Consider the following 55,124-nt stretch of genomic DNA (forward strand, 5'->3'; position numbering starts at 1 on the left):
TTTGATCGTTCCCTTCCCCACGTTAACGTCGGCACCATCGGCCACGTTGACCACGGTAAGACCACTCTGACCGCAGCTCTGACTCGCGTCTGCTCCGAAGTATTCGGTTCGGCAGTCGTTGAGTTCGACAAGATCGACTCGGCTCCGGAAGAAAAAGCGCGCGGTATCACCATCAACACCGCTCACGTCGAGTACAACTCGAACATTCGTCACTACGCTCACGTCGACTGCCCAGGTCACGCTGACTACGTGAAGAACATGATCACCGGTGCTGCCCAGATGGACGGCGCGATCCTGGTTTGCTCGGCCGCCGACGGTCCGATGCCGCAAACCCGTGAGCACATCCTGCTGTCCCGTCAGGTAGGCGTTCCGTACATCGTGGTCTTCCTGAACAAGGCTGACCTGGTAGACGACGCTGAGCTGCTGGAACTGGTCGAGATGGAAGTTCGCGACCTGCTGTCCACCTACGACTTCCCAGGCGACGACACCCCGATCATCATTGGTTCGGCGCGTATGGCCCTGGAAGGCAAAGACGACAACGAAATGGGCACTACCGCTGTCAAGAAGCTGGTAGAAACTCTGGATGCCTACATCCCTGAGCCAGTTCGTGCGATCGACCAGCCGTTCCTGATGCCGATCGAAGACGTGTTCTCGATCTCGGGTCGCGGTACCGTTGTTACCGGCCGTATCGAGCGCGGTATCGTCAAGGTCCAGGATCCGCTGGAAATCGTTGGTCTGCGTGACACCACCACCACCACCTGCACCGGCGTTGAGATGTTCCGCAAGCTGCTGGACGAAGGTCGTGCTGGCGAGAACTGCGGCGTCCTGCTGCGTGGCACCAAGCGTGACGACGTTGAGCGTGGCCAGGTTCTGGTCAAGCCAGGTTCGGTCAAGCCGCACACCAAGTTCACCGCAGAAGTCTACGTTCTGTCGAAAGAAGAAGGCGGTCGTCACACTCCGTTCTTCAAAGGCTACCGTCCTCAGTTCTACTTCCGTACCACTGACGTGACCGGTAACTGCGAACTGCCGGAAGGCGTTGAGATGGTAATGCCAGGTGACAACATTCAGATGACTGTCACCCTGATCAAGACCATCGCAATGGAAGACGGTCTGCGCTTCGCCATCCGTGAAGGCGGTCGTACCGTCGGCGCCGGCGTCGTAGCCAAAATCATCGAGTAATCACTCGGTCGGTTGAAAAAGCCCCCGCTTAGCGGGGGCTTTTTTTATTGGGTTGACACTAAATGGGGCCGTCTATAGAATCACGCCTCCTTTTAACGGGCGTAGTGCGCCCGATGGGAACAGCCTGGAGTCTGAAATCCAATGCAAAATCAGCAAATCCGTATCAGGTTGAAGGCTTTTGACCATCGCCTGATCGACCAATCCACCCAGGAAATCGTGGAAACCGCGAAACGTACTGGTGCACAAGTGCGTGGTCCAATTCCACTGCCTACCCGCAAAGAGCGTTTCACCGTTCTGGTCTCCCCGCACGTCAACAAAGACGCGCGTGACCAGTACGAGATTCGCACTCATAAGCGTGTTCTGGACATCGTCCAGCCGACGGATAAAACCGTTGACGCGCTGATGAAGCTTGATCTTGCGGCAGGTGTGGAAGTGCAGATCAGCCTCGGCTAAGACTTCGGTCTGAGTCGTGTAACGCTCTGAAATGGGCGGCCATAGCGGGTGAAAGCCCCGTACACTCATGAGGTTTACAACATGACTATTGGTGTAGTCGGTCGCAAGTGCGGTATGACCCGCATTTTCACCGAAGAAGGTGTCTCCATTCCGGTCACGGTCATCGAGATCGAGCCGAATCGTGTCACCCAGTTCAAAACTGAAGAAACCGATGGCTACCGTGCAGTGCAAGTCACTGTCGGCGAGCGTCGTGCTTCGCGCGTGACTGCCGCTCAGGCAGGTCACTTCGCCAAGGCTAACGTTGCCGCTGGTCGCGGTGTCTGGGAGTTCCGTCTTGAAGAAGGCGATTTCCAGGCTGGCGATCTGATCAAAGCTGAACTCTTCACTGCAGGCCAGCTGGTAGACGTAACCGGTCAGTCCAAAGGTAAAGGCTTCGCCGGTACCATCAAGCGTTGGAACTTCCGTGGCCAAGATAACACCCACGGTAACTCCGTATCGCACCGTGTCCCTGGCTCCATCGGCCAGTGCCAGACTCCTGGTCGTGTATTCAAGGGCAAGAAGATGTCCGGTCACATGGGCGCTGAGCGCGTGACTGTGCAGTCCCTGGAAGTAGTACGCGTAGACGCTGAACGCAACCTGCTGCTGATCAAGGGTGCCGTTCCAGGCGCTACTGGCGGCGACGTGGTTGTGCGTCCGGCTGTCAAGGCTCGCGGTTAAGGGGAAACTGACATGCAACTCAATGTAAATGACGCTCAGGCGATCGAAGTTTCCGAACTGACTTTCGGTGGCGAATTCAACGAGACGCTGGTACACCAAGCAGTCGTGGCCTACATGGCCGGCGGCCGTCAGGGCACCAAGCAGCAGAAGACCCGTTCTGACGTAGCCGGTGGCGGCAAGCGCCCATGGCGTCAGAAGGGTACTGGCCGTGCTCGTGCCGGTACCACCCGTGGTCCGATCTGGCGTGGCGGTGGTGTAACCTTCGCAGCTCGTCCTCAGGATCACTCGCAGAAGCTCAACAAGAAGATGTACCGCGCAGCCCTGCGCTCCATCCTCGCCGAGCTGGTGCGTAGCGACCGTCTGGTCGTGGTTCAGGACTTCGCTGTAGAAGCCCCGAAAACCAAAGACCTGCTGAACAAGCTGAACGGCATGGGCCTGAACGACGTCCTGATCGTATCGGACGCCGTTGATCAGAACCTGTACCTGGCTGCTCGCAACCTGCCGCACGTCGATGTACGTGACGTCCAAGGTTCCGACCCGGTCAGCCTGATCGCCTACGAGAAAGTGTTGATCACTGTCTCGGCCGTGAAGAAATTCGAGGAGCTGCTGGGATGAACCAGGAACGCGTATTCAAAGTCCTCCTTGGCCCGCACGTTTCCGAGAAGGCTACCGTTCTGGCTGAGAAAAAAGGCCAGTTCGTATTCAAGGTTGCTACCGATGCAACCAAGCTGGAAATCAAGAAAGCTGTCGAAGGCCTGTTCAACGTAAAAGTTGAAAACGTGTCGACTGTCAACGTCCTGGGTAAAACCAAGCGTACCGCACGTGGTCTGGGCAAGCGTAATGACTGGAAGAAGGCGATCGTCTCCCTTCAGCCAGGCCAAGATCTCGATTTCAGCAGCAGTGCTGAGTAAGGAAGGGGTGCATCATGGCAATCGTTAAATGCAAACCGACTTCCCCTGGCCGCCGTTTCGTGGTCAAGGTGGTCAACCAGGAGCTGCACAAAGGCGCTCCTCACGCACCGCTGATCGAGAAGAAATCGAAGTCTGGTGGTCGTAACAACAATGGCCGCATTACCACTCGTCACATTGGTGGTGGTCATAAGCAGCACTACCGTCTGGTCGACTTCCGTCGCAACGACAAAGATGGCATTCCAGCCACTGTCGAGCGCGTCGAATATGACCCGAACCGTACTGCTCACATCGCCCTGCTGTGCTACGCAGACGGCGAGCGTCGCTACATCATCGCCCCTAAAGGCGTGAGTGCTGGCGACCAGCTGATCGCAGGTGCTCTGGCCCCAATCAAGGCCGGTAACTCCCTGCAGCTGCGCAACATCCCAGTAGGTAGCACCGTTCACGGCATCGAACTGAAGCCGGGTAAAGGTGCTCAGATCGCTCGTTCCGCTGGCGCTTCGGCTCAGCTGATCGCTCGTGAAGGTGCCTACGTGACTCTGCGTCTGCGCTCCGGTGAGATGCGTAAAGTGCTGGCTGAGTGCCGTGCGACCCTGGGCGAAGTCTCGAACTCCGAGCACAGCCTGCGTTCGCTGGGTAAAGCAGGTGCCAAACGCTGGCGCGGCGTTCGCCCAACCGTTCGTGGCGTTGCCATGAACCCGGTTGACCACCCGCATGGTGGTGGTGAAGGTCGTACCTCCGGTGGTCGTCATCCGGTATCGCCATGGGGCTTCCCGACCAAGGGTGCGAAGACCCGTGGTAATAAGCGTACCGACAACATGATCGTCCGTCGTCGCAAGTAACTAGAGGGATACGACAGTGCCACGTTCTCTGAAAAAAGGTCCTTTTATCGATCTTCACCTTCTGAAGAAGATCGAAGTGGCGGTGGAGAAGAACGATCGCAAGCCGGTGAAAACCTGGTCGCGCCGTTCGATGATCCTGCCACAAATGGTCGGTCTGACCATCGCGGTACACAACGGTCGCCAACACGTCCCCGTTCTCGTGAACGAAGACATGGTCGGCCACAAACTGGGCGAGTTCGCCGGTACCCGCACCTATCGCGGGCACGTGGCTGACAAGAAAGCCAAGCGTTAAGGGGTAAGGAAATGGAAGTAGCCGCTAAGTTGTCGGGCGCTCGAATCTCCGCCCAGAAAGCCCGCTTGGTCGCCGACCAGATCCGCGGGAAGAAGGTGGGCGAAGCGCTCAACCTGTTGGCCTTCAGCAGCAAAAAAGCCGCTGAAATCATGAAGAAAGTCCTCGAGTCGGCCGTTGCCAACGCCGAACACAACGAAGGCGCAGACGTTGATGACCTGAAGGTCAGCACCGTTTTCGTCAACGAAGGGCGTTCGCTGAAGCGCATCATGCCGCGTGCCAAAGGCCGCGCTGATCGCATCGTCAAGCGGTCTTGCCATATCACTGTCAAGGTTGCGGACAAGTAACGGAGTCGATCAGATGGGTCAGAAAGTACATCCCACTGGCATTCGCCTGGGAATCGTCAAGGAGCACACCTCCGTCTGGTACGCAGACGGTGCTACTTACGCAGATTACCTGTTGAAGGATCTGAAAACGCGTGAGTACCTCCAAGACAAACTAAAAAGCGCGTCCGTAAGCCGTATCGATATTCATCGTCCGGCTCAAACTGCACGCATCACCATCCACACCGCTCGTCCCGGTATCGTTATCGGTAAGAAGGGTGAGGATGTCGAGAAGCTGCGTCAGGACCTGACCAAGCAGATGGGTGTGCCTGTGCACATCAACATCGAAGAGATCCGCAAGCCGGAACTCGACGCCATGCTGGTTGCCCAGAGCGTAGCCCAGCAGCTGGAGCGCCGCGTAATGTTCCGTCGCGCCATGAAGCGCGCCGTACAGAACGCCATGCGTATTGGTGCCAAGGGCATCAAGATCCAGGTGAGCGGTCGTCTCGGCGGTGCCGAGATCGCACGTACCGAATGGTATCGCGAAGGTCGTGTGCCTCTGCACACCCTGCGTGCCGATATCGACTACAACACCTACGAAGCTCACACCACCTACGGTGTGATCGGTGTCAAGGTTTGGATCTTCAAGGGCGAGGTCATCGGTGGCCGCCAGGAAGAACTGAAGCCTCAAGCACCAGCGCCTCGTAAAAAAGCTGCTAAGTAAGGGGTACGCCAAATGTTGCAACCAAAGCGTACAAAATTCCGCAAGCAGATGACCGGCCACAACCGTGGTCTGGCCCTGCGCGGTAGCAAGGTCAGCTTCGGCGAGTTCGCCCTGAAAGCTGTCGCCCGCGGTCGCCTCACCGCCCGCCAGATCGAGTCGGCACGTCGTGCCCTGACCCGTCACGTTAAACGTGGCGGCAAGATCTGGATCCGCGTCTTCCCGGACAAGCCGGTTACCAAGAAGCCTCTCGAGGTTCGTATGGGTAAAGGTAAGGGTTCCGTGGAGTACTGGGTTGCCCAGATCCAGCCAGGCAAAGTCCTGTACGAGATCGAGGGTGTTTCTGAAGAGCTGGCGCGCGAAGCTTTCGCCCTGGCTGCTGCAAAGCTGCCTCTCGCCACCTCCTTTGTTAAGCGGACGGTGATGTGATGAAAGCGAATGAACTTCGTGAAAAATCGGCACAGCAACTGAATGAGCAACTGCTCGGCTTGCTGCGCGACCAGTTCAATCTGCGTATGCAGAAAGCAACTGGCCAGTTGGGGCAGTCGCACCTGCTCTCGCAAGTTAAGCGTGACATCGCTCGCGTGAAAACTGTGCTCAACCAGCAGGCAGGTAAGTGATCATGGCTGAAGCTGAAAAAACCGTCCGTACGCTGACTGGCCGTGTCGTCAGCGACAAAATGGACAAGACCATCACCGTTCTGATCGAGCGTCGCGTCAAGCACCCGATCTACGGTAAATACGTTAAGCGTTCGACTAAGCTGCACGCGCACGACGAATCCAACCAGTGCAAGATCGGCGACAAGGTTTCCATTCGCGAAACCCGTCCGCTGGCCAAGACCAAGTCCTGGGCACTGGTTGAAGTCCTCGAACGCGCTGTTGAAGTCTAAGGGCTAGGGGTCGGAGAAATTTTATGATTCAGACTCAATCCATGCTCGATGTGGCCGATAACAGCGGCGCTCGTCGCGTCATGTGCATCAAGGTGCTCGGCGGTTCCCACCGCCGTTACGCCGGCATCGGTGACATCATCAAAGTAACCGTCAAGGAAGCGATTCCGCGCGGTAAGGTCAAGAAAGGCCAGGTGATGACCGCTGTTGTCGTCCGTACCCGTCACGGTGTACGTCGCGCTGACGGTTCCATCATTCGTTTCGACGGCAACGCTGCTGTTCTGCTGAACAACAAGCAAGAGCCGATCGGTACTCGCATCTTCGGGCCAGTGACCCGTGAACTTCGTACTGAGAAGTTCATGAAGATCGTCTCGCTCGCCCCTGAAGTGCTGTAAGGAGATCCGACATGCAAAAGATTCGTCGTGACGACGAGATCATCGTGATCGCCGGCAAAGACAAGGGCAAGCGCGGTAAGGTGCTGAAGGTGCTCGCTGACGACCGTCTGGTCGTTGGCGGTGTCAACCTGGTCAAGCGTCATACCAAGCCTAACCCGATGGCGGGCGTCCAAGGCGGTATCGTCGAGAAAGAAGCGCCTCTGCACGCTTCCAACGTTGCCATCTTCAACAGCGAAACCAACAAGGCTGACCGCGTTGGCTTCAAAGTCGAAGACGGCAAGAAAATTCGTGTCTTCAAGTCGACCCAGAAAGCGGTTGATGCTTGAACACTGCTAGGTAGAAGACAATGGCACGACTCAAAGAGATTTACCGGAACGAAATCGCTCCCAAGCTTAAGGAAGAGCTTAAGCTCGCGAACGTGATGGAAGTTCCGCGCGTAACCAAGATCACCCTGAACATGGGCCTGGGCGAAGCGATCGGCGACAAGAAAGTCATCGAGCACGCTGTCGCCGACCTCGAGAAGATCACCGGTCAAAAGCCGGTCGTGACTTTCGCGCGTAAATCCATCGCGGGCTTCAAAGTCCGTGAGGGCTGGCCGATCGGTGTCAAGGTGACCCTGCGTCGCGACAAGATGTACGAATTCCTGGACCGCCTGCTGGCGATCTCCCTGCCTCGGGTTCGCGACTTCCGCGGCCTGAATGCCAAGTCCTTCGATGGTCGCGGCAACTACAGCATGGGCGTGAAAGAGCAGATCATTTTCCCGGAAATCGATTACGACAAGATCGATGCTCTGCGCGGTTTGGACATCACCCTGACCACCACTGCTCGTTCGGATGAAGAAGGCCGCGCTCTGCTGCGTGCTTTCAAATTCCCGTTCCGCAACTGATTGGAGTAGGAAAATGGCCAAGAAGAGCATGAAAAACCGCGAGCTGAAGCGTCAGCTCACGGTAGCCAAGTACGCCAAAAAGCGTGCCGAGCTGAAAGCGACCATCGTCAACCTGAACGCCTCTCCTGAAGAGCGTTTCGCTGCCGTTGTCGCCCTGCAGAAGCAGCCGCGTGATGCCAGCGCCTCGCGCCTGCGCAACCGTTGCCGTCTGACCGGTCGTCCGCACGGTGTATACCGTAAGTTCGGCCTGGGCCGTAACATGCTGCGCCAAGCTGCAATGCGCGGTGATGTTCCAGGTCTGGTCAAAGCCAGCTGGTAATCGCGGTTGGTGTGATTCCGGCGGGAGGGGAGCGATCTTCCGACCGCCGGTGACATCGCAACGAAACAAGCCCCCTCGTGGGGCTTGTTTCGTTTCTGTCTTGTGTCTAGAATGACCGGCTCACCTGAGCCCGGGTTTTTTACCCTGCGCGTTTGGGTGGTTGTGATAGCCGCAAGGCTAATAATTCTTGTATCAGGAGCATCTAGCCCATGAGTATGCAGGACCCGTTAGCGGACATGCTAACTCGCATCCGTAATGCCCAGATGGCTGAAAAGTCCGTCGTAAGCATGCCTTCCTCCACCCTGAAGGTCGCGGTTGCCAAAGTTCTGAAGGACGAAGGTTACATCGCTGGCTACCAGGTCAGTGGCGAAGCCAAACCTTCCCTGTCGATCGAACTGAAGTACTTCGAAGGCCGTCCGGTCATCGAGGAACTGAAGCGCTCCAGCCGTCCAGGCCTGCGCCAGTACAAATCCGTTGCAGACCTGCCGAAAGTACGTGGCGGCCTGGGCGTGTCTATCGTCTCCACCAACAAAGGTGTGATGACTGACCGCGCTGCGCGCGCTGCCGGTGTCGGCGGCGAAGTGCTCTGCACTGTGTTCTAAGGGGAGATAGGCATGTCTCGCGTCGCTAAGAACCCCGTTAAGCTGCCATCCGGCGTCGAAGTCAAATTCGCCGGCCAGCAGCTTTCGGTGAAAGGTGCCAAAGGCACTCTCGAACTGAACGTTCACTCGTCTGTTGAAGTTACCGAAGAGTCTGGCGAGCTGCGCTTTGTCGCTCGCAACGGTGACCAGCAAGCTCGCGCCATGGCCGGTACCACCCGCGCCCTGGTGAACAACATGGTCCAAGGCGTAAGCCAAGGCTTCGAGCGCAAGCTCCAGCTGGTCGGTGTTGGTTACAAGGCACAGGCCAAGGGCAACGTCCTGAACCTGGCCCTGGGCTTCTCTCACCCAGTGGACTACGAACTGCCAGCCGGTATCACCGCTGAAACCCCAAGCCAGACCGACATCCTGATCAAGGGTATCGACAAGCAGCTGGTGGGTCAGGTGGCCGCTGAAATCCGCGACTTCCGTCCGCCAGAGCCTTACAAGGGCAAGGGTGTGCGTTACGCGGACGAAGTAGTCCGTCGTAAAGAAGCCAAGAAGAAGTAGGGCCTAGCAAATGACCGACAAAAAAGTTACTCGACTGCGTCGCGCTCGCAAAGCACGCCTGAAAATGCACGAGCTCGAAGCCGTGCGTCTGTGCGTGTTCCGCTCCTCGCAGCACATCTATGCCCAGGTCATCTCGGCCGACGGCAGCAAGGTTCTGGCAAGTGCCTCGACCTTGGACAAAGAACTGCGTGATGGCGCCACTGGCAACATCGACGCGGCCACTAAGGTTGGCAAGCTGGTAGCTGAGCGCGCGAAAGCCGCCGGTGTATCTCAAGTTGCCTTTGACCGTTCCGGCTTCAAGTACCATGGCCGCGTCAAAGCGCTGGCTGATGCTGCTCGTGAAGGCGGGCTGGAGTTCTAAGTTATGGCAAATAACGATCAAAAGCGCGACGAAGGCTACATCGAGAAGCTGGTTCAAGTTAACCGCGTAGCCAAAACCGTTAAGGGCGGCCGTATCTTCACCTTCACCGCGTTGACCGTGGTAGGTGATGGCAAGGGTCGCGTTGGTTTTGGCCGTGGCAAGTCGCGTGAAGTGCCTGCTGCCATCCAGAAGGCTATGGAAGCTGCTCGTCGCAACATGATCCAGGTCGACCTGAAGGGCACCACCCTGCAGTACGCCACCAAGGCTGCCCACGGCGCCTCGAAGGTCTACATGCAGCCTGCCTCGGAAGGTACCGGTATCATCGCTGGCGGCGCCATGCGTGCTGTCCTGGAAGTTGCTGGTGTTCAGAACGTCCTGGCCAAGTGCTACGGTTCGACCAACCCAGTGAACGTGGTTTACGCCACCTTCAAGGGCCTGAAAGCCATGCAATCTCCTGAGTCCATTGCTGCCAAGCGCGGCAAGAGCGTTGAGGAGATCTTCTGATCATGGCAACCGTAAAAGTAACGCTGATCAAAAGCACCGCCGGCCGCCTGCCTAACCACAAGCTGTGCGTTAAAGGCCTGGGTCTGCGTCGCATCGGTCACACTGTAGAAGTCCAAGATACTCCCGAGAATCGCGGGATGATCAACAAGGCTTACTACATGCTGCGCGTCGAGGGTTAATCGATGAAACTCAATGATCTGAGTCCAGCGCCGGGTTCCCGTCGCGAGAAGCATCGTCCGGGTCGTGGTATCGGTAGCGGCCTGGGCAAGACCGGTGGCCGCGGCCACAAGGGTCAAACCTCCCGTTCCGGTGGTTCCATCGCTCCGGGCTTCGAAGGCGGTCAACAGCCGCTGCACCGTCGCCTGCCGAAGTTCGGCTTCGTTTCCCTGAAAGCCATGGACCGCGCCGAAGTGCGTCTGTCCGAGCTGGCCAAAGTGGAAGGCGACGTCGTCTCCGTGCAATCCCTGAAGGATGCCAACGTGATTGGCCAGAACGTTCAGCGTGTGAAAATCATGCTGTCGGGCGAAGTCACTCGCGCAGTCACCATCAAGGGTATCGCAGCCACCAAGGGTGCGCGTGCGGCTATCGAAGCAGCTGGCGGCAAATTCGAGGAATAAATGGCTAAGCAAGGTGCTCTCTCTTCGCTCGGTAAGGGCGGGATGTCGGAACTCTGGGCTCGTCTGCGCTTCCTGTTCCTGGCGATCATCGTCTATCGGATCGGCGCGCATATCCCGGTGCCTGGCATCAACCCGGACCGTCTGGCGGATCTGTTTCGACAGAATGAGGGGACCATTCTTAGCTTGTTCAACATGTTTTCCGGCGGTGCGCTGGAGCGCATGAGCATTTTTGCACTGGGGATCATGCCGTACATCTCGGCGTCGATCATCATGCAGCTCATGACCGCAGTCAGCCCACAGCTGGAGCAGTTGAAGAAGGAAGGTGAAGCTGGCCGTCGCAAGATCAGCCAGTACACCCGCTACGGCACCGTTATCCTGGCGCTGGTTCAAGCCATTGGCATGTCCATTGGCCTGGCCAACCAGGGCGTGGCGTTTTCTGTGGGCCTGGGCTTCCATGTCGTCGCTGTCTCCACCTTCGTGGCTGGCGCGATGTTCATGATGTGGCTGGGCGAGCAGATCACCGAGCGCGGTGTGGGCAACGGTATCTCGATGTTGATCTTCGCAGGTATCGTTGCCGGTCTTCCGAGAGCAATCGGGCAGTCTTTCGAGTCTGCACGCACGGGCGATATCAACATTTTCGCCCTGGTCGCCATCGGTTTGCTTGCAGTAGCGATCATCGGCTTCGTGGTGTTCATCGAGCGTGGTCAGCGTCGTATCGCCGTTCACTACGCCAAGCGTCAGCAGGGCCGCAAGGTCTTCGCTGCGCAGACCAGCCACTTGCCGCTCAAGGTGAACATGGCAGGGGTCATCCCAGCCATTTTCGCCAGCAGCATTCTGCTGTTCCCGGCTTCGCTGGGTGCCTGGTTCGGTCAGTCCGAAGGTATGGGCTGGCTGCAGGACATCTCGCAGTCGATCGCTCCTGGTCAGCCGTTGAACATTCTGCTGTTTAGTGCAGGGATCGTTTTCTTCTGCTTCTTCTACACAGCGTTGATGTTCAACCCGAAAGACGTAGCGGAAAACCTGAAGAAGTCCGGTGCCTTTATTCCGGGCATTCGTCCTGGTGAGCAGTCGGCGCGCTACATTGATGGCGTTCTGACTCGTCTCACCATGTTCGGTGCTCTTTACATGACGGCCGTGTGCCTTCTGCCCCAGTTCCTGGTGGTGGCGGCAAACGTTCCGTTCTACCTTGGCGGGACCTCGTTGCTGATTGTGGTAGTGGTTGTGATGGACTTCATGTCCCAAGTACAATCGCACCTCGTTTCGCACCAGTACGAATCCCTGATGAAGAAAGCCAACCTGAAAGGCTACGGTGGCAGCGGTCTGCTGCGCTGATAGACCCCTAAGGTTCGAGGAGTCGGTAATGAAAGTTCGTGCATCGGTGAAAAAGCTGTGCCGCAACTGCAAGATCATTCGTCGCGAAGGTATCGTGCGCGTGATCTGCAGCGCGGAACCGCGTCACAAGCAGCGCCAAGGCTGAGTGTGATCTGCGCTTCAAACCCAGCAGCTAGTGTGCTGCTGGGTTGATTATTCGTTTCTACAGCGATATTATCTCGCGCCCTATTTCTTGGCTTCCGGGGCGTAGGTAGCTGTCAATTGGAGTCCCACTGAATGGCCCGTATTGCAGGCGTCAACATTCCAGATAACAAGCATACTGTTATCTCGCTGACCTACATCTATGGTGTCGGTCGCACTACTGCACAGAAAATCTGTGCAGACGCTGGTGTCAACCCAGCCGCTAAGATCAAGGATCTGAGCGACGAGCAAATCGAAACCCTGCGTGGCGAAGTCGCGAAGTTCACCACTGAAGGTGACCTGCGCCGTGACATCAACATGAAGATCAAGCGCTTGATGGACCTGGGTTGCTACCGCGGCCTGCGTCATCGTAAAGGTCTGCCGGTTCGCGGTCAGCGCACCAAGACCAACGCACGCACCCGTAAGGGCCCGCGTAAGCCGATCCGCAAGTAATCGCCCAGGAATATAGACATGGCAAAACCTGCTGCTCGTCCTCGTAAGAAAGTCAAAAAGACAGTGGTTGATGGCATCGCCCACATCCATGCGTCTTTCAACAACACCATCGTGACCATCACCGACCGTCAGGGCAACGCACTGTCCTGGGCGACCTCCGGTGGTTCGGGTTTCCGTGGTTCGCGCAAATCCACCCCGTTCGCAGCACAGATCGCTGCTGAGCGTGCTGGTCAAGCTGCGCTGGAATACGGTCTGAAGAACCTCGACGTCAACGTCAAGGGTCCAGGTCCAGGTCGTGAGTCCGCCGTTCGTGCACTGAACAGCTGCGGCTACAAGATCGCCAGCATCACCGACGTGACGCCAATCCCGCATAACGGGTGCCGTCCGCCGAAGAAGCGTCGCGTGTAATCAGGAGACAGATAAATGGCACGTTACATTGGTCCAAAATGCAAACTGTCTCGTCGTGAAGGCACCGATCTGTTCCTGAAGAGCGGCGTTCGCGCTCTGGAATCGAAGTGCAACATCGAAGCAGCCCCAGGTATCCACGGCCAGCGCCGTGGCCGTCAGTCCGACTACGGTACCCAGCTGCGCGAGAAGCAAAAAGTCCGTCGTATCTACGGTGTTCTGGAGCGTCAGTTCCGCGGTTACTACCAGGCTGCAGCCTCGAAAAAAGGCGCTACCGGTGAGAACCTGCTGCAACTGCTCGAGTGCCGTCTGGATAACGTCGTCTACCGTATGGGCTTCGGTTCGACCCGTTCCGAGTCCCGCCAGCTGGTTTCGCACAAAGCGATCAGCGTCAACGGCAAGACTGTAAACATTCCATCCTACCAAGTTCGTCCGGGTGACGTGGTCGCGGTTCGCGAGAAGTCGTCGAACCAGCTGCGCATTGTTCAAGCCCTTGAACTGTGCGCCCAGCGTGGCCGCGTTGAGTGGGTTGACGTGGATGCTGCCAAGAAGTCGGGCGTTTTCAAGAACGTTCCTGCTCGCAGCGACCTGTCCGCCGACATCAACGAAAACCTGATTGTCGAGCTCTACTCCAAGTAAGGGCTAGAAAATAGGTGCATCCATGCAGATTTCGGTAAATGAGTTCCTGACTCCCCGTCACATTGACGTGCAGGTAGTCAGTCCAACCCGCGCCAAGATCACTCTCGAGCCTCTCGAGCGTGGTTTCGGCCATACCCTGGGCAACGCGCTGCGCCGCATCCTGTTGTCCTCCATGCCTGGCTGTGCAGTAGTCGAGGCCGAGATCGATGGCGTACTCCATGAGTACTCCGCGATCGAAGGTGTACAGGAAGACGTCATTGAAATCCTGTTGAACCTGAAAGGCCTGGCTATCAAACTGCACGGTCGTGACGAAGTTACGCTGACCTTGTCGAAAAAGGGTTCGGGGGTGGTTACCGCTGCCGATATTCAGCTGGATCACGATGTCGAGATCGTCAACCCCGATCACGTAATCGCGAACCTGGCGTCCAACGGCGCCCTGAACATGAAGCTCACCGTAGCTCGTGGTCGTGGTTACGAGCCGGCCGACTCCCGTCAGACCGACGAGGACGAAAGCCGCAGCATTGGCCGTCTTCAGCTGGACGCTTCGTTCAGCCCGGTGCGTCGTATCGCCTACGTGGTCGAGAACGCCCGTGTTGAACAGCGTACCAACCTGGACAAGCTGGTCATCGATCTGGAAACCAACGGCACCCTGGATCCTGAAGAGGCCATTCGCCGCGCCGCGACCATCCTGCAACAGCAGCTGGCCGCGTTCGTCGACCTCAAGGGTGACAGCGAGCCTGTCGTCGTCGAGCAAGAAGACGAGATCGATCCGATCCTGCTGCGCCCGGTTGACGACCTGGAACTGACCGTACGTTCGGCCAACTGCCTCAAGGCGGAGAACATCTACTACATCGGCGACCTGATTCAGCGTACCGAAGTAGAGCTGTTGAAGACTCCTAACCTGGGCAAGAAGTCCCTGACCGAAATCAAGGACGTCCTGGCCTCCCGTGGTCTGTCTCTCGGCATGCGCCTCGACAACTGGCCGCCTGCAAGCCTTAAGAAAGACGACAAGGCGACTGCCTGATCGTCGTAATCACCGAACGTAGTGTTTGGTAAGGAATGAATCATGCGTCATCGTAAAAGTGGACGTCACCTGAGCCGTACCAGCTCTCACCGCAAGGCTATGTTCCAGAACATGGCAGTGTCGTTGATCGAGCACGAGCTGATCAAAACCACCCTGCCGAAAGCCAAGGAACTGCGCCGCGTTGCCGAGCCGCTGATCACCCTGGCCAAGGAAGACAGCGTCGCCAACCGTCGTCTGGCTTTCGATCGTACCCGTTCGAAATCCGCTGTTGGCAAGCTGTTCAACGACCTGGGCAAGCGCTACGCCACCCGTCAGGGCGGCTACCTGCGTATCCTGAAGTGCGGTTTCCGCGCTGGCGACAACGCGCCTATGGCGTACGTCGAGCTGGTTGATCGTCCGGTCGGTGGTGCTGTAGAAGCCGCCGAGTAAGACGTCCAGTCTGCTGCAAGAAACCGGGCCTCGTGCCCGGTTTTTTGTGTCTGCATGAATTGTAATTATCTATCGATGCGAGTTTTTTAATGCATTAGATCTTGTCATGTGCCTCCTCGATACTGTCTTCAAGCCGATTAGCCGGCGACTCAAGACCGATAAGGAGAGTTCATGAGCAAGATTCTTACTACTGCCAGCGGTGCTCCTGTAGCCGACAACCAGAATTCCCGGTCGGCAGGCCCGCGCGGCCCGCTGCTGCTCGACGACTTCCATCTGGTCGAGAAGCTCGCCCACTTCAATCGCGAGAACATTCCTGAGCGGCGTGTGCACGCCAAGGGCTCGGGGGCTTATGGCACCTTCACCGTCACCCGCGATATCACCCAATACACCAGCGCCCGCTTGTTCGAGACCGTTGGTAAGCAGACCGAGACCTTCCTGCGCTTCTCCACCGTTGGCGGTGAACGTGGTTCGGCCGATACCGAGCGCGACCCGCGTGGTTTCGCCTTGAAGTTCTATACCGAGGAAGGCAACTGGGACATCGTCGGCAACAACACGCCGGTGTTCTTCATCCGTGACCCGCTCAAGTTCCCGGACTTTATCCACACCCAGAAGCGCCACCCGCAAACCAACCTGAAAAATGCCCAGATGATGTGGGACTTCTGGTCGCACTCGCCTGAGGCGCTGCACCAGGTCACCATCCTGTTCTCCGACCGCGGCATCCCGGACGGCTACCGTCACATGCACGGCTTCGGCAGCCACACCTATAGTCTGATCAACGCCAAGGGCGAGCGCACTTGGGTCAAGTGGCACTTCAAGACCCAGCAAGGCATCAAGAACCTGTCGCCAGCCGACGCCGCGCGCCTGGCCGGCAGCGATCCAGACTATGCCCAGCGGGACCTGTTCGAGGCCATCGAGCGTGGTGACTACCCACGTTGGACCGCCTGCATTCAGGTGATGAGCGAGGAGCAGGCGGCCAACCGTGTGGAAAACCCGTTCGACGTGACCAAGACCTGGTCGCAGAAGGAGTTCCCGCTGATCGAAGTTGGCGTGCTGGAACTCAACCGCAACCCGCTCAACTACTTTGCCGAAGTCGAGCAGGCCACCTTCGGCCCGAGCAACATGGTCCCGGGTGTCGGCCTGTCGCCTGACCGCATGCTGCAGGGCCGCGTGTTCGCCTACGCCGACGCGCACCGCTACCGTGTGGGCACCAACCACCAGCACCTGCCGGTCAATGCGCCCCGCAGCCCAGTGCACAGCTATCAGCGTGACGGCGCGATGGCCTTCGGTGCCTACGGCAGTGCGCCGAACTACGAGCCGAACAGCTACGCCGATGCGCCCAAGCAATCACCTCGGCATGCGGAGCCGGCGCTGGCCCTGAGTGGTGCGGCCGATCGCTACGATCACCGTGAGGACAACGATTACTACAGCCACGCCGGTGCGCTGTTCCGCCTGATGAGCCCTGAGCAGCAAGCCCTGCTGATCAGCAATATCGCCGTTACGATGGCGGGTGTCAGCGGGGATGTGGTGCAACGCCAGTTGCAGCACTTCTTCAAAGCCGATCCCGCCTACGGCGAAGGGATCGCCAAGGCGCTGGGCGTGAATCTCGCCTAAGTCGAAGTGATAAGGAGAACCGCCCTCATTTGGGCGGTTTTTCAATGAATATCACTACCGTTTGCCGATTATTTTCCAACTAATTGCGCACTTTTCAGTGACCTTGGCGAAATCATGGTTCACACTATCTCCCTATCAACGTTTCATTCAGGGAGTAGCAGGGCGATGCAAGGTCACCCGGACGTAATCGATTATCTCAACACGTTGCTGACGGGCGAACTGGCGGCGCGCGACCAATACTTCATCCACTCGCGGATGTACGAAGACTGGGGCCTGAGCAAGCTCTACGAGCGTATCAACCACGAGATGGAAGAAGAGGCGCAACACGCCGATGCCCTCATGCGCCGCATCCTGATGCTCGAAGGCACCCCGCGCATGCGCCCAGACGACCTGGACGTGGGCGCCACCGTGCCGGACATGATCGCTGCCGACCTGCGCCTGGAGTACAAGGTGCGCGCCGCGCTGTGCAAGGGCATCGAGCTGTGCGAGCTGCACAAGGACTACATCAGCCGCGACATCTTGCGCGCGCAGTTGGCCGATACCGAGGAAGATCACACCTACTGGCTGGAGAAGCAGCAGGGCCTGATCAAGTCCATCGGGCTGCAGAATTACCTGCAATCGCAGATGTAGATCGCCCGCAACTACAGGCGAACCGAAAAGCCCCTGGCATTTGCATGCCAGGGGCTTTTTCGTCAGGCCCGGTCGCGTTCCAGCAACGGTTTGAGGTAATGCCCGGTATAGGACTGCTTCATCTTCGCCAGTTCCTCAGGCGTACCGCTGGCGATGATCTGGCCGCCCTTGGAGCCGCCTTCCGGCCCCAGGTCCACCAGCCAGTCGGCGGTCTTGATCACGTCCAGGTTGTGCTCGATCACCACTACGGTGTTGCCATGGTCACGCAGGCGGTGCAGCACGTCCAGCAGTTGCTGGATGTCGGCGAAGTGCAAGCCTGTGGTCGGTTCGTCGAGGATGTACAAGGTCTTGCCGGTATCGCGCTTGGACAACTCACGCGAAAGCTTGACCCGCTGCGCCTCACCGCCCGACAGCGTCGTAGCCGATTGCCCCAGCTTGATGTACGAAAGGCCCACGTCCATCAGTGTCTGCAGCTTGCGCGCCAGCGCCGGCACCGCGTCGAAGAACTCGCGGGCATCCTCGATGGTCATTTCCAGCACCTCGTGGATGTTCTTGCCCTTGTACTTGATCTCCAGGGTCTCGCGGTTGTAGCGCTTGCTCTTGCACACATCGCACGGCACGTAGATGTCCGGCAGGAAGTGCATTTCCACCTTGATCAGGCCGTCGCCCTGGCATGCCTCGCAGCGCCCGCCCTTGACGTTGAACGAGAAGCGCCCCGGGCCATAGCCGCGCGAGCGCGACTCTGGCACACCGGCGAACAGCTCGCGGATCGGCGTGAAGATACCGGTGTAGGTCGCCGGGTTCGAACGCGGTGTGCGACCGATCGGGCTCTGGTCGATGTCGACCACCTTGTCCAGGTGTTGCAGGCCGTCCATGCTGCTATGTGGCGCGGCCTCCAGGCTGCTGGCTCCATTCAGCGCGGTGGCGGCCAGGGGGAACAGGGTGTTGTTGATCAGCGTCGACTTGCCCGAGCCGGACACCCCGGTCACGCAGGTCAGCAGGCCGATCGGCACTTCCAGGTCGACGTTCTGCAGGTTGTTGCCGCGCGCGCCCTTGAGCTTGAGCGAAAGCTTCTTGTTGCGTGGTGTGCGCTTGGCCGGCACGACGATCTTCTTGCGTCCGGACAGGTACTTGCCGGTGAGCGAATCCGGGTGCGCCATGACTTCCTCGGGCGAGCCCTCGGCGACGATCTGGCCGCCGTGCACGCCAGCGCCCGGGCCGATGTCGACCACGTAGTCGGCCAGGCGGATGGCGTCCTCGTCGTGCTCCACAACGATCACCGTGTTGCCCAGGTCGCGCAGGTGGTTGAGGGTGGCCAACAGGCGATCGTTGTCGCGCTGGTGCAGGCCTATCGACGGCTCGTCGAGGATGTACATGACCCCGACCAGGCCCGCGCCGATCTGGCTCGCCAGGCGAATGCGCTGGGCCTCGCCGCCGGACAGGGTTTCGGCGCTGCGGTCCAGGGTCAGGTAATCGAGGCCGACGTTGACCAGGAATTGCAGGCGTTCGCAGATTTCCTTGAGGATCTTCGCCGCAATCTCGCCGCGCCGACCGGTCAGTGTCAGGCCGGCGAAGTATTCACTGGCGTCGCCGATCGGCAGGTTGGTCACTGCCGGCAGGGTCTTCTCGCCCACCCACACATGGCGGGCCTCGCGGCGCAGGCGGGTGCCGCGGCAGTCCGGGCAGGGCTGGGTGCCGAGGAACTTGGCGAGCTCCTCACGCACGGTGGCCGACTCGGTCTCGCGGTAGCGGCGCTCGAGGTTCGGCACGATGCCTTCGAAGGGGTGCGAGCGCTTGACGATGTCGCCACGGTCGTTGAGGTACTTGAAGTCGACGCTCTGCTTGCCGCTACCCTGCAGGATGACCTTCTGGTGCTCGGCTGACAGCTCGCCGAACGGCTCCTCCAGGCTGAAGCCATAGTGCGCGGCCAGCGAGCCGAGCATCTGGAAGTAATAGACGTTGCGCCGGTCCCAGCCGCGGATCGCGCCCTCGGCCAGGGTCAGCTCGCTGTTGACCAGGCGCTTGGTGTCGAAGAACTGCTTCACCCCAAGGCCGTCACAGGTCGGGCAGGCGCCGGCGGGGTTGTTGAAGGAGAACAGCTTCGGCTCCAGCTCGCTGATGGCGTGACCGCAGACCGGGCAGGCGAAGCGTGCGGAGAAGATCATGTCCTCGGCGCTGTCGTCGTCCATCTGCGCCACCAGGGCGATGCCGTCTGCCAGCTTGAGCGCCGTCTCGAACGATTCGGCCAGGCGCTGCTGCAGGTCGTTGCGTACCTTGAAGCGGTCCACCACCACGTCGATGCTGTGCTTCTTCTGCTTGTCGAGCTTGGGCAGCTCGTCGAGTTCGTACAGCTTGCCGTTGACCCGGGCCCGCACGAAGCCCTGGGCACGCAACTCGTCGAACACCGCCAGGTGCTCGCCCTTGCGTTCGCGCACCACGGGTGCCAGCAGCATCAGCTTGCTGCCTTCGGGTTGCTCGAGCACCAGGTCGACCATCTGGCTGATCGTTTGCGCTTCCAGCGGAATGTCGTGGTCCGGGCAGCGTGGCGTGCCGACCCGGGCGTAGAGCAGGCGCAGGTAGTCGTAGATCTCGGTGATGGTGCCGACCGTCGAACGCGGGTTGTGCGAGGTCGACTTCTGTTCGATGGAAATCGCCGGCGACAGGCCCTCGATGGTATCGACGTCAGGTTTTTCCATCATCGACAGGAACTGCCGGGCGTAGGCCGACAGCGATTCCACGTAACGGCGCTGACCTTCGGCGTACAGCGTGTCGAATGCCAGGGACGACTTGCCGGAGCCGGACAAACCGGTGATCACGATCAGTTTGTCCCGAGGCAGGGTCAGGTCGATGTTCTTCAGGTTGTGGGTGCGTGCCCCACGGATCAGGATCTTGTCCACTGCGGCCTCGCTCGGCGGGCATAAACAAAGAAGTATACGGCGCGCTGCCACTACGCGGCAAAGCGTCGCGCAGATGCCGTTCAGCCCTCGGACTGATAGAATCGCCGCCGGTTCACACGAGGTTAATCCATGCACGACACCCACAACGAGCGCATGAGTGGCAGCGAAACCCGCGCCGCAGGCGGCCTGGCCATGGTCTTTGCCTTTCGTATGCTGGGCATGTTCATGGTGCTGCCCGTGCTGGCGACCTACGGTATGGACCTGGCCGGTGCCACGCCCGCGTTGATTGGCCTGGCCATCGGCGCCTATGGCCTGACCCAGGCGGTGTTGCAGATTCCGTTCGGGGTGATTTCCGACCGTATCGGTCGGCGCCCAGTGATCTACCTGGGGCTGGTGATCTTCGCCCTCGGCAGCCTGCTGGCGGCCCAGGCCGACTCGATCTGGGGCGTGATCGCCGGGCGCATCCTGCAGGGCGCCGGGGCGATTTCCGCGGCGGTCATGGCGCTGCTCTCGGACCTCACCCGCGAACAGCACCGCACCAAGGCCATGGCCATGATCGGCATGAGCATCGGCCTGTCGTTCGCCGTGGCCATGGTCATCGGACCTTTGTTGACGCGCGCCTTTGGCTTGTCAGGATTGTTCCTCGCAACCGCAGGACTTGCCTTGGTCGGCATCGGCCTGATCGCCTTCGTCGTACCCAATGCCCACAGCGCGCTGCAGCACCGCGAATCGGGCGTGGCGCGCCAGGCCCTCGGCCCGACCCTGCGCCACCCGGACCTTTTGCGTCTGGACGTGGGCATCTTCATCCTCCATGCCATCCTCATGGCCAGCTTCGTCGCACTGCCGCTGGCCTTCGTCGAGCGTGGCGGGTTGCCCAAGGAAGAACACTGGTGGGTGTACCTGACCGCGCTGCTCGTCTCATTTTTTGCAATGGTCCCGTTCATCATCTACGGGGAAAAGAAGCGCAAGATGAAACGCGTCCTGCTGGGCGCGGTCAGTGTTCTGTTGCTGACCGAGGTGTTCTTCTGGCAATGGGCTGACAACTTGCGCGGACTGGTGACCGGCACCGTGATATTCTTTACTGCCTTCAACCTGTTGGAGGCATCCTTGCCTTCGCTGGTCAGCAAGGTGTCGCCTGCGGGCGGCAAGGGAACGGCCATGGGGGTCTACTCCACCAGCCAGTTCCTCGGTGCCGCGCTGGGAGGCATCATCGGTGGCTGGTTGTTCCAGCACGGTGGCCTGGGCATGGTGTTTCTCGGTTGTGCGGTGCTGTGTGCGATCTGGCTGGTGTCTGCCCTGGGCATGAACGAACCGCCGTACGTGACCAGCCTGCGCATGCCGCTGACGCCGGAGGCGGTCCGGGAAGCCGGGCTGACCGAGCGCCTGATGGCTGTGCCGGGTGTGACCGACGCCGTGGTGGTGGCGGAAGAAGCCGCCATCTATATCAAACTGGATACGAAAATTTTGGACCGTGCGACCCTGGAGCGTCTGGTGAACCCAGCCTCAGCGGCGTGCGAAGCCTAGGAGAACGTTATGGCCCGTGGGGTTAACAAAGTCATTCTGGTCGGTACCTGCGGTCAGGATCCCGAAGTCCGCTACCTGCCCAACGGTAACGCCGTGACCAACCTGAGCCTGGCCACCAGCGAGCAGTGGACCGACAAGCAGTCTGGCCAGAAGGTCGAGCGCACCGAGTGGCACCGTGTTTCCCTGTTCGGCAAGGTCGCCGAGATCGCCGGCGAATACCTGCGCAAGGGTTCGCAGGTGTACATCGAAGGCAAACTGCAAACCCGCGAGTGGGAAAAAGACGGCATCAAGCGCTACACCACCGAGATCATCGTCGATATGGGCGGCACCATGCAGTTGCTGGGCGGTCGCCCGCAGAGCCAGCAGGGTGGTGATCAGTACAACCAGGGTGGCGGCAACTACAATCAGGGCGGTGGCCAGCAGCAGTACAACCAGGCACCACGCCAGCAGGCACCGCGCCCGCAGCAGGCGCCACAGCGTCCTGCGCCGCAGCAACCGGCTCCGCAGCCGGCGGCGGACTTCGACAGTTTCGATGACGATATTCCGTTCTAACGAGCCATAGCGGCTCAGTTGTAAGGCCCACGCTGAAAGCCCCCGCATTGCGGGGGCTTTCTCGTTTTCGGGAGGGTAGTCCCTGGTCTCGTTGGCCTATTAGCCAGATGGCCGCCTGTCGCGCGTATACGCCCCATGTGGCTATCGGTAGCACTGCCCTCGCGCTACTTGTCTTGACGCTGTGCGCACATCAGCGTGCGCCCTCCCAATGCATTCATATTCGAAAGCCGCTGGGATTTCCTTTCTCGGCTGTGGCACACTTTCTGTCGTCTATTCCGCTATTGCATATCTAATTCCGCTATAGCGGAATCATGGTGAGATACCGTCATGCAGCGCGACTTCCCGTGGCGCGTATGGCAGTGCCCCACGAGATGAACGGTTTGCAACCTTACCTTCCGAACCAGGAGAAACTCCCATGAGCATTACTCGTTATGGCACGGGCAGCACCGCCGGTGGCGGCCAGCCCCGTCCTTTCGCCCGCGCGGTCGAAGCCGATGGCTGGCTGTACGTGTCGGGTCAAGTGCCCGCAGTGGACGGCGAAATCATTAACGGCGGCATCGTCGAGCAGACGCACCAGACCATGCGCAACTTGATCGCGATCCTCGAAGAGGCCGGCTACGGCCTGGAAGACGTGGTGCGCACCGGCGTATGGCTGGAAGACCCACGGGATTTCTGGAGCTTCAACAAAGTCTTTTCCGAGTACTTCCGCCCGGAGCACGCACCGGCTCGTGCCTGCGTGCAGGCCAACATGATGGTCGACTGCAAGGTCGAGATTGATTGCGTCGCATACAAGAAAAAGCGCTGAGTCGCGGCGGCCCTTGTAGAGACTGCCGTGGCGGTGTCGACTGGGCGGGATCAAAAGCTCGCGATCTGTGCACGATTCAGCATGGGAACCCACTGACATGACCCAAGACACTATCAAACGCCGGGCTCGTGGCTTGGACCGGGCGTTCGATATCCTCGATTTCCTCAAGGAAGTCGGCCAGCCCTTGCGTCCGAACGACATCGCCAATGGTATCGGCAGTCCGAAATCCACGGTGTACGAACTGGTCGCGTCCTTGCTGGAGCGACGGATCCTGGAGCAGGTGGGCAAGGAAGGCCATGTCTACCTCGGCCGTCAGCTGTATTTTCTCGGGCAGGCGCACCTGCGGCATTTCGACCTGACGCGCGAGGCCGATCACGCCCTGCAGGAAATCGTCGGGCAGACCCACGAAACCGCGCAGATGTGCCTGCTCAACGGGCGCAAGTACACCGTCGCGCTGATGCGGGAAGGGCAGCGGCATTTTCGCATTTCCTCGGACATCGGCGAAAACGCCCCCATCCCCTGGACCGCCTCCGGGCGTCTGTTGCTGGCGCACTTGAGCGACCAGGCGATCGTCGACCTGATCGACCACGATGACTTCATCCTGCCCGATGGCGAACGCTTGCCGCTGGAGCGATTTCTCAAGGAAATCCGCCAGGCCGGCAGCGAGGGTTTCTTTTCCTTCGATAGCGTCGCCGACACCTTCACCCATTGCTTCGCCGCGCCAGTCAAAGACCCGAACGGCGTGGCCATCGCGACCCTGTGCATCGTCGCCCCACGGGCCGACGCCAAGAACAACTACGACGACTACCGCCGGGTGTTGATCGAAAGCGCCAACAACCTGGCCCGTCGCATCAATGAATGAGCGTGGCCGTTCGCGGCTGCGCGTGAGGAGTGAGAGCATGTCTTCTGCCTTGAACATCGCCACCGTGGAAAAGGGCGCTGGCCAACCCGGCGCAAGCCTGGTGCGCGACGTCAGCCTGCCGGCGCTGGTGCTGCACCGCGAAGCGCTGGAGCACAATATCCGCTGGATGCAGTCGTTCGTCAGCAACAGCGGGGCGCAACTGGCACCTCATGGCAAAACCAGCATGACGCCGGCATTGTTCCGTCGCCAACTGGACGCCGGTGCCTGGGGCATCACCCTGGCCACTGCGGTCCAGGCCCGCGCCGCCTACGCCCATGGCGTGCGCCGGGTGTTGATGGCCAACCAATTGGTGGGGGCGCCGAACATGGCGTTGATCGCCGAGTTGCTGGCCGACCCTGCATTCGACTTCCACTGCATGGTCGACCACCCGGACAACGTCGCCGAGCTCGGGGCGTTTTTCGCCGCACGCGGCCTGCGCCTGAACGTCATGATCGAATACGGCGTGGTCGGCGGCCGTTGTGGTTGCCGCAGCGAAGCCGAAGTGCTGGCGCTGGCCGAAGCGATCAAGGCGCAGCCGGGCCTGGCCTTGACCGGTATCGAAGGCTACGAGGGGGTGATTCACGGCGACCACGCGGTCAGCGGCATTCGCGCGTTCGCCGCGTCCCTGGTGCGCCTGGCCGTACAGCTGCAAGACAGCGCGGCTTTCGCCATCGACAAGCCGATCATCACCGCTTCGGGCTCGGCCTGGTATGACCTGATCGCCGAGTCCTTCGAAGCGCAGAACGCCGCTGGGCGTTTCCTCAGCGTGCTGCGTCCCGGCAGTTACGTGGCGCACGACCATGGCATCTACAAGCAAGCGCAATGCTGCGTGCTCGATCGTCGTAGCGACTTGCACGAGGGCCTGCGCCCGGCGCTGGAAGTCTGGGCTCATGTGCAGTCCTTGCCGGAGCCGGGTTTTGCGGTGATCGCGCTAGGCAAGCGCGACGTGGCGTACGACGCGGGCCTGCCGGTGCCATTGCTGCGCTACCGGGCGGGTGTGGTGCCGGCGGTCGGCGACGACGTCAGTGCTTGCAGCGTGACGGCCGTGATGGATCAACATGCGTTCATGACCGTAGCCCCGGAGGTGCAATTGCGGGTGGGCGACATCATTTCGTTCGGCACCTCCCACCCATGCCTGACCTTCGACAAGTGGCGCACCGGTTGCCTGGTGGATGAGCAGTTGAACGTCATCGAAAGCCTGCAAACCTGTTTTTAAGGTTAGCGATCGCAGTGCGGCTATCGTCGTGCGCGCGATGGCCGCTTATCCATCACCACCGAAACAGCAGAATGATCGAGAGCCCACAACCATGAACAGCATCAGCAGACTCGGCCCCGGTTCCTCGCGCATCGCGTTGATCGGCGAATGCATGATCGAGTTGCAGCAGCGCGCTGACGGCAGTCTGCAACAGAGCTTTGGCGGCGACACCCTGAACACCGCGGTCTACCTGTCGCGTGAAATGGGCGACGGGGCCACCGTGGATTACGTCACCGCGCTGGGCGACGACAGTTTCAGCGATGCCATGTGCCAGAGCTGGTCCGAAGAAGGTATCGGCCTGGGCATGGTCCAGCGACTACCAGGGCGTTTGCCCGGTTTGTACTGCATCCAGACGGATGCTTCGGGGGAGCGTCGTTTCCTCTACTGGCGCAATGAGGCGGCCGTGCGCGAGTGCTTCACCACGCCCGCGGCGGCCCCGGTGCTTGCGGCGCTGGTGGACTACGACGTGCTGTATTTCAGCGGCATCACCCTGGCGGTACTGGGTGAGCAAGGGCGTAGAAAACTCATCGAGACGCTGGTCGAGGCTCGACAGCGGGGCGCGCGGGTTGTCTTCGACAACAACTACCGGCCACGGTTGTGGCGCACGGTAGAGGAGGCCCGGGTGGCGTACCGCGAGGTCCTGGCCTATGTCGACCTGGCGCTGTTGACGGTGGACGATGAGCAGGCCCTGTTCCAGTTTGCTGATTGCGCGGCGGTGTTCGCGGCCTACGAGCATATCGGCACACCTGAAGTGGTGCTCAAGCGTGGCGCCGAGCCGTGTCTGATTCGCTGTGGCGACGCGTCGTTCGACGTTCCGGCGCAGCGCGTCGAGCGGGTGGTGGACACCACGGCGGCCGGGGATTCGTTCAGCGCGGCGTACCTGGCCAGCCGGCTCCGGGGTGCAAGCCCGGTGGAGGCCGCGGCGGCAGGGCATCGCTTGGCGAGTCGGGTGATCCAGCAGCCGGGGGCACTGATTCCCCGAGGCTGAGCGGCCACCTCGTCGGTAGCGGCTTGAACCTCACCCCTCAAACTCACGTTTCGGGCCAGATCGCTGGCCCTACGTGAGCACGCGATGGCCATCGCGCATGGCGCGAGTGATGAAAATACCCCTGGCCGAATTTCAAAAATAGCGACCTCCCATATCTCTTTACGACAAGTCTTACCTCCTGACGAAAATTAGTTTCACGTCGTTTGAAAACGGTTAGAGGAAATGTTTTATGAGTTTCACAAACCATTCGACGTGACCCTTTCGAGGAGTACCGCATGACCCTGTCCCCTGGCTATTGGCTGCTGGTGTATGCCGCTATCGCCATCATCGCGCTGATCGTTCTGATCGCCCGTTACCGACTCAATCCGTTCATCGTCATCACCCTGGTCTCCATCGGTCTGGCCTTGCTGTCCGGCATGCCGGCGTCCGGCGTGGTGGGCGCGTACGAAGCCGGGGTGGGCAAAACCCTGGGCCATATCGCCCTGGTGGTGGCACTGGGGACGATGCTCGGCAAGATGATGGCCGAGTCTGGCGGTGCCGAGCGGGTGGCACTGACCTTGATCGAGCGCTTCGGCGAGAAGAACGTGCACTGGGCGATGGTGTGCATCGCGTTCCTGGTGGGTCTGCCGCTGTTCTTCGAAGTCGGTTTCGTGTTGTTGGTGCCGATTGCGTTCACCGTGGCGCGACGCGTCGGGGTGTCGATCCTGATGGTCGGCCTGCCGATGGTCGCCGGCTTGTCGGTGGTGCATGCGTTGGTGCCGCCGCACCCGGCGGCGATGCTGGCGGTACAGGTGTACCAGGCGTCGGTGGGGCAGACCTTGATGTACGCGATCCTGATCGGCGTGCCGACGGCGATCATCGCCGGCCCGCTGTACGCCAGGCTCATCGTGCCGCGCATCCAACTGCCGGCGGAAAACCCCCTGGAGCGGCAGTTCCTCGAGCGTGAACCGCGCGACAGCCTGCCGGGTTTCGGCATCACCATGGCGACCATCCTGCTGCCGGTGGTGTTGATGCTGATCGGCGGCTGGGCCAACCTGATTTCCACGCCGGGCAGCGGCTTCAACCAGTTCCTGCTGTTCATCGGCAACTCGGTGATCGCCTTGTTGCTGGCCACCTTGCTGAGTTTCTGGACCCTTGGTATCGCCCAAGGCTTCAATCGTGAATCCATCCTCAAGTTCACCAACGAATGCCTGGCGCCGACCGCCAGCATCACCTTGCTGGTGGGCGCTGGCGGCGGCCTGAACAAGATCCTGGTGGACGCCGGGGTTACCGACCAGGTGGTCGGCCTGGCCCACGCGTTTCACCTGTCGCCGCTGATCATGGGCTGGCTGTTCGCTGCACTGATGCGCATCGCCACAGGTTCGGCAACGGTGGCGATGACCACGGCGTCGGGGATCGTCGCGCCGGTAGCGATTGGGCTGGGTTATCCACACCCGGAATTGCTGGTGTTGGCGACCGGTGCAGGGTCGGTGATTTTTTCCCACGTCAATGACGGCGGCTTCTGGTTGATCAAGGAATACTTCAACATGTCCGTCGCCCAGACCTTCAAGACCTGGACCGTGCTCGAAACGATTATTTCAGTGGTCGCGTTTGGTTTGACCGTGGGCCTTTCTTACCTGCTATAGCTGGAGCCACCATGGACATCCTCTACCAGATCCGCGTCCGCCAGGATTCCTTCAGCGCTGGCGAAGGGCGCATCGCGCGGCTGATGCTCGACGACGTAGGCTTCGCCGCGTCTGCCAGCCTCGATGAATTGGCGGGGCGGGCGGCAGTCAGCACCGCCACCCTGTCGCGGTTCGCCCGCACGGTGGGGTGTCGCGACTTGCGTGACTTGCGCCTGCAACTGGCCCAGGCCAGCGGCGTCGGCAGCCGTTTCCTCGACCCGGCGGGTACGCCCGAGCAGTCGGCGTTCTACGGGCAGATTGTCGGTGACGTCGAATCGACCTTGCGTCAGCACTTGGCGGGTTTCGACGAGTCGCGCTTCGCCGATGCGGTGAAAACCCTGGGCAAGGCGCGGATGATTCACGCGTTCGGCATGGGCGGCTGCTCGACCTTGTGCAGCGATGAACTGCAAGTGCGGCTGGTGCGGCTCGGCTACCCGATCGCGGTGTGGCATGACCCGGTGATGATGCGTGTCACCGCTGCCAGCCTCACTGGTGAACACGCGGTGATCGCTTGCTCGCTGACCGGCATTACCCCGGAACTGCTAGAGGCCGTGGAGCTGGCTCGCAGCTATGGCGCGCGCATTCTGGCCATCACCCGGGCCGACTCGCCGCTGGCGCAACTGGCCGACGTGTTGTTGCCCCTGCAAAGCGCCGAGACCTCCTTCATCTACAAGCCGACCGCGGCGCGCTACGGCATGCTGCTGGCGATCGACGTGCTGGCCACCGAGCTGGCCCTGGCCAACCCCGAAGACAATCAAGAGCGTCTGCGGCGAATCAAGCTCGCCCTCGACGACTACCGCGGCGGCGACGACCACTTGCCGCTGGGAGACTGACATGAAGTACGACACGCTGATTCGCAACGCCCTGGTCATCGACGGCAGCGACGCCCCTGGCTACCCCGCCGACGTGGCGATCCTGAACGGCCGCATCGCGCGCATCGGCGACCTGCGCGATGCTGTCGCCGACGACGAAATCGATGCCGGCGGCCGCGTGCTGGCCCCGGGGTTCATCGACGTGCACACCCATGACGACACCGTCGTCATCCGCCAGCCGCAGATGCTGCCCAAGCTCAGCCAGGGTGTGACCACGGTGATCGTCGGCAATTGCGGGATCAGCGCGGCGCCAGTGACGCTGAAGGGCAACCCGCCGGACCCGATGAACCTGCTCGGCAGCGCCGCGGCGTTCGTCTACCCCACCTTCAGCGACTACCGCGCCGCGGTCGAGGCGGCCAACACCACCTTGAACGTCGCCGCGCTGGTCGGCCACACGGCGTTGCGCAGCAACCACCTGGATGACCTGTTCCGCACCGCCACGGCGGGCGAAATCAGCGCGATGCGCGAGCAACTGCGTGAAAGCCTGGAGGCCGGCGCATTGGGGTTATCCACAGGCCTGGCGTATGCCAGCGCGTTCTCGGCGTCGACCGATGAAGTCATGCAACTGACCGAAGAGCTGAGCGCATTCGGCGCGGTCTATACCACCCATCTGCGCAGCGAATTCGAACCGGTGCTGGAGGCCATGGACGAAGCGTTCCAGATCGGCCGCCACGCGAAATCTCCGGTGATCATTTCCCACCTCAAATGCGCCGGTGTCGGTAACTGGGGCCGTAGCCCGCAGTTGTTGGCGGCCCTTGAGCAGGCCGCGACAAGCCACCCGGTGGGCTGCGATTGCTATCCCTATGCGGCCAGTTCATCGACCCTGGACCTCAAGCAAGTCACCGACGCCCATCGCATCACCATCACCTGGTCCACACCGCATCCCGAGGTGGGCGGCCGCGACCTGATAGACATCGCCGCCGAATGGGGCGTGCCGTTGCTCGACGCTGCCCAACGCTTGCAACCGGCAGGCGCGGTGTACTACGGCATGGACGAGGCGGATGTGCGACGAATCCTCGCCCATCCGCTGTCCATGGTGGGTTCTGACGGCCTGCCCGAGGACCCATTCCCGCACCCGCGCTTGTGGGGCGCGTTCCCCCGGGTGCTTGGGCATTTCAGCCGTGATGTGGGGCTTTTCCCACTGCATACCGCGGTGCACAAGATGACGGGGTTGTCTGCGTCACGCTTTGGCTTGAAGGAACGTGGCGAGATTCGTGTAGGGCATTGGGCGGACTTGGTGTTGTTCGACCCGCTGAGCATCCGCGACGTGGCGGATTTCCAGCGTCCGCAGCGCGCGGCGGAAGGGATCGATGGGGTATGGATCAATGGTGTGCTGAGTTACAGCGAAGGCCAGGCGAACGGTAGAAGGGAGGGGCGCTTCCTGGCACGGGAGGGGGATTTGCGCGCGGGTTTCAGGTAACGGGCAAAGGTCAATTGCAGTACCGTGAGGTGATACGTCGACGGTCTTCATGGCCTGTCGGTTACCGTTGGCGGCAGGCGGTTTTCTGCTAGGCGCTCATTCGTGGGCGCCGGGTGTGGAAGCCCTTCAGCTTTGTCTGGCACGCAGGGGCTGGTTTGAATGGCGGCTCCTTACTTGTGCCGAACGGAGCTGGCCATGACGCAAAACCACAAACCCCTGATGGGCTGCTACTTCCGATCCTGGCGCGACACGGCCAACGGGGTGGCGGGCAACCACTGTTCCATGGCGAACCTGCCCGAGGAAGTGGATATCGCCTTCGTGTTTCCCAACGGCGAGGAGTCGCCGCTGTTCTGGGAAAAGCTGGAGAGCGAACTGATTCCGGCCCTGCATGCCAAGCAGATCAAGGTCGTGCGCACGGTGTTCATCGATGAACTGATCAACCCCGACTTTGCGGATTCGCCGCAAGGCTACAAGGACCTCGCGGACCATCTGCAACAGCGTTTCCTCGGCGTCGCCGGGCTGGACGGGCTGGACGTCGACCTCGAGAAACAACTGACGCCCACCCAGCGCGCCAAGGCGCAAGCCGTCTCCCTGCTGTTGGCCGAACGGCTGAAGCAGGACGGCAAACTGTTCATCTACGACACCAGCGAAGTGGGTGACATGGAGCTGCTGAGCGCCTTGGCGCCCTCCCTGGACTATCTGCTGTTCCAGGCTTATGGGCAGAGCCCGCAGCGAGTGCAAGCACACTTCGACAGGCTGTTCGCGCGTTTCCTGGCGCCGGAGAAATTCATGGTCGGCTTCTCGTTCTACGAGGAGCGTGGGACCCGGTGGGGTGATACCGGCGCTGACGTCGACAGCAGCAGGGCGCGCCAATACGCCGAATGGGTTCCGCGCCAAGGCAACAAGGCAGGGATTTTCTCCTATGCCGTCGACCGTGACGGCGTTGCCGAGGGCGATGACAACCTGCAACCCACCGACTACAGCTGGACCCGGCGGCTCAAGCAGCTCAGTCGCTGATACCCGCTGATGCCCGCGCGATTGCCGCGGGCGTTTTCAGGCGATGCCTTAAACCGGCGCTTTGAAGATCTGCTCCATGATCCCCATGAAGTCCGACGCCAGTTTCGAGCGCTGTTGGTGCCCCGGAAACACCATCGACACCTCGAACGGCACCGACTGTTCCAGCTTGCGGTAGGTGATGCCCGGGTACTTCGAATAGGACGCGGTGAACGGGTCGCATACCGTCACGCCAAAGCCCCCCGAGACCATGTTGCAGGCGAAGTGCGCCGAGGTGGTGTCCACCGAACTCACGCCCACCACGCCCCGCGCCTCCAGCGCCGCGTCCAGCCGGCGCTGCAAGGGGTTGTTCGGGTTCAGCGAAATCAGGCGCTGGCCGTGCAGGTCGTCGAGGCTCAGCACCTCATGCTCGGCCAGCGGGTCGTCGCTGCGCATCACACACACCGCATCCACCTGCGGCAGGCGGATCAACTGCAGGCCCGGGTAGTCGCCGGAAGGAATCTGCACGAAACCGATATCCAACTGATTCGCCGAGGCCAACTCGAGGATGCTCATCGAGTTGCGCACATCCAGCGAGGTGCGCACGCCCGGGCGGTCGTGTACGAAGCGGCGCGCGCCCTCGGCCACCACGGTCAGGCCCAGCGCGCTCATCGAGCCGATGCGCAGGCTGCCGGTGCGCAAGGTCATCAGGTCTTCGGCCACCCGCTCGATGCGTTCGATACCCTGGTAGAACTTGTCCACCTCGGCATACAGGAACTGCGCCTCGGTGCTGGGGATCAGCCGGTTGCCCTCACGGCGAAACAGGCGCAGCGACAGCGCCACCTCCAAGTCACGGATCAGGCGGCTCACCGCGGGTTGCGACACCCGCAGGCTCTCGGCGGCGATGGTCATGCTGCCGGTGAGCATCACGGTGCGAAAGGCTTCGAGCTGGCGCGGGTTCAGTTTCATCTTCGGTCTCGGCGAGCGCAACGCGGGGTGTGGCTGAGGCAGCATAACATTTCATTATGTGCGTCCAACCCGTTGCCGTATTGCGCGGTTTCCAGGGCGTGCGATTATTTGTTCAGGTGTTTGCAGATTAACAGTTTGCCGACACTTGCAGATGAACGCCGTTAATTAAAACAATAGGGGCTGATCGTGCTTAATTATGCTATGCGCAGGTTGTTATTCCTGCTGCCCATGTTGTTGGGTGTTTCGATCGTGGTCTTTCTGGTGTTGCATTTCATTCCGGGCGACCCGGCGCGACTTGCCGCCGGGCCCGATGCCACGGAAGCCGATGTGGCGCAGATACGGCAGAACTACGGGTTGGATAAACCCCTGGTGACGCAGTACCTGATCTACGTGAAGAACGTGCTCAGCGGCGACCTGGGCGAGTCGTTCCAGACCTTCACCCCGGTGCTCGAAGGCATCGCCCGCACGCTGCCAGCCACCCTTGAACTGACCGCCGCCGGCATGCTGCTGGCCGTGCTGATCGGCGTGCCGCTGGGCATCATCGCGGCGCTGCGCCCGCGTGGCGTGCTCGACAGCTCGCTGACCACCCTTGCGGTGCTGGGCATCTCGATGCCGGGCTTCCTGCTCGGGTTGATCCTCATGTCGGTGTTCTCCGCCAGCCTCGGCTGGCTGCCGCCGACCGGCCGTGGAGGCTTCCAGCACCTGATACTGCCGGCCGTTACCCTGGGCCTGCCGTATATCGCCACGTTCTCCCGGCTGGCCCGCTCGACGATGATGGATGTCTTGCAGGAAGACTATATAAGGACGGCCTACGCCAAAGGTGTGCCGAATTATAAAGTTGTACTGAAACATGCACTTTCCAATGCCGCTATTCCTTTGGTGACGGTATTCGGCATGGACTTTGGAAGATTGCTCGGTGGCGCGGTAATTGTTGAAACCGTGTTTGCCTGGCCTGGCATGGGACGCTTCCTGATAGATGCGATCATGGCCCGCGATATCTATGTGGTTCAAGGAACCGTCCTGGTATTCGCCGCGCTGGTCGTTGTCGTCAACCTGATTGTGGATCTCGCATATGGCATCCTCGACCCTCGCATCACCTACAACTGAGGCACGCCCCATGCCTCGCAAAGCATCCCGCCTCGGTTTCATCGGCTTCCTCATCGCCAGGAAGCGCTGGTTCGCCCTGGGCGCGACCGGGGTGATCCTGCTGATGGTGCTGGCGGCAATCGGCGCACCGCTGTTCTTCGACTGGGACGCGGTCACTCGCATCCACCTGTCGCGCTCATTGATCGAACCCGGCAGCGCGTTCTGGCTGGGCACCGACCAGCTTGGGCGCGACCTGCTCGGGCGGGTGCTGTGGGGCGCGCGGATCACCCTGATCGTCGCGGTGGCCAGCGTTGGCATCGCCATGCTGGTGGGCGTGGCGGTCGGTGCCGCGTGTGGCTACTACAACGGCCCGTTGTCGGGGCTGGTCATGCGGGTGATGGACTCGATGATCGCTTTCCCGCGCACCCTGGTGGCGATTCTGGTGATCACCGTGGCCGGCAACAGCATTCTCAGCCTGACCCTGGCGATCGCCATCTCCAGCATCCCGATCTACGTGCGGTTCTTCGCCGGGCCAGTGATGGCGCTGGCCAAGCGCGAGTTCGTGCTGGCCTCGAAGTCCATTGGCGTGGGCGACCTGCGCCTGCTGCGGGTGCACATCCTGCCGAACATCGGCTCGCTGGTGATCATCCAGGCCACCGTGTCGCTCGCCGAAGCCATCCTGATCGGCTCCGGGCTGAGCTTCCTCGGGCTCGGGCCACCCCCGCCGACGCCGGAGTGGGGCGCGATGATCGCCGAGTCGCGGCCATTGCTGACCACCCACCCGTACGTGCTGATCGCCCCGGGGTGTGCGCTGGTGCTGACCATCCTGAGCTTCAACATCGTCGGCGATGCCCTGCGCGACTACATCGACCCCAAGTCGCGCAACGCCTGACACGTCCCCGGTGCGGCCAGGCCGCGCCGGGTGGAATAAAACCTCTAGCAAGCGAGAAACGATCATGGAGCGCACAGGCTTCAAGACGCAATTCGTCCGTGCTTTGCTGCTGGGCATCCTCGCATGCCCGGCCCTCGGCCCCGCCGCGGCCAGCGCGCAGGACCTGCAAACGCTGACCTTCGTGCAAGGGTCCGACGTCGACACCCTGGACCCTGCGGTGTCGCGCAGCGTGCCGTCGTACAACGTGCTCGACCACCTGTTCAACCGCCTGGTGAACTGGGAAGGGCAGAACCGCGACCGCCTGATTCCGGAGCTGGCGCTGTCCTGGGTCCGTTCCGAGGACGGCCGGCAATGGACCTTCACCCTGCGCCAGGGCGTGAAGTTCCACGACGGCACCGACTTCGACGCCCAGGCGGTGAAGTTCAACCTCGAGCGCATCCGCGCCGCCCAGTTGGGCTCGCCGCACCGCTCGTACTACACCGACATCACCGCGGTCGAGGCGCTGGCGCCGGACCAGGTGCGCATCACCACCGCCAACCCGTCGCCGACGATGTTGGAGCTGCTGGCCAAACCCTCGTCGGCAATGAACAGCCCGGCGGCGGTGACCAAGTACGGGCGCGCCTACGGCCACCACCCGGTCGGCACCGGGCCCTACCGCTTCGTGCGCTGGATCCCCAACGACCACACGGTGCTGGCGCGCAACCCGGCGTTCTTCGGTGCCGCCGGCAAGCCCGAGACGATCGTGTTCCGCCCGGTGCGCGAAGACTCCTCGCGGGTGATCGAGTTGCGCACGCGCAATGCCGACGTCGCCGCCGACCTTTCGCCGGAAGCGGCCATCGAGCTCAAGGCGCTGAACAAGTCGGACCTGCTGCGGGTGCCCAGCACCTTCCAGGTGTTCTTCGAACTGAACCTCACCCGCCCGCCATTCGACGACGTGCGCATGCGCCAGGCGGTGAGCATGGCCATCGACCGCGACGCCCTGGTGAACAAGGTGCTGCTCGGCTACGGCAAGGTGCCCATCAGCCCGTTCCCCGAAGGCACCCAGGCGCGCCGCACCTTCGCTCCGGTGAAGTACGACCCGGCTGCTGCCCGGCGCCTGATCGAGCAGGTCTACCCAGGTGGCTACCCCGGCACCGTGGTGATGTGGACCCCTGCCGGTCGCTACCCCAAGGACCGCCAGGTGGCCGAGGTGGTGCAGGGCTACCTCAACGCGGTGGGCCTGAAGACCGAGTTCAAGGTCTGGGAGTGGGCGACCTACCAGAAGAGCCTGTACCGCCCGGAGCCTGGCAAGGGCACCGGCAAAGGCTCCAACGACGCCGACATGTGGCTGCTCGGCACCGGCATCTCCGACGCCGACATCCGTCTGCGCCGCAAGCTGGTGACGGGCGATGCGCAGAACCTCACCGGCTACAGCAACGCCGAGGTCGACAGCCTGCTGCAACGCGCCGCCCGTGAGCTGGACGAGCCCACGCGCCTGGGCTTGTACGGGCGCATCCAGCAGATCCTCTGGGAACAGGACCCCAACAGCCTGCCGTTGTTCGACCAGGAACAGATCATCGGGCTGCGCAAAGGTATGAAAGGTCTCGTCGTCGACTACGAAGGGACTCTCGATTTCAAGAACGTACAACTGAATTGAGCGGTGATACGACCATGTCCAAAGCACAAGCACACGAAACCCTGCTGACCGATGCCCGCCTCAGCGCCCCGGCCGCCGAACGCATGGTGAAATACCATGACATCCCGGCGCTGGACACCGAGATCCGCCAGTTCCACGAGTTCATCGAGGTCGACCTGGCGCACACCGTGATGTTGGTCGAGCAGCAGATCCTCGCCCGCCCGGTGGGTCAGTCGATCCTTGCCGAGCTGCGCAAGATCCGCGAACTGTCGGTGGCGGATTTCCCCTTCGACGTGAAGAAAGGCAGCTTCCTGCTGCAGGTCGAGTCGTACCTGTTCGCCCGCATCGGCGAGGACAACGCCGGGCAGATGCACACCGGCCGCAGCCGCATCGACCAGGGCGCCACGGTGCGCCGGCTGTACGACCGCAAGCGCATCCTCGCGGTGCTGGCGCGCATCAACGACTTCCAGGCCGCGCTGCTGCAGCAGGCCGCGCGCCATGCCGACACCATCATGCCCGGCTACACCCACATGCAGCATGCCCAGCCGTGGGTGTTCGGCCATTACCTGCTGAGCTTCAGCACCCGCCTGCACGACAGCTTCAGCCGCCTGGCCCAGGCCTACGCCCGGGTCAACCGCAACCCCCTGGGCGCGGTGGGCCTGGCCGGCACCTCGTGGCCGTTGGACCGTAACCGCACCACTGAGCTGCTGGGCTTCGACAGCCTGGTGGAGAACTCCAAGCTGGGCCGCGAGGCCTGGTACGCCGCCGAGGCCATCGGCGCGCTGTCGTTCGTCATGGCCGACCTCAACGACCTGGCCACCGACCTGCACCTGTGGTCGAGCGTCGAGTTCGCCACGGTCGAGAGCGACGACAGCTACTGTGGCACCAGCAGCATCTTCCCGCAGAAGAAGAACCCCTCGGGCCTGGAAACCATCAAGAAGGCCGCCGGCGAGTCGGTCACCTGGTTGAGCACCGCCCTGGCCACCTTCCGTGCCGAAGGCACCGGCGACCAGGCCATGCGCGACCTGCCGTTGATCCATCGGGCGCTGGAGGTCACCGAAGGCATGCTCGACCTGTTCGCCGGTATCGTCGAGACGCTGAAGGTGCACGAGGCCCGCATGAGCGAGCTGCTGTCGGGCAGTTGGTGCACCGCCAGCAACCTGGCCGACGTGATCGTGCGCGAGCGTGGCATCAGCTTCCGCCAGGTGCACCACGTGGTCGCGCGGCTGGTGCGCAACTGCCTGGCGGCTGGCGTGGCGCCGCAACAGGTCACCGGCGCGGCCCTGGACCAGGCCAGCGAGGAGACCATTGGCGCGGCCTTGGGCTACACCGACGCGCAGGTGCGCGATGCGCTGAACCCGCGTACCTTCGTGGAAACCCGTATCTCCGTCGGCGGTGTCGGCCCCAGCGAAGTGCGGCGCCTGCTGGCGGTTGCCGAGGGCGAACTGGCCCAGGACCGCGCGTGGGTCGGCGCCAGCCTGGCCAAGGTCGCTGGCGCCCGCGCCGCGCTGGATCACGCCGTCGCGCGGATCGTCGAGTGAAGGAGGCCAACCTGATGAACGAGAACCTGGTGGCTCAGGTGCGCAACCTGAGCGTGGCCTTCGGCAGCGATGGCCAGGCCCCCGTGGTACGTGACGTGTCCTTCGAGGTCGGACGGGGCCAGACCCTGGCGATCGTCGGTGAGTCCGGCTCCGGCAAGTCGGTGACCTCGATGGCCATGATGGGCCTGATCCAGCGTGCGGGTGGGCGCGTGGTCGCCGGCAGCATGCACTTGCGCGCCGGTGACGACGAGGTGGTCGACCTGGTGACTGCGCCGGAGTCGCGCTTGCGTCGCCTGCGCGGCTCGTCGATGTCGATGATCTTCCAGGAGCCGATGACGTCGCTGAACCCGGTCTTCAAGGTCGGTGCTCAACTGGTCGAGGCGATCACCCTGCACAAGCGCTGCAACCGCGCCAGCGCCGAGGTTCAGGCCCTGCGCATGCTCGACCTGGTGCGCATCCCGGATGCCCGGCAGGTGATGGGGCGCTACCCGCACGAGCTGTCCGGCGGCATGCGCCAGCGCATCATGATCGCCATGTCGCTGGTCTGCGAGCCGACCCTGCTGATCGCCGACGAGCCCACCACCGCGCTGGACGTCACCGTGCAGGCGCAGATCCTGCGGATCATCAAGGAGCTGCAGGACAGCCTGCGCATGGGGGTGATCTTCATCACCCACGACATGGGTGTGGTGGCGGAGGTTGCGGACGATGTGATGGTCATGAAGCGCGGTGAGACCGTCGAACACGGCGCCGCTCGCGAGGTATTGCTCAACCCCCGGCAGTTGTACACCCAGGCGTTGCTGGCGGCGGTGCCGAAGATCGGCTCCATGCGTGGCAGCGACCTGCCGGCCAAGTTCGCCCTGGTCGACGAACCGATCGCCGACGGGGCGCAGGGCGCGGCGCGGGCGCCGGATTACCAGGGGGCGCCGATCCTCAGCGTCGAGGGCCTGTCGATCCGCTACGACCTGCGTGGCGGCATCCTCGGTAAGGTCCAGCGGCGGGTGCACGCGGTGGAGGCGATCGACTTTCAGATCTACCCCGGCGAGACGCTGGCGCTGGTCGGCGAGTCGGGCTGCGGCAAGTCCACCAGCGCCCGCGCGGTGGCCGGGCTGATGCCGATCCAGGGCGGCAACATCCTGTTCCAGGGGCGCGATGTCGGGGCGTTGGGCAAGGCCGAGCTCAAGGCCCTGCGCCGCGATATCCAGATGGTGTTCCAGGACCCGTACGCCTCGCTCAACCCGCGCCTGACCATCGAGCAGAGTTTGATGGAGCCGTTGCTGGTGCATGGCATCGCCAGCGGCGACGCGGCGCGGCGGCATGTCGGCGAGCTGCTGGAGCGGGTGGGGCTGGGCGCCGAGCATGCGCAGCGCTACCCCCACGAGTTCTCCGGCGGGCAGCGCCAGCGCATCTGCATCGCCCGCGCGCTGACCCTGTCGCCGAAGCTGATCATTGCCGACGAGGCGGTGTCGGCGCTGGATGTGTCGATCCAGGCGCAGGTGATCAACCTGCTGCAGGATTTGCAGAAGGAGCGAGGCATCGCGTTCCTGTTCATTTCCCACGACATGGCGGTGGTCGAGCGGGTCAGCCACCGTGTGGGGGTGATGTACCACGGGCGCATCGTCGAGATCGGCCCACGGCGCAGCGTGTTCGAGAACCCCGGGCATGCGTACACGCAGCGGCTGCTCAGCGCGGTGCCGTCGGCGGACATGAATGTGGCGAGAAAGCCGTTCAACCTGATGAGCGAGGCGGTGCCCAGCCGTATTCACGCGCTAGGGCACCAGGCGGCGGCGATGCAGTACCGGGAGGTGTCGCCGGGGCATTTCGTGGCGACCTCGGCGGTGGCCTGAAGCCCGCACCAACCGCGCCGGCACCGCGTCGCTTCCACGAAACCCGCAGTGCGGGCTTGCCCCGCGATGCGATGTTGGCCGCGTCGCCGTCATCGCGGGACGAGCCCCACAGGTGTCGCGTTGCCCTCACGAACCTCGCCACCCTCGCGGGTCCAACCCGTCTTGGGCAGGGTGGCATCCATTGACCCCCGTCATCGCACTTCCCCGAATCTTGTCTAGGCTTAACGTCGGCGGTATCTGTCTACCGCCACCGTGAAGCCTAGAGGCGCCGGCAACGTCCCGTGCGCCCGAGAACCTGATCAGGAGTGCACGATGGACCTGAACCGTCGGCAATTCTTCAAGGCCGCCGCCGTCGGCCTTGGAGGCTCGAGCCTCGCGGCGTTGGGCATGGCCCCGACACCCGCGTTCGCCGAGCAGGTGCGCCACTTCAAGCTGGCGCACACCAAAGAGACCCGCAACACCTGCCCCTACTGCTCGGTCGGCTGCGGCCTGATCCTGTACAGCCAGGGCGATGCCGGGAAAAACGTCAAACAGAACATCATCCACATCGAAGGCGACGCCGATCACCCGGTCAACCGCGGCACCCTGTGCCCGAAAGGCGCCGGCCTGCTGGACTTCATCCACAGCCCCAGCCGCCTCAAGTACCCCGAGGTGCGCAAACCGGGCAGCCAGGAATGGACCCGCATCGGCTGGGACGAAGCCCTCGACCGTGTCGCCACCCTGATGAAGCAGGACCGCGACGCCAACTTCATCGAGAAGAATGCCCAGGGCCAGACGGTCAACCGCTGGCTCACCACCGGGTTCCTTGCCGCGTCCGCCGCTTCCAGCGAAGCCGGCTACCTGACGCACAAGGTCATCCGCTCGCTCGGCATGCTGGGGTTCGACAACCAAGCGCGTGTCTGACACGGCCCGACGGTGGCAAGTCTTGCCCCGACGTACGGCCGTGGCGCCATGACCAATCACTGGTCTGACATCGCCAACGCGAACCTGGTCCTGGTCATGGGCGGCAACGCAGCCGAGGCGCACCCTTGCGGTTTCAAATGGGTGACCGAGGCCAAGGCGCACAACCAGGCGCGACTGATCGTGGTCGACCCACGCTTCACCCGCACCGCCTCGGTGGCGGACTACTACGCGCCGATTCGCACCGGCAGCGACATCGCCTTCATGGGCGGGCTGATCAACTACCTGCTGAGCAACGACAAGATCCAGCACGAATACGTGCGCAACTACACCGATGTGTCGTTCATCGTCAAAGAGAACTATGGCTTCGAGGACGGCCTGTTCAGCGGCTACGACGCGGCCAAACGGGTCTATGCGGACAAATCCGGTTGGGGCTACGAGTTGGGCGAGGACGGTTTCGCCAAGGTCGACCCGACCCTGCAGCATCCGCGCTGCGTGTTCCAGCTGATGAAGCGGCACTACAGCCGCTACACCCCGGAAATCGCCAGCATGACCTGCGGCATGCCGCAGGCGCAGATGCTCAGGATCTGGGAAGAGATCGCCACCTGCTCGGCGCCGGGCAAGACCATGACGATCCTCTACGCCCTCGGCTGGACGCAGCACTCGATCGGCGCACAGATCATCCGCAGCGCGGCGATGGTGCAACTGCTGCTGGGCAACGTTGGCATGCCCGGCGGCGGGGTCAACGCCCTGCGCGGGCACTCCAACATCCAGGGCCTGACCGACCTGGGGCTGCTGTCCAACTCGCTGCCCGGCTACCTCACGCTCGCCGGCGACGCCGAGCAGGACTACGCCGCCTTCATCGACAAGCGCGCCTCCAAGCCACTGCGTCCGGGGCAGCTGTCGTACTGGCAGAACTACGGCAAGTTCCACGTCAGCCTGATGAAGGCCTGGTACGGCGCCAACGCCACCGCCGAGAACCACTGGGGCTACGACTGGCTGCCCAAGCTCGACGTGCCGGCCTACGACGTGCTGCGCATGTTCGAGATGATGGGCCAGGGCAAGGTCAATGGCTATATGTGCCAGGGCTTCAACCCGATCGCCGCGCTGCCGGACAAGCACCGGGTCACCGCCGCGCTCGGCAAGCTCAAGTGGCTGGTGATCATGGACCCGCTGGCCACCGAAACGTCCGAGTTCTGGCGCAACGCCGGCCCGTACAACGACGTCGACACGGCCAGCATCCAGACCGAAGTCATCCGCCTGCCCACCACCTGCTTCGCCGAGGAGGACGGCTCGTTGGTCAACAGCAGCCGTTGGTTGCAATGGCACTGGAAAGGCGCCGACGGCCCGGGCGAAACGCGCACCGATGTGCACATCATGAGCGAGCTGTTCCTGCGCTTGCGTGAGCGCTACAAGGCTGAAGGTGGCGCCTTCCCCGACCCGATGCTGAATATCAGCTGGCCGTACAAGGTGCCCGAGGAACCCTCGCCGGAAGAGCTGGCCAAGGAAATGAACGGCTGGGCCGTGAGCGACCTGACCGACCCCGCGGGGGCCGCGATCAAGGGCGGCCAGCAGTTGGCTGGCTTCGGCCAGCTCAAGGACGACGGCAGCACCGCTTCGGGCTGCTGGATCTTCTGTGGCAGTTGGACCGAGCAGGGCAACCAGATGGCCCGGCGCGACAACAGCGACCCGTTCGGCATGCACCAGGTGCAGAACTGGGCCTGGGCCTGGCCGGCGAACCGCCGCATCCTCTACAACCGCGCCTCCAGCGACCCGCAAGGCAAACCCTGGGACCCGCAGAAGAAGCGCCTGGTGTGGTGGAACGGCAAGGCCTGGGGCGGCACCGACGTGCCCGACTTCAAGGTCGACTCGCCACCGGAAGCGGGGATGAACCCGTTCATCATGAACCCCGAGGGCGTGGCGCGCTTCTTCGCCATCGACAAGATGGCCGAGGGGCCGTTCCCCGAGCACTACGAGCCGTTCGAGACGCCCATCGGCATCAACCCGCTGCACCCGCAGAACCCGAAGGCCACCAGCAACCCGGCCGGCCGCGTGTTCGACTCGGTGTGGGACACCCTCGGCAAGCACGAGCAGTTCCCCTATGCGGCGACCACCTACCGGCTGACCGAACACTTCCACTTCTGGAGCAAGCACTGCCGGCTCAACGCGATCATCCAGCCCGAGCAGTTCGTCGAGATCGGCGAGGTGCTGGCGGGCGAGAAGGGCATCAAGGCCGGCGACCGGGTGCGGGTGTCGAGCAAGCGTGGGCATATCGAGGCGGTGGCGGTGGTGACCAAGCGGATTCGCCCGCTGCAGGTCAACCACCAGACCGTGCACCAGATCGGCATCCCCCTGCACTGGGGCTTCACCGGCGCCACCCGGCACGGTTACCTGACCAACACCCTGGTGCCGTTCCTCGGTGATGGCAACACCCAGACGCCGGAGTCCAAGTCGTTCCTCGTCAACGTGGAGAAAATCTGATGGCCCAGCAAGATATCATCGCCCGCTCGGCCACCACGACCGTACCGCCCTCGGTGCGCCAGCAGCAGGAAGTGGCCAAGCTGATCGACACCACCCAGTGCATCGGCTGCAAGGCCTGCCAGGTGGCGTGCTCGGAGTGGAACGAACTGCGCGACGAGGTCGGCCACAACCACGGCACCTACGACAACCCCCAGGACCTCACTGCCGACACCTGGACGCTGATGCGCTTCACCGAGCACGAGCGCGACGACGGCAACCTCGAATGGCTGATCCGCAAGGACGGCTGCATGCACTGCGCCGACCCCGGTTGCCTCAAGGCGTGCCCCAGCCCCGGGGCGATCATCCAGCACGCCAACGGCATCGTCGACTTCAATCAGGACCACTGCATCGGCTGTGGCTACTGCATCACCGGCTGCCCGTTCAACATCCCGCGGATCTCGCAGAAGGACCACAAGGCCTACAAGTGCAGCCTGTGCTCCGACCGCGTGGCCGTGGGCCTGGAGCCGGCCTGCGTGAAGACCTGCCCGACCGGGGCGATCGTCTTCGGCAGCAAGGAGCAGATGAAGGTGCACGCCGCCGAGCGCATCGTCGACTTGAAGTCCCGGGGCTTCGACAACGCCGGGCTCTACGACCCGGACGGCGTCGGCGGCACCCACGTGATGTACGTGCTGCACCACGCCGATACCCCGCGCATTTACGCCGGCCTGCCGGACCAGCCGGTGATCAGCCCGCTGGTGGGCCTGTGGAAGGGCATCAGCAAGCCCCTGGCGCTGCTGGCCATGGGCGCGGCGGTGCTGGCCGGGTTCTTCCACTACGTGCGCGTCGGCCCGCAGCGGGTCGAGGAAGACGAACACCCCGCGCCGCCGGATGCCAGCGTGCACTCGGTGGACCCGGCGGTACACGTCTATGACCCAGGCAAGCCCGGCGGGCAAGGGGAGCAGCGGCCATGAAAGACGACAAACCGATCCTGCGCTACAACGCCAACGAGCGCACCAACCACTGGATCGTCGCCCTCCTGTTCTTCATGGCCGGGCTGTCGGGGCTGGCGTTGTTCCACCCGGCGCTGTTCTGGTTGAGCGAGCTGTTCGGCGGCGGGCCATGGACGCGCATCCTGCACCCGTTCCTGGGCGTGGCGATGTTCGTGTTCTTCCTCGGGCTGGTGCTGCGTTTCTGGCGGGCCAATTTCATCACCGCCAACGACCGCCTGTGGTTGCGGCGCATCGACCGGGTGATGCGCAACGAAGAGGAGGGCGTGCCGCCGATCGGCAAGTACAACGCCGGGCAGAAACTGCTGTTCTGGACCTTGCTGCTGTGCATGCTGGTGCTGCTGTTCAGCGGCGTGGTGATCTGGCGCGCGTATTTCAGCCACTACTTCGACATCGGGGCGATTCGCCTGGCCACCCTGGCCCATGCCTTGGCGGGGTTCGTGCTGATCCTCAGCATCATCGTGCACATCTACGCCGGCATCTGGATCAAGGGCTCGGTCGGCGCCATGCTGCATGGCTGGGTCAGCCGCGCCTGGGCGCGCAAACACCATGAACTGTGGTACCGCGACGTGACCGGCGACAAGTCGCCACCGCGTCACGGTGGAAAAGAAGGATGAACGCTTGAGCACGATACTCGAACCCGGGCAGATCGAAGCGTCGGCGGTGACGCCGCCGTTCCTGCACCTGCCGCCCGTCAACCTGTTCAGCCTGCGCGCCGAGCGCCTGGGGCGGCTTGCCGAGGGCCATGCCCTGGGTGATTACCTGCGCCTGGTCGCTGCGCTGTGCCAGGTGCAGCAGCAACTGCTCGATGACCCGCCTGGCGGCGTGCCAGTGGCCGAGCAGCGCCAGCGCCTGTGCATCAGTCACGGCCTGCCGCCGCTGGCCGCCGACAGCCTGGTGCGCGAAGGGCCATGGCTGGTGTGGTTGCAGGCGTTGCTCGAGCGCTTCCCGACGCCTGCCGCCGGCCCGTTGGCCGAAGCCGTGCAGGTGCTGCGCGGCGCCGACGAGGCGCAGCGCAAGGGTTGGGGCATCGCCTTGCTGGGCGGCCAGTACGATGCTGTGCCGGCGGCGCTGGTGCCCTTCATCGGCGCCGCGCTGCAAGCGGCCTGGGCCAGTTGGTTGCAGGCCGTGCCCAGTGAGGAGTTGAAGCCCGCCAGCAGCCTGGCCCAGTGCCCGGCCTGCGGTTCGCCGGCGATGGCCGGGTTGGTGCGCAACCGTGGCCGGCACAATGGCCTGCGTTACCTCGCCTGCTCGCTGTGCGCCTGTGAATGGCATGTGGTGCGGGTCAAGTGCGTGTACTGCGAGTCGAGCAAGGACCTGCGCTACACCAGCCTGGAAGACGACCGCCACGCCCCCGGCAAGGCGCCGCTGCGCGCCGAGTGCTGCCCGGGGTGCAACACCTACCTCAAGCACTGCTACCTGGAGAACGACGCCGTCGCGGATGCGCTGGCCGACGACCTGGCGAGCCTGGCCCTGGACATCCGCCTGGACGACGAAGGCTACCAGCGCCTGGCGCCGAACCTGATGCTGGCGCCGGGCGGAGGGTGAGGGTCTACACTGCTACACCGAGTCGCCCCTATCGCGGGGCAAGCCCGCTCCTACAAGGACCGCGCCGCCTTTGCGGATGGCGGGCAACCTGTAGGGGCTTGCCCGGCGATAACGCCCGAACAGACACCGGATCAGTCGAAGGTCGTACCGCATGTCTTCAAGCCTCCCCAGCCAAGCCCCACGCCTGCCCTCCATCGACACCCTGCTGCGCCACCCCGCCTGCCGGCCGCTGCTCGACCGCCACGGCCGCGATGCCACCCTGGCCACCCTGCGGCAACTGCTCGAAGACCTGCGTGAACCCGCCCACCTCGGCCAGCTCAGTGCCGCCGAACTGGCCGCCGAGGTGCTGCTCGGCCGCGCTGGCGAGCGCCTGGCCAGCCTGCAGAAAAGCCAGGTGCGCCGCGTGTTCAACCTCACCGGCACGGTGCTGCACACCAACCTCGGCCGCGCCCTGTTGCCCGATGAGGCGATACAGGCCATGCACACCGCCGCCCGCTACCCGCTCAACCTGGAGTTCGACCTGGCCACCGGCAAGCGCGGCGACCGTGACGACCTGATCGAGGGCCTGATCCGCGAGTTGACCGGCGCCGAGGCGGTCACCGTGGTCAACAACAACGCCGCCGCCGTGCTGCTGGCGCTCAACAGCCTGGGCGCGCGCAAGGAAGGGGTGATCTCGCGCGGCGAGTTGATCGAAATCGGCGGCGCCTTCCGCATCCCCGACATCATGGCCCGTGCCGGCGTGCGCCTGCATGAGGTCGGCACCACCAATCGCACCCACGCCCGCGACTACGAGGCGGCAATCAACCCGCGCACCGGCCTGCTGATGCGCGTGCATTGCAGCAACTACAGCATCCAGGGCTTCACCACCCAGGTGCCCACCGCCGAACTCGCGCAGATCGCCCACCGCCATGGCCTGCCGCTGCTCGAAGACCTCGGCAGCGGCAGCCTGCTCGACCTCACCCGCTGGGGCCTGCCCGCCGAGCCGACGGTGCGCCAGGCCCTGGCCGACGGCGCCGACCTCGTCACCTTCAGCGGCGACAAGCTGCTCGGCGGCCCGCAAGCCGGGATCATCGTCGGGCGCAAGGAGTTGATCGCGAAGATCAAGAAGAACCCGCTCAAGCGCGCCCTGCGTGTCGACAAGATCACCCTCGCCGCGCTGGAAGCGGTGCTGGCGCTGTACCGCGACCCCGACCGGCTGGCCGAGCGCCTGCCCAGCCTGCGCCTGCTGACCCGGCCGCAGGCCGATATCGCCGCCCAGGCCGAGCGCCTGGCGCCGGAGCTGGCCGCGCGGCTCGGCGCGCCGTGGGCAGTCAGCGTCGAGCCGGCCCTGGGCATGATCGGCAGTGGCAGCCAACCAGTGGCGCGCCTGCCCAGCGCCGCCCTGTGCCTGCGCCCGCAGGTGTCGAAGAAGCTGCGCGGGCGCAGCCTGCGCGTGTTGGAGCGCGCCCTGCGTGAGCTGCCGGTGCCGGTGCTCGGGCGCCTGGACGCCGATGCCCTGTGGCTCGACCTGCGCCAGCTGGACGACGAAGCCCAGTGGCTGGCGCAACTGCCGGCCCTGCACCTGGGACCGGTGCAGTGATCGTCGGCACCGCCGGGCACATCGACCATGGCAAGACCGCATTGCTCCAGGCCCTCACCGGCCAGGCCGGCGACCAACGCCAGGAGGAGCGTGCCCGTGGCATGACCATCGACCTCGGCTACCGCTACGCGGCCCTGGCCGAGGGCGCGCCGCTGACCGGTTTCATCGATGTGCCCGGGCACGAGCGGTTCATCCACAACATGCTCGCCGGCGCCCATGGCATCGACCTGGTGCTGCTGGTGGTGGCCGCCGACGACGGGGTGATGCCGCAGACCCGCGAGCATTTGGCGATCATCGAGCTGCTGGGCATTCCCCAGGCGTTGGTGGCGATCAGCAAGTGCGACCGGGTGGAGCTGGCGCGGTTGGCCGAGGTGCGTGCGCGGGTCGATGCCTTGCTGGCGTCGGGGCCTTATGCCGGGGCGCCGCAGTTCGCTTTGTCCAGCGTCACCGGCGAAGGTGTCGAGGCCTTGCGCCAGGCCTTGCTGGAGGCGGCGGCGCAGGTGCGCCAGCGCAGTGTGCGCGGGGGCTTCAGGCTGGCCATCGACCGTGCCTTCGCCGTGGCGGGCGCGGGGCTGGTGGTCACGGGCACGGCATTGGCCGGGCGCGTCAGTGCCGGCGACACGTTGCTGTTGGGCAAGGCCGGCAAGCCGGTGCGGGTGCGTGGCCTGCACGCCCAGAACCAGGCGGCGTTGGTGGCCGAGGCCGGGCAGCGGGTGGCGCTGAACCTGAGTGCCGAGCGCCTGGCCGTGGAGCAGGTCCACCGGGGCGATTGGCTGGTGCCGGAATGGCTGCACGCCCCGAGTACCCGGGTCGATATCGAGCTGGCCCTGTTGCCCGGTGAGTTGCGCGCCTTCGAGCACTTCAGTGCCGTGCACGTGCACCTCGGCACCCAGGACGTCACCGCGCGGGTCGCGCTGCTGGAGGGCGAAACCCTGGCGGCGGGCCGACGCATGTTCGCCCAGTTGCTGCTCAATGCGCCGTTGCAGGCGGCGCATGGCGACCGCCTGGTGCTGCGCGACCAGCGCGCCCAACGCACCCTCGGCGGCGGCCGGGTGCTCGACCCGTTCGCCCCGAGCCGCCAGCGCCGCAGCGAGGCGCGCCTGCGCCAGCTACAGGTGCTGCGTGACGCCACAAGTCTTGAGCAGGCGCTGCCGGCCTTGCTCGAGGCGGCCCCCAGCGGCCTCGACCCGCAACGCCTGGAGCGCCAGTTCAACCGTCTGCGCGAGACCTGGCAGGTGCCGGACAGCGTGCAAGTGGTCGCCACGCGCCAAGGCCCGGTGTTGTTCGATCGCGCCCAGTGGCGGGCGCTGAAGGCCCAGGTGCTGGCGCAGTTGGCGGCGTTCCACGAACAGGAGCCCGACCAGCTCGGCCCCGACCGCGACCGGCTGCGGCGTTTCTGCGCGCTGGCGCTGGAGCGCCCGGCGTTCGTCAGCCTGCTGGATGAGTTGTTGGGGGAGGGCGCGGTCGCCAGCACTGGCCCGTGGCTGCACCTGCCGGGGCACAAGGTGCAGTTGAGCGAGGTCGATACGCTGCTCTGGAACCGCCTGCAACCGCGCCTGCTGGCGGGCGCCTTCGACCCGCCGTGGGTACGGGCGTTGGCTGTCGATGAGGCGCTGGCGGAGGCTGACGTGCGCCTTTTGTTGCGCAAGCTGGCGCGCTTGGGGCTGGTGCACCAGGTGGTGCGCGACCTGTTCTACCCTGAGGAAACGATCCAGCGCATGGCTGGGTTGCTGTTGCAGCAATCGACCCGCACGCCGATAGTGCAGGTGGCGGCATTTAGGGATATGTTGGGCATCGGTCGCAAGCGCAGCGTGCAGGTTCTGGAGTACTTCGACCGCATCGGCCTGACCCGCAGGGTGGGTGATCAACGCTACATTCGCGCCGACAGCGCGCTGGCCCGGCAGTAGGCCCGGCCCCGAGTTCAAGGAAGGCAATCGCGCCCGGTGGCGCGGCCGGGCTTCAAACCCGGTTGGGGACGGCAGCCGTTCCCGGGCAGGTTCGACTCCCGCTGCCTTCCGCCAATGTCCTGTGCGACCGAGCTGGAGCCATCGCGGGCTTGCCCCGCGATGGCGTACTGACTGGCGAAACGCTCAGGCGCGTTCCCCGCACAGGTCCAGCGCGAACCAATGCTCCGCCGCCTGCACATCCAACCCTGCCCCCAGCAGCGCGAACAGCTTGCCCAGCGCCGCCTCACGGGTCATGCCCCCTGCACTGACCAGGCCGGTATCGCGCAGGCGGCTACCCGCCGCATAGGTGTCGAACACCACCGAACCCTCCGGGCACTGGCTGATCGCAACGATCACCACCCCGCCCTGGCGGGCGTCGTGCAGCACGTCGAGCAGCGCCTGGTCATCCGACGGCCCGGTGCCGCTGCCGTAGCATTCCAGCACCAGCCCTTGCACGCCGGCATCGAACAGCCCGCGCAGGTGCTCGGCGGCCAGCCCCGGGAACACCGGCAGCACGGCCAGGTTCACCGGCACGCGCGGCTGGCGGTAGCCCAGCGCCGCCGGGATCGTTTCGGCGCGCTCGCCCTCGCGGTGGCGTGCTGGCGCGGCGAAGGCGTCGAATGCCTCGCTGCGCAGCTTCGACGCGCGGCAGCCGTGCAGCAACTGGCCGTGGAAGAACAACTGCACGCCGTCTTCCAGGCCGCTTTCGAACAGCGCCAAAGCGCCGCAGAGGTTGTCCCAGGCATCGCTGCCAGGCGCACCGGCCGGCAGCATCGAACCGGTCAGCAGCACTGGCACACGCAGGCCCAGCAGCAGGAACGACAGGGCTGCGGCGCTGTAGGCCAGGGTGTCGGTGCCGTGCAGCACCAGCACGCCGTCGTGGCCGTCACGCTCGACGGCCTCGACGATGGCGTCGCGCATGGCCAGCCAATTGGTTTGTTGCATGTTGGCGCTGTCGAGCAGGGGGTTCAGCTCGCGCAGGGTCCATTGCAGCTGTGGCGCATCCGTACGCTGGGCCAGGTGTTCACGCATCCGTGCGTCGAAGCCACCGGCTGGTGCCAGGCCCGCGGGGGTCTGCAGCATGCCGATGGTGCCTCCGGTGTAGAGGACGAGAAGGTTCTGGACTGCACGCATGGAAGGGTTCCGTAGCGGGAAGCGAAGGAGAGTCAGCCGCCCGCGAGCGGGGCGGCTGGGGGGCAGGGTATCAGCGCTGGTGCTGGAGTTCGCCAGCCATTTTGTCAGCGGCTGTTTCAGCCTGCGGGTTGGCCGGCCAGGCGGCGCGGTCCAGGTCCAGGTCGGCGAACTTGCTGGAGTCGAACACTGGTTGCTTGATGCCGGCCTTGCGCTGCACGTCGTAGTCGCGCATCACGCGCAGGCCGATCTTGAACAACAGGGCCAGGGCGACCAGGTTGACGAACGCCAGGCAGGTCATGGTGATGTCGGCGAAGGCGAACACGGTCGACAGGTCCTGCATCGAACCCCACACCACCAGTGCCAGCACCAGGCCACGGAAGGCCATCAGCACCGCGCGGTTGCGGCTCAGGAACTGCAAGCTGTTCTCGCCCAGGTAGTAGTTGTAGAGAATGCAGGTGAAGACGAACAGCGACAGCGCGACGCTGACGAAGATGCGGCCCCAGTCACCGACCACGGCGGCCAGCGAGTTCTGGGTCAGGACGATGCCGTCGCCTTCGAAGCCCGGGGTGTAGAAGCCCGACAGCAGGATCAGCAGCGCGGTGCAGGTGCAGATCACGAAGGTGTCGAGGAACACGCTGAAGGCCTGGACCACGCCTTGGGCGCCCGGGTGCTTCACCGCAGCCACGGCCGCCACGTTCGGTGCACTGCCCAGGCCCGCTTCGTTGGCGAATACGCCACGCTTCACGCCCATGACGATGGCGCTGCCGAGCAGGCCGGCGAAGGCCGGGTCGAGGCCGAAGGCGCTCTTGAAGATGGTTTCCAGCATGGCCGGCACGTGCTCGATCTGGGTGCCGATCACGTACAGGGTCACGCCGATGTAGGCCAGGGTCTTGATCGGGACCAGCAGGTCCGATACCGCGGCGATGCGCTTGATGCCGCCGATGAAGGTGATGGCCAGCAGCACGGCCAGGACGATACCGGTGTGGCGTGGGTCGAAGGCAAAGGCGTTCTGCAGCGAATGGGTCACGGTGTACGACTGCAGGCCGATGAAGGCGAAGCCGTAGGTGACCAGCAGCAGGATCGAGAACACGATCGCCATGCTCTTGAGCTTCAGGCCGTGCTGGATGTAGTACGCCGGGCCGCCGCGGTACAGGCCGTCGCCGTCGGCGCGCTTGTAGACCTGGGCCAGGGTGCACTCGAAGAAGCTGCTGGACATGCCCACCAGCGCGGTGACCCACATCCAGAACACCGCGCCTGGGCCGCCCAGGGTCACGGCGATGCCGACACCGGCGATGTTACCGGCACCGACGCGGCCGGCTAGGCTCAGCATCAGGGCCTGGAACGAGCTCAGCTGGCCAGCCTGGCCACGCAGGGATTCCTTGAAAACGCCGAACATGTGGCCGAAGTGGCGGAACTGGACGAAACGGGAGCGGATGGTGAAGTAGCTACCGAGCCCGACGATCAGGACGATGAGCAGCTTTCCTGAGAGGAAATCGTTAAGTGTTTCGAGCATTGGAAAAATGACCTCGATTCTTATTCTTCGCGTGGAATGACCAGCGGCGGCTCTGCTTGCCGCTACCTTTGGCGCGCATGGTTGGCCATGACACCAGTGGTTACAATTTCGCGGGTTGCTCCATTTTGGTGCGACTTGATGCTAGAATCGCGTCATTCGCATCATCTGGAACGCCTTGTCATGGCCGATAACCTCGCCGCCAACCTCAAACTGGCCTGCGGGCACTACCGCTCTATCTCGGAGGTTTGCCGGCAACTGTCGATCAACCGCGCGCAATTCAACAAGTACCTGAGCGGCCAGAGCCAGCCGACGACGTACAACCTCAAGCGCATCGGCGATTTCTTCGGCGTCGAGGATTACGAGCTGAACTTGCCGCCCGAGCAGTTCGCCCGGTTGATCGGCGCGCGTGCTCAGGCAGCGCAGGCCGATGCGCAGAACGACCCGATCAGCGAGTTGTTCAGGCCCCTGCATGAGCAGGCGGTCAATCTCTCGCGCTATTGCGGCTATTACTTCGAATACTCCAACTGCATGTCGGTGCCCGGTTCGGTGCTGGTGTCGCTGGTGCACCTGTGGGAAGAGCGCGGCAGCTTCCTGTTCGAGCGCCAGGAGCGTCAGGAGCGCAGCAGTGCCACCCACGTGCATGCCGAGGTGCGTTGCCGTTACTTGGGCGCGGCATTCCAGTTGCAGGACCGTTTGTTTCTGATCGACTACGAGTCGCTGACCCTCAACGAGATGAGCCAGACCATCCTCATCCCCAGTTTCAAGAGCCGCATCACCCGCCTGAACGGCCTCAAGACCGGCGTTTCCAGCGGCGACCGGCGCAACCCCGCCTGCACCCGGGTGGTGTGGGAGTACCTGGGCGAGGAGATCAACCGCATCAATGCCTATCGCCAGGTCAAGCTGTACCGGCCTGACGACCCGCGCATCGATGATGATGTGCGCGAGCGCCTGAGCGTGGGGCCGCTGAGCAACGGCCTGTTCGAGATCGAATAACCGCCGAGGGCTGCGGGAGCCACCGGCTTTGTTGTGGCCGTGCCGCCCTCGCGGGTGCCGAACCTGTCAGCCCTCGTCGAGAATGAACGCCGCCACCGCCCGCGCCACCTGGTCCGCCACCTGCGGCGCATCGCGCAGGTGCGCGGCGATGCCGTGGTCGCAGTCGGTGAGCATCAGGCATTCCACATGCGGCGATGGCACCGAGCGCAGCAGCGCATGGGTGACCTCTTCGGGGATCGGGCTGTAGCGCTGCACCCCGGCCAGCCAGCGGGTGCCGGCCGAGGTGCCCGCGCCCTGGCCGTAGGCCTTGGAATTGAGCCCGTCGTATTCGCCGATCACCAGCAACACCCGGCCCTGGAACTGGCGGAGGAAGGCATAGCTGTCGCAATCGAGAAAGCCGTAGGGCTGGCGGATCGCCGCAGTGAAGGCCGGGCCGAACGGCTGGTCATGGGCGGCATCGGGGTACACCGCCGGGCAGATCAGCACCAGCTTGTCCACCGCAGGCAGTTGCGCGGCGAGTTTCAATGCGATGGCGCCGCCCAGGCTGTGGCCCATCAAGGTTTGGCAACGGTCGGCGATGTGTCGGTGAAAGCGCAGCGCCTCGTGCTGGTTGACCGCCAGGGTCGCCGCGGGCGCACCCGGTTCGCTGGCGCGGCTGTGCCCGGACAGGTTGCCGCACAGCGAGCCGATGCCTTGCTGTTGCAGGCGATAGAGCAGCGGGTTGAGGCGGGTGAAGTCCGAACGCGCGCCGCCCACCACGAACAGCGGCGGCGCCCGCTCGATGTCCGGTACCAGCAGCCGTGCCTGCTGCTGGTAGCCGTCGAAGCTTTCGCTGACGAAACGCTCGGCGCCGGGCGCCGGTTCGTCATGTTGCCAAGTGTCGCGGTAGGGGGACGTGGGTGCGAAGTCCATTGCGCCTCTTCAAAGGAACTGATGCTGCAGCCATTCGCCAAGCGGGTTGCCGGCGCCCAGCAGCAGCTTCAGCGCCATGATGCAGCACACGCAGACCAGCAGCGGCTTGATCAACCTGGGGCCGAAATGCACCGCGCAGCGCGCGCCCAGTTGCGCGCCAATGAACGCGGCTGCCGCCATCGCCAGGGCCAGGGGCCAGATGATTGCCCCGCTGAGCGAGAATACCGACAGGGCGCCGAGGTTGCACGCGGCGTTGAGCAGCTTGCTGTTGCATACCGCGCGCAGCAGGTGCTGGCCCAGCAGGATCACGCAGGCGAGCATGAAGAACGAGCCCACCCCCGGGCCGAACACCCCGTCGTAGAAGCCGATCAGCGGCGCGGCGGTGACGCAGAACAGCGCGTTGGAAATCTTCGCCTTGCGCTCGTGCTCGTCCGGCTTGGGGCTGAAGGCGAAGTAGGCCGCCACCAGAATCAACAGCACCGGCACGCAGGCCTGCAGGAAGGCCTTGGGCACCAGGCTCACCGACAGCGCACCCAGGGCGCCACCGGTGAAGGCCATGGCGGCCATGGGCAGGCCGCGCCGCCAGTCGATCATGCCCTTGCGGGCGAACGCCACCGTAGCCGACACCGTGGCCGAGGCGGCCTGGAACTTGTTGGTGGCGATCGCCGCCAGTGGGTCGATGCCGGCCACGAACAGCACCGGCAGGGTGATCAGGCCGCCGCCGCCAGCGATGGCGTCGAAGAAGCCGGCCATCAGAGCGACCGAGGCCAGGGTCAGCAGCAGGGTGATATCGATTTCCATCAGGGGGTGTTTTCCTTGGGGCTCAACCGCGAACCAGCAATGGGTCTTCGCAGATCACCACGGGCTGGGCAAAAGGGGAGTAGCCGAACAAGCGCACGAGCAGGCGGCGGTTGTCCTTGACGATGTCGCGGCCATGCAGGGCGCGGCAGTTGTTGATCACCAGCGCGGTGTCCGGTTGCAGCATGAACGGCACGGGCGCGGTTTCGCCCACCAGCGTCTGGAAGGCATCGAAGGCGTCTGCTGCGGCCTGGCTGGCGTGGTCGTTGACCGAGAAGCGGTAGGAGTTGTAGCGCAGGGCGAAACCGCCGTTGGCGTCGAACTGCAGCATCGAGGTGGCCTGCTCGGGCTCGCCCATGCCTGCGACGAAGCAGTCGCTGCGGGTGAAGTCGAACGAGGACGACGTCAGCGCCAGGGCTTGCAGACCGCTCAAGCGCTCGATGACTCCGCGCATGGGCGTCACGTGGGTTGGCTCGTTCGCCGGGTTCCAGCGGGCGGTGAGCACCAGGGCCGACGGTGCCGGCGAGTGGTCGCGTTGGGCAACCACCGAGCAGTTGTAGGGCGCCTCGGTGTGCGGGCCAAGGCGCAGGCCGGCGTGGGAGCTCAGTTCCACCCGAGCGCCCTGGGTTTCGTCCGGGCGCGGCACGCTGCCACCACCCTTGAAGTTGCCGACCAGGCGCACCTGCTTGCCTTCATTGTCGATGTCGAAGGCGAACGCCCGGTAGTGCACCAGTTCCAGCAGCAGCTGGTTGCGCGCGGCGAGGTGCAGGCAACGGGCGTCGTCCTCGAGGCTCGACAGCGCCGGGAGTTCTTCGGGCATGGGGTCGTCACCGGGGCAGGGCATGCCGGTGTACATCAGCGCGGCCAGGTGGCCATCGGCAAAGCGCTGCAGCGTCGCGCGCTGCTGAGGGTCGAGTGATTGCGCCAGCTGTTGCGCGTGTTCGCGGGCCTGTTGGGTGACGCCGGGGGCTTGCGGCCCGCCTTGCTGGGCAAGCGATTGGCTGGCGATGGACAACGCCTGGGCCTGCACCGGGGTAAAATCCAGGTACGCGACTTCCGATTCCTGCATGGGAAACGTTCCTTGTTATTGTTTTGGTTGGCAGTCCTTGCCGGCCGGATACCAGAGGGGGCTGGGCGCCGGCAAGTAGGTGGATCGGTAGTAGAGGCGGTAAATACGTTTTGTAGTAGTCAGCCGATTCCTCGCGCAGTATAGGGCGTTTCCTAAATCCCAAAAGAGGCCATGAAAAATTTCACAGCTGTGAAAT

60 protein-coding genes and 1 tRNA gene are annotated in these 55,124 nt (G+C 63.3%); 54 read left to right on the forward strand and 7 right to left on the reverse strand.

The genetic code is table 11. The features are described 5' to 3' along the window. From tuf to bfr, 31 genes are all read left to right on the forward strand, one after another. On the forward strand, positions 1–1,179 hold a 1,179-nt coding region (tuf, locus tag P0Y43_RS11100; protein WP_275637331.1), incomplete at its 5' end, for an elongation factor Tu. Between the two features lie 141 nt (positions 1,180–1,320). Next, positions 1,321–1,632 (forward strand): 30S ribosomal protein S10, encoded by a 312-nt coding sequence (rpsJ, locus tag P0Y43_RS11105; RefSeq protein WP_003186070.1) that lies wholly within the window; start codon positions 1,321–1,323, stop codon positions 1,630–1,632. Between the two features lie 81 nt (positions 1,633–1,713). Next, on the forward strand, positions 1,714–2,349 hold the full coding sequence (gene rplC / locus P0Y43_RS11110) for a 50S ribosomal protein L3 (RefSeq protein ID WP_054893562.1): 636 nt from the start codon (positions 1,714–1,716) through the stop codon (positions 2,347–2,349). A 12-nt stretch (positions 2,350–2,361) separates the two neighbouring features. Continuing rightward, positions 2,362–2,964: a 50S ribosomal protein L4 gene (gene rplD, locus P0Y43_RS11115; RefSeq protein ID WP_008089819.1), complete on the forward strand. Its 603-nt coding sequence runs from the start codon at positions 2,362–2,364 to the stop codon at positions 2,962–2,964. Beyond that, positions 2,961–3,260 (forward strand): 50S ribosomal protein L23, encoded by a 300-nt coding sequence (rplW, locus tag P0Y43_RS11120; protein WP_003255484.1) that lies wholly within the window; start codon positions 2,961–2,963, stop codon positions 3,258–3,260. The genes rplD and rplW overlap by 4 nt, the downstream gene beginning before the upstream one ends. Before the next feature lie 14 nt (positions 3,261–3,274). After that, positions 3,275–4,099 carry a 50S ribosomal protein L2 gene (gene rplB, locus P0Y43_RS11125; RefSeq protein WP_275637332.1) on the forward strand — a complete coding sequence of 275 codons (825 nt, stop codon included), beginning with the start codon at positions 3,275–3,277 and terminating at the stop codon, positions 4,097–4,099. A gap of 16 nt (positions 4,100–4,115) precedes the next feature. Further along, positions 4,116–4,391, forward strand: a complete 276-nt coding sequence (rpsS, locus tag P0Y43_RS11130) for a 30S ribosomal protein S19 (protein WP_010486981.1) — start codon at positions 4,116–4,118, stop codon at positions 4,389–4,391. A gap of 11 nt (positions 4,392–4,402) precedes the next feature. Continuing rightward, the gene (rplV, locus tag P0Y43_RS11135) at positions 4,403–4,735 is read left to right on the forward strand and encodes a 50S ribosomal protein L22 (protein ID WP_003103908.1); all 333 of its coding nucleotides are present in this window, start codon (positions 4,403–4,405) and stop codon (positions 4,733–4,735) included. Between the two features lie 13 nt (positions 4,736–4,748). Further along, complete coding sequence (gene rpsC, locus P0Y43_RS11140) at positions 4,749–5,435, forward strand: 30S ribosomal protein S3 (RefSeq protein WP_003255481.1); 687 nt, start codon at positions 4,749–4,751, stop codon at positions 5,433–5,435. Between the two features lie 12 nt (positions 5,436–5,447). Further along, positions 5,448–5,861 (forward strand): 50S ribosomal protein L16, encoded by a 414-nt coding sequence (gene rplP / locus P0Y43_RS11145; protein ID WP_009397508.1) that lies wholly within the window; start codon positions 5,448–5,450, stop codon positions 5,859–5,861. After that, positions 5,861–6,052: a 50S ribosomal protein L29 gene (gene rpmC / locus P0Y43_RS11150; RefSeq protein WP_002555481.1), complete on the forward strand. Its 192-nt coding sequence runs from the start codon at positions 5,861–5,863 to the stop codon at positions 6,050–6,052. Before rplP ends, rpmC begins: the two co-directional genes overlap by 1 nt. Before the next feature lie 2 nt (positions 6,053–6,054). Beyond that, positions 6,055–6,321 (forward strand): 30S ribosomal protein S17, encoded by a 267-nt coding sequence (rpsQ, locus tag P0Y43_RS11155; protein WP_008089812.1) that lies wholly within the window; start codon positions 6,055–6,057, stop codon positions 6,319–6,321. A gap of 23 nt (positions 6,322–6,344) precedes the next feature. Continuing rightward, positions 6,345–6,713: a 50S ribosomal protein L14 gene (gene rplN / locus P0Y43_RS11160; protein ID WP_002555479.1), complete on the forward strand. Its 369-nt coding sequence runs from the start codon at positions 6,345–6,347 to the stop codon at positions 6,711–6,713. A gap of 11 nt (positions 6,714–6,724) precedes the next feature. After that, positions 6,725–7,039, forward strand: a complete 315-nt coding sequence (gene rplX / locus P0Y43_RS11165) for a 50S ribosomal protein L24 (RefSeq protein WP_023382629.1) — start codon at positions 6,725–6,727, stop codon at positions 7,037–7,039. 20 nt (positions 7,040–7,059) lie between these two features. After that, complete coding sequence (rplE, locus tag P0Y43_RS11170; RefSeq protein ID WP_275637333.1) at positions 7,060–7,599, forward strand: 50S ribosomal protein L5; 540 nt, start codon at positions 7,060–7,062, stop codon at positions 7,597–7,599. Positions 7,600–7,612: 13 nt separating this feature from the next. Next, the gene (rpsN, locus tag P0Y43_RS11175; RefSeq protein ID WP_013970638.1) at positions 7,613–7,918 is read left to right on the forward strand and encodes a 30S ribosomal protein S14; all 306 of its coding nucleotides are present in this window, start codon (positions 7,613–7,615) and stop codon (positions 7,916–7,918) included. Positions 7,919–8,127: 209 nt separating this feature from the next. Further along, positions 8,128–8,520 (forward strand): 30S ribosomal protein S8, encoded by a 393-nt coding sequence (gene rpsH, locus P0Y43_RS11180; RefSeq protein WP_084857318.1) that lies wholly within the window; start codon positions 8,128–8,130, stop codon positions 8,518–8,520. 12 nt (positions 8,521–8,532) lie between these two features. Continuing rightward, complete coding sequence (gene rplF, locus P0Y43_RS11185; protein ID WP_275637334.1) at positions 8,533–9,066, forward strand: 50S ribosomal protein L6; 534 nt, start codon at positions 8,533–8,535, stop codon at positions 9,064–9,066. Positions 9,067–9,076: 10 nt separating this feature from the next. Then, a complete protein-coding gene (gene rplR, locus P0Y43_RS11190) occupies positions 9,077–9,427 on the forward strand; it encodes a 50S ribosomal protein L18 (protein ID WP_011531893.1) in 351 nt (116 codons plus the stop codon). Positions 9,428–9,430: 3 nt separating this feature from the next. Beyond that, positions 9,431–9,931 (forward strand): 30S ribosomal protein S5, encoded by a 501-nt coding sequence (gene rpsE, locus P0Y43_RS11195; protein WP_003255465.1) that lies wholly within the window; start codon positions 9,431–9,433, stop codon positions 9,929–9,931. Between the two features lie 2 nt (positions 9,932–9,933). Then, positions 9,934–10,110, forward strand: coding sequence for a 50S ribosomal protein L30 (rpmD, locus tag P0Y43_RS11200; protein WP_009397493.1), 177 nt, complete (start codon positions 9,934–9,936; stop codon positions 10,108–10,110). A 3-nt stretch (positions 10,111–10,113) separates the two neighbouring features. Next, positions 10,114–10,548 (forward strand): 50S ribosomal protein L15, encoded by a 435-nt coding sequence (rplO, locus tag P0Y43_RS11205; RefSeq protein ID WP_023382625.1) that lies wholly within the window; start codon positions 10,114–10,116, stop codon positions 10,546–10,548. Continuing rightward, positions 10,549–11,880: a preprotein translocase subunit SecY gene (gene secY, locus P0Y43_RS11210; protein ID WP_275637335.1), complete on the forward strand. Its 1,332-nt coding sequence runs from the start codon at positions 10,549–10,551 to the stop codon at positions 11,878–11,880. 28 nt (positions 11,881–11,908) lie between these two features. Next, positions 11,909–12,025 (forward strand): 50S ribosomal protein L36, encoded by a 117-nt coding sequence (rpmJ, locus tag P0Y43_RS11215; protein ID WP_011531897.1) that lies wholly within the window; start codon positions 11,909–11,911, stop codon positions 12,023–12,025. Between the two features lie 131 nt (positions 12,026–12,156). Next, positions 12,157–12,513 carry a 30S ribosomal protein S13 gene (rpsM, locus tag P0Y43_RS11220; protein ID WP_003255457.1) on the forward strand — a complete coding sequence of 119 codons (357 nt, stop codon included), beginning with the start codon at positions 12,157–12,159 and terminating at the stop codon, positions 12,511–12,513. Positions 12,514–12,531: 18 nt separating this feature from the next. Further along, positions 12,532–12,921 carry a 30S ribosomal protein S11 gene (gene rpsK / locus P0Y43_RS11225; RefSeq protein WP_003255454.1) on the forward strand — a complete coding sequence of 130 codons (390 nt, stop codon included), beginning with the start codon at positions 12,532–12,534 and terminating at the stop codon, positions 12,919–12,921. 15 nt (positions 12,922–12,936) lie between these two features. Continuing rightward, on the forward strand, positions 12,937–13,557 hold the full coding sequence (rpsD, locus tag P0Y43_RS11230; RefSeq protein WP_023382623.1) for a 30S ribosomal protein S4: 621 nt from the start codon (positions 12,937–12,939) through the stop codon (positions 13,555–13,557). A 22-nt stretch (positions 13,558–13,579) separates the two neighbouring features. Then, positions 13,580–14,581 carry a DNA-directed RNA polymerase subunit alpha gene (locus P0Y43_RS11235; RefSeq protein WP_003255452.1) on the forward strand — a complete coding sequence of 334 codons (1,002 nt, stop codon included), beginning with the start codon at positions 13,580–13,582 and terminating at the stop codon, positions 14,579–14,581. Between the two features lie 42 nt (positions 14,582–14,623). Then, the gene (rplQ, locus tag P0Y43_RS11240) at positions 14,624–15,010 is read left to right on the forward strand and encodes a 50S ribosomal protein L17 (protein ID WP_003255451.1); all 387 of its coding nucleotides are present in this window, start codon (positions 14,624–14,626) and stop codon (positions 15,008–15,010) included. A gap of 171 nt (positions 15,011–15,181) precedes the next feature. Next, a complete protein-coding gene (locus P0Y43_RS11245) occupies positions 15,182–16,621 on the forward strand; it encodes a catalase (protein WP_275637336.1) in 1,440 nt (479 codons plus the stop codon). 165 nt (positions 16,622–16,786) lie between these two features. Beyond that, positions 16,787–17,251, forward strand: a complete 465-nt coding sequence (bfr, locus tag P0Y43_RS11250; RefSeq protein ID WP_275637337.1) for a bacterioferritin — start codon at positions 16,787–16,789, stop codon at positions 17,249–17,251. A 62-nt stretch (positions 17,252–17,313) separates the two neighbouring features. Here the strand turns inward: bfr and uvrA are convergent, their stop codons facing one another. Further along, positions 17,314–20,148 carry an excinuclease ABC subunit UvrA gene (gene uvrA, locus P0Y43_RS11255; protein ID WP_275637338.1) on the reverse strand — a complete coding sequence of 945 codons (2,835 nt, stop codon included), beginning with the start codon at positions 20,146–20,148 and terminating at the stop codon, positions 17,314–17,316. A 129-nt stretch (positions 20,149–20,277) separates the two neighbouring features. Here uvrA and P0Y43_RS11260 point away from each other — a divergent pair, with 129 nt between their 5' ends. The 10 genes from P0Y43_RS11260 to P0Y43_RS11305 all read left to right on the forward strand — a co-directional run bounded on the left by P0Y43_RS11260 (position 20,278) and on the right by P0Y43_RS11305 (position 31,146). Then, entirely contained in the window at positions 20,278–21,672 is a 1,395-nt protein-coding gene (locus tag P0Y43_RS11260) for an MFS transporter (protein ID WP_275637339.1), read from the forward strand. A gap of 9 nt (positions 21,673–21,681) precedes the next feature. Next, complete coding sequence (locus P0Y43_RS11265) at positions 21,682–22,224, forward strand: single-stranded DNA-binding protein (RefSeq protein ID WP_275637340.1); 543 nt, start codon at positions 21,682–21,684, stop codon at positions 22,222–22,224. Positions 22,225–22,639: 415 nt separating this feature from the next. Next, entirely contained in the window at positions 22,640–23,029 is a 390-nt protein-coding gene (locus tag P0Y43_RS11270; protein ID WP_275637341.1) for a RidA family protein, read from the forward strand. A gap of 97 nt (positions 23,030–23,126) precedes the next feature. Then, the gene (locus P0Y43_RS11275) at positions 23,127–23,891 is read left to right on the forward strand and encodes an IclR family transcriptional regulator (RefSeq protein WP_275637342.1); all 765 of its coding nucleotides are present in this window, start codon (positions 23,127–23,129) and stop codon (positions 23,889–23,891) included. A gap of 37 nt (positions 23,892–23,928) precedes the next feature. Further along, positions 23,929–25,146, forward strand: a complete 1,218-nt coding sequence (locus P0Y43_RS11280) for an amino acid deaminase (RefSeq protein ID WP_275637343.1) — start codon at positions 23,929–23,931, stop codon at positions 25,144–25,146. A gap of 91 nt (positions 25,147–25,237) precedes the next feature. Further along, positions 25,238–26,173, forward strand: coding sequence for a sugar kinase (locus tag P0Y43_RS11285; RefSeq protein ID WP_275637344.1), 936 nt, complete (start codon positions 25,238–25,240; stop codon positions 26,171–26,173). Positions 26,174–26,448: 275 nt separating this feature from the next. Further along, positions 26,449–27,798, forward strand: a complete 1,350-nt coding sequence (locus P0Y43_RS11290; RefSeq protein WP_275637345.1) for a gluconate:H+ symporter — start codon at positions 26,449–26,451, stop codon at positions 27,796–27,798. Positions 27,799–27,809: 11 nt separating this feature from the next. Continuing rightward, positions 27,810–28,670: a MurR/RpiR family transcriptional regulator gene (locus P0Y43_RS11295; protein ID WP_275637346.1), complete on the forward strand. Its 861-nt coding sequence runs from the start codon at positions 27,810–27,812 to the stop codon at positions 28,668–28,670. 1 nt (position 28,671) lies between these two features. Continuing rightward, on the forward strand, positions 28,672–30,129 hold the full coding sequence (locus P0Y43_RS11300) for an N-acyl-D-amino-acid deacylase family protein (protein ID WP_275637347.1): 1,458 nt from the start codon (positions 28,672–28,674) through the stop codon (positions 30,127–30,129). Positions 30,130–30,324: 195 nt separating this feature from the next. Further along, on the forward strand, positions 30,325–31,146 hold the full coding sequence (locus tag P0Y43_RS11305) for an EndoS/ChiA family endoglycosidase (RefSeq protein ID WP_275637348.1): 822 nt from the start codon (positions 30,325–30,327) through the stop codon (positions 31,144–31,146). A 48-nt stretch (positions 31,147–31,194) separates the two neighbouring features. On the opposite strand, the gene P0Y43_RS11310 is transcribed toward P0Y43_RS11305, so the two are convergent. Then, on the reverse strand, positions 31,195–32,091 hold the full coding sequence (locus tag P0Y43_RS11310) for a LysR substrate-binding domain-containing protein (protein ID WP_275637349.1): 897 nt from the start codon (positions 32,089–32,091) through the stop codon (positions 31,195–31,197). A 186-nt stretch (positions 32,092–32,277) separates the two neighbouring features. Here P0Y43_RS11310 and P0Y43_RS11315 point away from each other — a divergent pair, with 186 nt between their 5' ends. From P0Y43_RS11315 to P0Y43_RS11370, 12 genes are all read left to right on the forward strand, one after another. Further along, on the forward strand, positions 32,278–33,198 hold the full coding sequence (locus tag P0Y43_RS11315; protein WP_275637350.1) for an ABC transporter permease: 921 nt from the start codon (positions 32,278–32,280) through the stop codon (positions 33,196–33,198). Between the two features lie 10 nt (positions 33,199–33,208). Continuing rightward, a complete protein-coding gene (locus P0Y43_RS11320) occupies positions 33,209–34,069 on the forward strand; it encodes an ABC transporter permease (protein WP_275637351.1) in 861 nt (286 codons plus the stop codon). Positions 34,070–34,133: 64 nt separating this feature from the next. Beyond that, the gene (locus P0Y43_RS11325) at positions 34,134–35,705 is read left to right on the forward strand and encodes an ABC transporter substrate-binding protein (protein ID WP_275637352.1); all 1,572 of its coding nucleotides are present in this window, start codon (positions 34,134–34,136) and stop codon (positions 35,703–35,705) included. Positions 35,706–35,719: 14 nt separating this feature from the next. After that, a complete protein-coding gene (gene argH / locus P0Y43_RS11330; RefSeq protein ID WP_275637353.1) occupies positions 35,720–37,225 on the forward strand; it encodes an argininosuccinate lyase in 1,506 nt (501 codons plus the stop codon). Between the two features lie 14 nt (positions 37,226–37,239). Next, positions 37,240–39,069, forward strand: coding sequence for an ABC transporter ATP-binding protein (locus tag P0Y43_RS11335; protein ID WP_275637354.1), 1,830 nt, complete (start codon positions 37,240–37,242; stop codon positions 39,067–39,069). A gap of 312 nt (positions 39,070–39,381) precedes the next feature. Continuing rightward, positions 39,382–42,450 carry a formate dehydrogenase-N subunit alpha gene (fdnG, locus tag P0Y43_RS11340; protein ID WP_275637355.1) on the forward strand — a complete coding sequence of 1,023 codons (3,069 nt, stop codon included), beginning with the start codon at positions 39,382–39,384 and terminating at the stop codon, positions 42,448–42,450. Continuing rightward, positions 42,450–43,400, forward strand: coding sequence for a formate dehydrogenase subunit beta (gene fdxH / locus P0Y43_RS11345; protein WP_275637356.1), 951 nt, complete (start codon positions 42,450–42,452; stop codon positions 43,398–43,400). The genes fdnG and fdxH overlap by 1 nt, the downstream gene beginning before the upstream one ends. Beyond that, entirely contained in the window at positions 43,397–44,053 is a 657-nt protein-coding gene (locus P0Y43_RS11350; RefSeq protein WP_275637357.1) for a formate dehydrogenase subunit gamma, read from the forward strand. The genes fdxH and P0Y43_RS11350 overlap by 4 nt, the downstream gene beginning before the upstream one ends. A gap of 4 nt (positions 44,054–44,057) precedes the next feature. Then, positions 44,058–44,984 (forward strand): formate dehydrogenase accessory protein FdhE, encoded by a 927-nt coding sequence (fdhE, locus tag P0Y43_RS11355; protein WP_275637358.1) that lies wholly within the window; start codon positions 44,058–44,060, stop codon positions 44,982–44,984. Between the two features lie 151 nt (positions 44,985–45,135). Continuing rightward, positions 45,136–46,563 carry an L-seryl-tRNA(Sec) selenium transferase gene (selA, locus tag P0Y43_RS11360; RefSeq protein WP_275637359.1) on the forward strand — a complete coding sequence of 476 codons (1,428 nt, stop codon included), beginning with the start codon at positions 45,136–45,138 and terminating at the stop codon, positions 46,561–46,563. After that, on the forward strand, positions 46,560–48,470 hold the full coding sequence (gene selB, locus P0Y43_RS11365; protein WP_275637360.1) for a selenocysteine-specific translation elongation factor: 1,911 nt from the start codon (positions 46,560–46,562) through the stop codon (positions 48,468–48,470). The genes selA and selB overlap by 4 nt, the downstream gene beginning before the upstream one ends. Positions 48,471–48,488: 18 nt before the next feature. Continuing rightward, positions 48,489–48,584 (forward strand) — tRNA-Sec (locus tag P0Y43_RS11370). A gap of 69 nt (positions 48,585–48,653) precedes the next feature. On the opposite strand, the gene P0Y43_RS11375 is transcribed toward P0Y43_RS11370, so the two are convergent. Together P0Y43_RS11375 and P0Y43_RS11380 are read right to left on the reverse strand one after the other, a co-directional pair. Beyond that, on the reverse strand, positions 48,654–49,643 hold the full coding sequence (locus tag P0Y43_RS11375) for an asparaginase (RefSeq protein WP_275637361.1): 990 nt from the start codon (positions 49,641–49,643) through the stop codon (positions 48,654–48,656). Positions 49,644–49,713: 70 nt separating this feature from the next. Then, entirely contained in the window at positions 49,714–51,156 is a 1,443-nt protein-coding gene (locus P0Y43_RS11380; RefSeq protein ID WP_275637362.1) for an alanine/glycine:cation symporter family protein, read from the reverse strand. Between the two features lie 180 nt (positions 51,157–51,336). On the opposite strand from P0Y43_RS11380, the gene P0Y43_RS11385 reads away from it, so the two are divergent. Beyond that, a complete protein-coding gene (locus P0Y43_RS11385) occupies positions 51,337–52,149 on the forward strand; it encodes a helix-turn-helix domain-containing protein (RefSeq protein ID WP_275637363.1) in 813 nt (270 codons plus the stop codon). 66 nt (positions 52,150–52,215) lie between these two features. Here the strand turns inward: P0Y43_RS11385 and P0Y43_RS11390 are convergent, their stop codons facing one another. The 3 genes from P0Y43_RS11390 to P0Y43_RS11400 are packed head-to-tail and all read right to left on the reverse strand — an operon-like array spanning position 52,216 to position 54,928. After that, positions 52,216–53,061 carry an alpha/beta hydrolase gene (locus P0Y43_RS11390; protein WP_275637364.1) on the reverse strand — a complete coding sequence of 282 codons (846 nt, stop codon included), beginning with the start codon at positions 53,059–53,061 and terminating at the stop codon, positions 52,216–52,218. 9 nt (positions 53,062–53,070) lie between these two features. Continuing rightward, positions 53,071–53,865, reverse strand: a complete 795-nt coding sequence (locus tag P0Y43_RS11395; RefSeq protein ID WP_275637529.1) for a TSUP family transporter — start codon at positions 53,863–53,865, stop codon at positions 53,071–53,073. 19 nt (positions 53,866–53,884) lie between these two features. Beyond that, positions 53,885–54,928, reverse strand: coding sequence for a TauD/TfdA family dioxygenase (locus tag P0Y43_RS11400; protein WP_275637365.1), 1,044 nt, complete (start codon positions 54,926–54,928; stop codon positions 53,885–53,887). Positions 54,929–55,124 lie beyond the last annotated feature (196 nt).

This window comes from Pseudomonas entomophila, assembly GCF_029193575.1.
Classification (GTDB): Bacteria; Pseudomonadota; Gammaproteobacteria; order Pseudomonadales; family Pseudomonadaceae; genus Aquipseudomonas; species Aquipseudomonas entomophila_G.

What these genes read in the sequence shown, in the direction of transcription:
- rplP (WP_009397508.1), top strand. Translation starts at nt 5,448, where the DNA reads ATGTTGCAACCAAAGCGTACAAAATTCCGCAAGCAGATGACCGGCCAC.
- P0Y43_RS11400 (WP_275637365.1), bottom strand. Translation starts at nt 54,928, where the DNA reads ATGCAGGAATCGGAAGTCGCGTACCTGGATTTTACCCCGGTGCAGGCC.
- rpsK (WP_003255454.1), top strand. Translation starts at nt 12,532, where the DNA reads ATGGCAAAACCTGCTGCTCGTCCTCGTAAGAAAGTCAAAAAGACAGTG.
- selA (WP_275637359.1), top strand. Translation starts at nt 45,136, where the DNA reads ATGTCTTCAAGCCTCCCCAGCCAAGCCCCACGCCTGCCCTCCATCGAC.
- rpsH (WP_084857318.1), top strand. Translation starts at nt 8,128, where the DNA reads ATGAGTATGCAGGACCCGTTAGCGGACATGCTAACTCGCATCCGTAAT.
- rpmD (WP_009397493.1), top strand. Translation starts at nt 9,934, where the DNA reads ATGGCAACCGTAAAAGTAACGCTGATCAAAAGCACCGCCGGCCGCCTG.
- rplE (WP_275637333.1), top strand. Translation starts at nt 7,060, where the DNA reads ATGGCACGACTCAAAGAGATTTACCGGAACGAAATCGCTCCCAAGCTT.
- rpsM (WP_003255457.1), top strand. Translation starts at nt 12,157, where the DNA reads ATGGCCCGTATTGCAGGCGTCAACATTCCAGATAACAAGCATACTGTT.
- P0Y43_RS11265 (WP_275637340.1), top strand. Translation starts at nt 21,682, where the DNA reads ATGGCCCGTGGGGTTAACAAAGTCATTCTGGTCGGTACCTGCGGTCAG.
- P0Y43_RS11375 (WP_275637361.1), bottom strand. Translation starts at nt 49,643, where the DNA reads ATGCGTGCAGTCCAGAACCTTCTCGTCCTCTACACCGGAGGCACCATC.
- rplN (WP_002555479.1), top strand. Translation starts at nt 6,345, where the DNA reads ATGATTCAGACTCAATCCATGCTCGATGTGGCCGATAACAGCGGCGCT.
- rplW (WP_003255484.1), top strand. Translation starts at nt 2,961, where the DNA reads ATGAACCAGGAACGCGTATTCAAAGTCCTCCTTGGCCCGCACGTTTCC.
- P0Y43_RS11320 (WP_275637351.1), top strand. Translation starts at nt 33,209, where the DNA reads ATGCCTCGCAAAGCATCCCGCCTCGGTTTCATCGGCTTCCTCATCGCC.
- P0Y43_RS11350 (WP_275637357.1), top strand. Translation starts at nt 43,397, where the DNA reads ATGAAAGACGACAAACCGATCCTGCGCTACAACGCCAACGAGCGCACC.
- P0Y43_RS11245 (WP_275637336.1), top strand. Translation starts at nt 15,182, where the DNA reads ATGAGCAAGATTCTTACTACTGCCAGCGGTGCTCCTGTAGCCGACAAC.
- P0Y43_RS11235 (WP_003255452.1), top strand. Translation starts at nt 13,580, where the DNA reads ATGCAGATTTCGGTAAATGAGTTCCTGACTCCCCGTCACATTGACGTG.
- rpsE (WP_003255465.1), top strand. Translation starts at nt 9,431, where the DNA reads ATGGCAAATAACGATCAAAAGCGCGACGAAGGCTACATCGAGAAGCTG.
- rpmJ (WP_011531897.1), top strand. Translation starts at nt 11,909, where the DNA reads ATGAAAGTTCGTGCATCGGTGAAAAAGCTGTGCCGCAACTGCAAGATC.
- P0Y43_RS11305 (WP_275637348.1), top strand. Translation starts at nt 30,325, where the DNA reads ATGACGCAAAACCACAAACCCCTGATGGGCTGCTACTTCCGATCCTGG.
- secY (WP_275637335.1), top strand. Translation starts at nt 10,549, where the DNA reads ATGGCTAAGCAAGGTGCTCTCTCTTCGCTCGGTAAGGGCGGGATGTCG.
- P0Y43_RS11390 (WP_275637364.1), bottom strand. Translation starts at nt 53,061, where the DNA reads ATGGACTTCGCACCCACGTCCCCCTACCGCGACACTTGGCAACATGAC.
- rplO (WP_023382625.1), top strand. Translation starts at nt 10,114, where the DNA reads ATGAAACTCAATGATCTGAGTCCAGCGCCGGGTTCCCGTCGCGAGAAG.
- rplV (WP_003103908.1), top strand. Translation starts at nt 4,403, where the DNA reads ATGGAAGTAGCCGCTAAGTTGTCGGGCGCTCGAATCTCCGCCCAGAAA.
- P0Y43_RS11300 (WP_275637347.1), top strand. Translation starts at nt 28,672, where the DNA reads ATGAAGTACGACACGCTGATTCGCAACGCCCTGGTCATCGACGGCAGC.
- argH (WP_275637353.1), top strand. Translation starts at nt 35,720, where the DNA reads ATGTCCAAAGCACAAGCACACGAAACCCTGCTGACCGATGCCCGCCTC.
- P0Y43_RS11285 (WP_275637344.1), top strand. Translation starts at nt 25,238, where the DNA reads ATGAACAGCATCAGCAGACTCGGCCCCGGTTCCTCGCGCATCGCGTTG.
- rplF (WP_275637334.1), top strand. Translation starts at nt 8,533, where the DNA reads ATGTCTCGCGTCGCTAAGAACCCCGTTAAGCTGCCATCCGGCGTCGAA.
- rpsN (WP_013970638.1), top strand. Translation starts at nt 7,613, where the DNA reads ATGGCCAAGAAGAGCATGAAAAACCGCGAGCTGAAGCGTCAGCTCACG.
- rpsQ (WP_008089812.1), top strand. Translation starts at nt 6,055, where the DNA reads ATGGCTGAAGCTGAAAAAACCGTCCGTACGCTGACTGGCCGTGTCGTC.
- P0Y43_RS11275 (WP_275637342.1), top strand. Translation starts at nt 23,127, where the DNA reads ATGACCCAAGACACTATCAAACGCCGGGCTCGTGGCTTGGACCGGGCG.
- P0Y43_RS11385 (WP_275637363.1), top strand. Translation starts at nt 51,337, where the DNA reads ATGGCCGATAACCTCGCCGCCAACCTCAAACTGGCCTGCGGGCACTAC.
- P0Y43_RS11260 (WP_275637339.1), top strand. Translation starts at nt 20,278, where the DNA reads ATGCACGACACCCACAACGAGCGCATGAGTGGCAGCGAAACCCGCGCC.
- P0Y43_RS11290 (WP_275637345.1), top strand. Translation starts at nt 26,449, where the DNA reads ATGACCCTGTCCCCTGGCTATTGGCTGCTGGTGTATGCCGCTATCGCC.
- rpsJ (WP_003186070.1), top strand. Translation starts at nt 1,321, where the DNA reads ATGCAAAATCAGCAAATCCGTATCAGGTTGAAGGCTTTTGACCATCGC.
- rpsC (WP_003255481.1), top strand. Translation starts at nt 4,749, where the DNA reads ATGGGTCAGAAAGTACATCCCACTGGCATTCGCCTGGGAATCGTCAAG.
- rplQ (WP_003255451.1), top strand. Translation starts at nt 14,624, where the DNA reads ATGCGTCATCGTAAAAGTGGACGTCACCTGAGCCGTACCAGCTCTCAC.
- bfr (WP_275637337.1), top strand. Translation starts at nt 16,787, where the DNA reads ATGCAAGGTCACCCGGACGTAATCGATTATCTCAACACGTTGCTGACG.
- P0Y43_RS11270 (WP_275637341.1), top strand. Translation starts at nt 22,640, where the DNA reads ATGAGCATTACTCGTTATGGCACGGGCAGCACCGCCGGTGGCGGCCAG.
- P0Y43_RS11310 (WP_275637349.1), bottom strand. Translation starts at nt 32,091, where the DNA reads ATGAAACTGAACCCGCGCCAGCTCGAAGCCTTTCGCACCGTGATGCTC.
- rplX (WP_023382629.1), top strand. Translation starts at nt 6,725, where the DNA reads ATGCAAAAGATTCGTCGTGACGACGAGATCATCGTGATCGCCGGCAAA.
- rplD (WP_008089819.1), top strand. Translation starts at nt 2,362, where the DNA reads ATGCAACTCAATGTAAATGACGCTCAGGCGATCGAAGTTTCCGAACTG.
- rpsD (WP_023382623.1), top strand. Translation starts at nt 12,937, where the DNA reads ATGGCACGTTACATTGGTCCAAAATGCAAACTGTCTCGTCGTGAAGGC.
- P0Y43_RS11380 (WP_275637362.1), bottom strand. Translation starts at nt 51,156, where the DNA reads ATGCTCGAAACACTTAACGATTTCCTCTCAGGAAAGCTGCTCATCGTC.
- rplC (WP_054893562.1), top strand. Translation starts at nt 1,714, where the DNA reads ATGACTATTGGTGTAGTCGGTCGCAAGTGCGGTATGACCCGCATTTTC.
- P0Y43_RS11295 (WP_275637346.1), top strand. Translation starts at nt 27,810, where the DNA reads ATGGACATCCTCTACCAGATCCGCGTCCGCCAGGATTCCTTCAGCGCT.
- rplB (WP_275637332.1), top strand. Translation starts at nt 3,275, where the DNA reads ATGGCAATCGTTAAATGCAAACCGACTTCCCCTGGCCGCCGTTTCGTG.
- rpmC (WP_002555481.1), top strand. Translation starts at nt 5,861, where the DNA reads ATGAAAGCGAATGAACTTCGTGAAAAATCGGCACAGCAACTGAATGAG.
- P0Y43_RS11325 (WP_275637352.1), top strand. Translation starts at nt 34,134, where the DNA reads ATGGAGCGCACAGGCTTCAAGACGCAATTCGTCCGTGCTTTGCTGCTG.
- rplR (WP_011531893.1), top strand. Translation starts at nt 9,077, where the DNA reads ATGACCGACAAAAAAGTTACTCGACTGCGTCGCGCTCGCAAAGCACGC.
- P0Y43_RS11335 (WP_275637354.1), top strand. Translation starts at nt 37,240, where the DNA reads ATGAACGAGAACCTGGTGGCTCAGGTGCGCAACCTGAGCGTGGCCTTC.
- fdxH (WP_275637356.1), top strand. Translation starts at nt 42,450, where the DNA reads ATGGCCCAGCAAGATATCATCGCCCGCTCGGCCACCACGACCGTACCG.
- P0Y43_RS11280 (WP_275637343.1), top strand. Translation starts at nt 23,929, where the DNA reads ATGTCTTCTGCCTTGAACATCGCCACCGTGGAAAAGGGCGCTGGCCAA.